Origin of the sequence: Dawidia soli, assembly GCF_018598185.1 — a bacterium.
Classification (GTDB): domain Bacteria; phylum Bacteroidota; class Bacteroidia; order Cytophagales; family Cyclobacteriaceae; genus Ohtaekwangia; species Ohtaekwangia soli.
This window is the reverse complement of sequence record NZ_JAHESC010000032.1, coordinates 1-57,671: the sequence shown is the minus strand read 5'-3', so window position 1 is coordinate 57,671 and position 57,671 is coordinate 1. Positions and strand designations below refer to the sequence as shown.

Below are 57,671 nucleotides of genomic sequence, written 5' to 3'. Positions count from 1 at the left end.
GTCCTCGACATACTCTTCTGGCTGTCTTGTTGAAAGAGACAATGGGTCGTTGAGCCGCCTGTTTACGTCTTGGTTCTCACGAAGGTATTCTGTCACCACCCTGTCGCCGTATTTGTTCAAAAAGTCTGGAACATCCAGTATTTTTGTGCTAGACTTTTGGTTGGAAGTTGTATTTGCGTCAAGTGATTTCAGCTTCTTTTGTAACATCATCATCAATCGCATTTCAGCCGGGATCGCAGAGTTCACATAATCATAAATCGGCTTAATGATTTGCCCGGTTCGGTTCACGCGGCCGCGCTTCTGCACCTCCGTGTTAATATCCAGTTCAGCCTGGAGTACAATCATCACCCGTTGTTTTACCTGCTCTTTAGGAACCTTATTTGTGACTATTGCGTGGGCTGAAGCTCCGGTGCTCCCAGATTGGTTTATCATTAATACATCTACTTCGTTATTGTTAAACTGTCTGAATGCATCGTTGGTGTTAATTTTCTTTCGGGCAAGAACGAGTGCCTTACTTCCCTTTTTGTTTAATTGAAGTGTGAATTTTCTCCCGGTTACTTCGGCCACCGAATAGCCAGCCTCTTCAATTTTCGCGATTACAACGTCGATCGGAGATATGGTTATCCCAGTGGACACCGATTTGATGTGTTTCCTGATCCGGTGGTATTCGGCCTGTGCTTGGGATGAAAACTCAGTGATGTCAAACACCTTGTGTTCTCTATCGCCGGCCGCATCGGTTTCCGTGTAACGCAATACTCCGTCGAGGCCACGTTGAAGTACTTCTGCAAAGTCAGCATCTAGTGTGTCTCCATCGCTGACAGGTTGCCCGTGGTCGGTTTCCATCTGTTCAACGAAGCTCCCCATTGTGCTTGCAAATGCTATCACAGGCTTTTTGCCTTCTTTCAGGCGTGCGATTGCTCGATCGGCTACCGAGCCGGCTTTGATACTGAATAACATCTGGTTTATTACGTTGAAGACTTTCGAGACAAATGGCTGGTTGTCTACACCGGCCTGCGAAGTGCCTTCCGTTAGTGTGCTCTGTTTCCCTTCTGGAGCTAGGATATGGTCGAGTCTTTCGACCTCTGGATTGATGTAGTGGCGCTGGAAATCGATTATATCCCGCAGTATCGAGGTTATGTTGTCTGCGATAGCCTTATGCTCTTGCTCTTTGTCGTATAATGTAATGTAGTTTACCTCAACTCCTTCAAATGATCGTTCACGCCGCAGCATTTGCCCTTCGGCCACAAGCTGGCTTGATAATACCTCTTGCAATGCTACACCTCCGTGATTAATCGCTTCGACCAACTCGTCCCTGGTCATGCTCGCTTCTTGGATCGCTGTCTTCATGGCATAAATGGGCATATTGTCGGGGCGTTTTGCAAACGTAGCAGACAGAAATAGTACGCCTGCCGCTTTTGAAATAACGGATTGTAAGAGGCTGCCTACGTTACTCGCGCCCGAGGCGTTGTGTGCCTCGTCGAGAATCATGACCGTATCTTTCGCCACGGATTGGAGGAAGCCTGGCTTTATGGGTTTCTTCTCAGGTGAGTTGAATTGCGAGTAGGTTGCCAGGATGAAGTCGTAGTTGGCTGGTAGCAGTTTTTCTCTGAATATTCTTTCCTGCTCCGAGGTGGGCGGAGCCTGAAAAATAATTTGACCGTCCTCGTCTTTAATATCGGTTTTACTTTCACGGTTATTTACAATGAACGGTACCAAGTGTGCCGAGCCTATGGCCGCCAGGTCGCGGTATATGTCGGAAAAGAGGTTGGCTTTTTCGGTGAGGAACACCGGTCGTTTTCCTCGCAGTACACCATAACGGATTACTGCCGAGGCGATACGTCCCTTGCCGATGCCCGTTTGGTCGCCAATAATCATCCCACCTCCCTGTTCAATATTATGTACCGCCAGCGCCACTGCATCGATTTGTTCTGCGGAGAGTGCTTGACATAGCTCGTATTTCGTGTCGTATCCGAGTTTGCCGCGTACGTACTCGTCGATGTCTCCGCCGACTTCTTCTTTTAGTCGGTAGACGGCTGTATGCGCCTCGTAGCCCATGCTATCGGGTATAACTGTATCAAGTACGACACAGGCATCACTAGCCGGGTTATAGGGCATACCAAGCTCTTCGTTGGCATCCAACAATGTGAGTTCCAACTCCAAGGCTTCTGCTTCCAATTCAACTACACGTTTCATTTTTACTTGATTTCTTGGACGTACATGGGGAATGATCCTTTCGAACAACGCTTCGAACGTTTCGATAACTTGATCCCGAGACACATCGGCTAAAGGCGCAGCACCTTCAGGTATACCCTTTCTCCCGGCAATAAGGATTAGTCTGATTCTTACGCCAGTACCTTGACGCGCGTATAGTTTGCGGCCATTGATATTAACTACATCGTCCACATGATAATGACTATATAGGTAGTTCATGAAGAACCTGTTGGGTCCCTGTTGAAGCCTTCCCTTTTTATCAAAACGGTTATGCCCGCCAATGATGATCGCTGCCTTGCCCTCGTCGCGCATTGTTTGAAGCGCAATCAGCGCCATGTGATGCTCCAGAGCACCGATCGTGAATCCGTCAAACTTCAGTTTGGGTATTTCCCCAAATGGCGGGTTTGTGAGTACTGCATCAAAGTGATTGCGCAGCATTATAAACGGGCGCGCACCGTCTTGCATTAGTACCTGTCGGTATGCCTCCCTCCGAAGGTTTGCAAGCCGTACTGTATCGATTTCATTTACTGTAACGTTTGCTGGATTTGCTGCTATAGTCAGTAGTCCATTGCCGGCTGAAGGTTCAAATATGGATATATCTTCGTCGGCATTGACGTATAAGCCGGCCAGATACGCAATGGGTGCAGGAGTGCTGTATTGTTGGAGGCTTACGCTATGGCTCGTGCGGTGAGAGAGATTCGGCTGGGCATTGTACAGTTCTACGATCTTCTGATACTTTGTAGCTATCTCAAGCGAAGTGACGGTGATCTGCCTTGCGGCCCTGATCAAAGCTGCTTCTGTAAGTTCTTTTACCGCCGTTTTATTTGCAATGTTGAATTGTAATGCAAGCTTCTCAAGCGTAAGCTTAGTATGTTTCACATGCCCGGCGAGGTCACCGGCGACTCGTGAAATAAACAGCTCTTGATTGTCAACCACGGAAATCATGCACGCAATGTCGCATCGGGGCAACAAGTGCGTTTTGCATTTTTCTCATTGAGGACTAACTATGCAAGAATCCGTTCGATTTTTAGTTATTTTTTCGGATTCTTTCGGTCTTATAGCACGCGACAACCGGCCCTCTCTCATGTGATGATTTGTTACTACAACGCAAACATTTGCAACAGTTTAACCATTTTCAAAAAAAGTCAACTTTTTTCAACAATAGTCAATAACACCGTTGTACATATAGGAGGCTCCTCGCTGAGAGCCGGTACGGTTACAGTACAGAAGAACGAAATTTCACTTAATTGGCACTGCTCCCGGACAGTCGCCGGCCAACAAGATCCGTTGCGTTGCCTTTGAACAGATTTCTTCGCCGGGTGTCTTACGCTTCGTTCGGCAACTTGTACTTCTGCTTTGTCTTGACGTACCTCCGATAACGTTGAGTTTTTGTTGGCGGAGAAATTTTCGTGCCAGCACACGTCCGCGGCGTTTCTAAATCCTGATGGGCATTCTTTTTTTGTGGACGTCGCTATGACGAAGAAAGTACAAGCCGACAAGGTTGAAATGCCTACCGGAATTAAGCCAATGCTTTGCACGCTGATTCGTAAGCCGTTTAACGACCCTGAATATCTGTATGAAGTCAAATGGGACGGATACCGCATCATAGCATATCACGACGGAAAGGCCGTTAGACTCGATTCGCGAGGGGGACTTGACTACACGCGGAAGTATCCACCGATTGTTGAGGCGCTGAAAATGCTAAAGCGCAAGGTGATATTCGATGGAGAGGCGGTTGTCTTAAACAAAGAAGGCATGCCCGACTTTGATGCACTCCAAAAGTTTAATGGCCATACGAGCGGTGTTCACTATTACGTTTTTGACATTTTATGGCTGGACGGGAAGAATGTCATGGGACTGCCGCTTATTAAACGCCGGGGGCTACTAGCTAAGGTCATCGGAAAAAGGAGCGACGTCATACGAATCAGTGAAAGTTTTGACGCAGGGAGTGAACTCTTTAATTTAGCTAAGGAGCGCGGATTGGAGGGGATTGTAGCTAAACGGCGGGATAGCGAATATGTGCCTAATCAACGAGGATCGGCGTGGTTTAAGATACCAACCGTGCAGCGGCAAGAATTCGTCATCGGCGGGTGGGTGGAGTCAGATCGACGACATTTTCGAACTCTGTTATTTGGCGCTTACAAAAAGGGTAGACTTGAATGGGTAGGCCATGCTGGCGGTGGCTTTAAGGACAAAGAAATGCCGGTTATTCTGGAGCGGCTTAAAAAGCTAGAAACTAAGAAGAGGCCGTTCGCCACCGCTGTAGAATATGACGGCATTGCACACTGGGTCAAGCCGGAACTGGTCGCTAACATTCGGTTTGCTACAATGACTAAATCAGGCAGGATTAGAAAGCCGGCGATATTTGAGGGCTTCCGGGAGGACAAGATGCCGGCGCAGGTAGTTTCGGAGATTGCTATGGAGTCATCAGTGGAGCAAGTCGCCGACTCTAACAATGCCATTGAAAAACGTAAACTCCCAACAATGCCCGGTAGTAATTGGCCTGAGGTTGAGAAAGAAAAGATCGTGGAGCAGGAGGAGTTCAATATTGGCGATTGTAGTATAATGCTGTATAATGTTGAGCGCGAGATTTGGAAGGGAATACCGAAGGCGACGCTCATTCAATATTACAATAACGTCTCTAAGTTTATTCTTCCTCACCTAAAAAATCGGCCACAGACGTTGCTGCTTAAACCAAAAGGTGCGTTTGGCAAAAACTTATTCATTAACGATATGGAGGGCCGACAGCCCGGTTGTGGGAAGATCTTTCAAGCGGATAGGCTTCATCCGAAAGAAGGAAAACGAAACGTCATAGACTATATCGTGTGCAACAACCTCGGGACTTTGCTCTATCTGATTAACGTGGGATGCGTGGATTTGAACCCGTGGACATCCACGATACTCCACCCCGATGAACCTGACTACGTTGTGCTTGATCTCGACCCTTCTGACGGAGATTTTCAGAAAGCAGTTCAAACTGCCAGAGAGATAAAGAAGTTTCTGGACACAAAAAAGCTTGTCGCGTTTGCGAAGACAAGTGGCAAAAGTGGCATTCACATTTTTATCCCTTGTAAAGGATTCCAACATGCTGATACGAGGAAACTTGCTGAGCTGATATACGGACAAATTCACGGCCGACTTCCGGATTTGACGACAGTACAGGAAAGTAAGAACCATCGTGGGGATAAAGTGTTTCTTGATCCGCATCAGAACGACTACCGCCATACAATGGCCGTTGCCTACTCCGTGCGCCCAAATAAACGGCCAACTGTGTCCACACCGCTGGACTGGAGAGAGATCAAGGCGACCCTCGATGCAGAGGATTTTACAATGGACACAATTCTTCTAAGAATTAAGAAAAAAGGTGACTTGTTCAAAGGAGTGCTCGATCCCAATGTTGCCAATCAAAATACCAGGATACTAAAAAGGTTGATGATCGGGTAATTAGTCATCCCCCAGGTATGGCTCCATCGTCGACTCCTTCTCAGGATCATATCGCTCAATGACGACTGAAAGTTTATAAATTTTGCCATCATCGCCTTGTAATTTTTGGATTTCTATTGTGTCGCTCACCGGCTGCAAATCTGTCTTGTCAATCATTCCGTTATGCAGCAGTTCCTGAGTTTTTTCAATCAATAGTGTTAAATCGCAGTTTTCCATGCTAAATACTTTGCCACTATCCTCTAAAAAGGCATTCCCGTGGTGGAAGACAAAAAAGCCGCTGGCAAGTCCAATTATTGCAAGTATTGCTCCCAATGTGTGTGTCGGTGCCGACGAGAATGCGTGAAATCTGTTCGTCTATCTGCCTTTCGAAAGGCTCATCCGAAAGAGCAATTAGATCCGTTTGTTGAATTTCGTCAAGAATCTCCGGGACATCCTGTAGGCGAACTTGATTGCATTTTAGTTCTTCAAGCAACATCCGAATGAAACGCACCTGGCTGACGGTGGGAAATTTGTGGAATCGACATTCCACATAATTCTCTAGTGCTGCATTTGCCTGCAAAATGAGCTTGTTCCGATGCTCTGTTAATAATCCGGAGATGATCTTGGCAGTCACCTCTTCACCAAAGTTTTCAACTCCCTTGACACCCTGGTTGGTTATGAATCTTTTCATACTTTGATAGGGTTTGTTTTTTACACAAAACTAATTAAATTAGTTTATTAAAACTAATGAAATTAGATATTTAATAACTCATTGAATTAGCAAGAATGAGGGCGTCTATGGACAAATATGAAATGCTTACGCTCGAAATATTGGCTAACTGGCGGCTATCGGGAGTTACTGTTGTACTTTACTAGGATGTCGGGAAGGGCTGACTCTTTATCGTATAACGTCCTATGATCCATTTTTGACGTCCAACAAAGAGGTGACGGTTCCGATCCATGAGCCATTAGCTTCTGAAGCTGCGAGTGAAGTCGAAGGAATTTTTTCTATGTCCTCAAAGACAATATTGTTATTTAGTTTTTAAGGTGTCAGTAGATGTAATAGGTTATTGAACCTAGGGGAACAACGATTTATGCTTCAGCAATAACGTGTAAGAATGTCGGTGCCGCCAATGTTCATTCCCAAGACGGAACAGACCGATGTGCACATAGGCGGCTACCTCATTTGCTTCTTTTACGGAACACATCGACAAGAAAAATCTTTATGTAAGTTTAATGTAATATCCGCCAACAATATCAGGTACTTTCGTGTACTAAATCGGTTTAGTGACATGAGATCCATCTGCGACACAGCAGAAACAAAAGCGATTTTCTCTCGTTTGTTTGTACACTATATATCTTTCATTGAATAATTGACGTTACAACGGTATGAATGTTGCATAAACATTCCGGTAAGGATATCGTTACTTTTTTTTAGGCCATACATTTTGAGTTAAAGGTTTTAGCTATTACGCATAGTTGGGGAGTAATGGGCGTTGGTTGCGAATAATCGGGGACTATTACTGGTTATTTTGCTGTCTTCTCAAGCAGAATGTCAACTTGTAGGCCATAACGATCAATCGGCACCAAAACGTTTTTGTAATAGAGGTATGCTTTTGTACGACGCGAGCAACGTAAGAATTGAATACCAAGAAGAGTCTGGAATACTGGTGTGTGTGTGGATCGGTTTCCAGACAGATGAACAGATTGCGGTTACCGGTCAAGTCATACTTGATCTAATTCACGAGCGACGCATTACCAAAATTCTTAACGACAACAGAGAGGTTATTGGCCTTTGGGCGGACGAATGGACAAGAGACGTTTGGTTTCCCAAGGTGAGAGAAAGCGGAGTGAAAAAATTCGCATGGATATTTTCGGAGAACATTTTTGCGCGTATGTCGGCGCGGCGTGCCGCGATCGCCGGCACAACTACCAGACCTCTTACAATTAGAGACTTCCGAACAACTGATGCTGCTATGAAGTGGCTATTGGATGTTTGAATGAATTGTTCGAATAATCTTCAGTCTAACCAAATCGCCTATGCTCCCCTCCAACCAACCTCGTCTGGCTGCCGCATTGTCGGCAGATTATCTGCAGGCACTAACCCAGCTCGAAAGAGTAATTAAAACAGACATTGAAATGATGGTAGATCAGAACTATCATTTCAAGGATGACATGCTAAAGTCTTTCCAAAACGAAGTTACGATTATCGTCAATGAAGTAAAAAATGTGTTAGACTGCTCCGACCAGCATTTGCATGACAAGGAAGAAGAGGAGTTCGTACAATACCACCAGCTTGCATTAATCCGTTTGGCTGGTAGCCTTGCAAACTACGTAATGTCACCTAGCCAGCAGGATACGTCAGTCCGGGAAGTGGTGAAGTACCTATATTTGGAAGTCCAGGATTTACTCATTTTTATCCGAAAAAGATTTCCTGATCGTATTGCGCAGAATGCGTGGATACCGGACAACTCGCGTTGGATCATAGCGATAAACATAAAACCGACAGTAGATGAGTTACGCGCAAAATTAAACGCCTTGGGTGTGGACGAGCGCCTTGCGACCATCGTGTTGGCAAAGCTTGACGAACTCGTCGATGGCAGCATAGATGATTTCTACTACTACGAGATCACATATCTGTTGGAGTTTGCCTATGAGCTGACACGATTTCGTGCAGAGCAGGGTGACGCAACAATGGCCCTCTTGCGGCTTGTATATTATTTAAATTATAATACGCACGAGTGCTACGAATATATCATTAAGACGCTCGAACAGGCGGCCTCGGAAGCTGATAATAACGTAGATCGGATGGCGATATTGCGCCTCGCGCAAAAGGAATTGAACCAGATCGTGACTAAGCCGGGCTTCGCGCGAAAGCGTGATAGGGCATCACTGAAAACGGAGATCGGCCGCTGGCTCGAAGAAGAGATACGCTTCTGCGATGTGGCCACGCCCCAGGTAGCCCCGGAACTGAACGGCATGCGAACGGATGAGCCCTTCCAAACAGACCTGACCGTTGCCGAGATCGCATACTTTTTGAAACTGCTAATTGAGTTGGGAATAATCAAAGCACGCCGGCGCATTGCCAAAATACTGCGATTTATCACAAAATATATTTCTACCGATAACACAGATTCAATCTCGTTGCAAAGTCTTAGCAACAAATACAATAAGCCAGACGGGAAGACGATGGAATCAGTTAAAGTAATCTTACTACGCATGGTTGGCCGAATTGATGCGGATGTTGACAGGATCTACGGGATAAAAAAGTGATCGGTTTCGCGGAAAACGTTCGATTTACTCATTTTTTCTGCGTTTACGATATTGGTGGGTAATTAACCCCACCCAATACACACTTTCGGCATAGCTGTTCTTGGTGCTTCATTTGAAAAAAAACACATGGAAAGCTCTAAACACGTTCCCTTAAAACCGTACTCAACGCAGCAATTAGCGCAGATCTACAGAGTATCGAATCCTACTTTTAGAAAGTGGTTGAAGCCGTTTCTCAGTTTAATAGGCGAGCGCCAAGGGCACTTTTTTACAATAAGGCAAGTTCAAATAATTTTTAATAGCTTGGGTTGGCCGGATGAGGACGAATAAATACCGGATGAGGACGAATAAATACCGGATGAGGACGAATAAATAAAGTCACATCTAGCAGATCCAACGTTAATCCTTAACTACACTGAGTTCTCCATAACACTTATTGATATTGTTACAGTCAAATAATATAAACCGTTGGAAATCGCCGTTTTATCAATGATCCTTGCGAATCGGCGTTTACGAAGACGACTGTTGGAGTATAACAAAAGGCCCCCCAAATTAGAGGCCACGGACAAGGGTTGAGACCGCTTAAATCGATCAGAATTGAGCATTTTGGGAACGTGAAAGCTACAAATGCATTTTATGGCTAAAGACGTACATTGAATTGTGCTACTTTGACAGCGGCATATAAACCTACCAAATCGGCTATAAATACTGCTTAGACTGCTGTGAATATTGTTTGAGACGGTTTCCTCCAACGTCACTTTTCTTATCCATATTTTACTTGTCCAATATTTTGACACAAGTTTGTACCAGCGTCGTTCTTCTAGAGATCGATTCCCGGGTATTTTTCGAAACCGTCTCAAACATTTCAAATTTTTGCATTGGCATTTGTCGCTTTTATTATATTTGCATATTCGAGCCCATCTATTCGGACAAAGTGTGTCCGGTAGATGGGCTGTTTTATTTCCCTTAGCAGTCTATTAAAATCACAAATGAATCAGAAATGAATCCAAAATGAATACTTATGAATCCTGAAATATCTTTCATTCTCGTCGCCTGCTTTGGGGCGTCCTGCCAGGAGATAATCCACTGGTTTGAACTCAGGAAGAAATTGGATACCGAAAATCGAAAGGTGTTAAAGTCGAAGTTCTATTGGCTAATCACATTCCTTATGATTAGTATTTCTGGTGTTGGAACTTGGCTATTTTTCTATGACCAAGGAAACCCTATGGGAAAGAACGTGCAGATGGTTTTGGGCGCAGCATTCCCTGCGCTCTTTAAGAAAGCTGTGGATGCTTTCCAACGCCGTGATCTCGGTGGGTACGCTTCCAAGCGATCATTTTCACTTCATGACGTTTCGAAATTCTACTTTAAATGAAATATCCAGTTTATTTTTTCCGGTTTTGGCTAACGCTAGTATTAATGCTAGCAATAAACATAGCATCATTCGGCCAGGTCGTAAAAGTCATACTGAAACTGTTCGAGAGTGTTGATGGAAAAAAAATGATTTATGTTGCTGAAAAGCGGGGAGAATCATATATGAGCAGGAAAACTTTCGAATCAAATCAATTGTACGACGTTTTGAAAAAGAAAATAGGTAGTAGCGAAGTGTGCTATGATGAGGCCCGAAAAATTATTAAGGATTTTGAAGAGAGTGGCAAAATCTCGACATACGAAAAGGAGTTACTCGAACAAGAGGCAACGAGAAAGGCGATGGTGGAGATCGATTCCCACGTTGTTGGAATGAATCGCATGAGGAAGCTATTAGAAAGGAAAGTTGTTCCCATTACACGCACCGGTTTGGAAAATATAAAGCATAGCAACGTTTTCGTTTCGCTACCTTCGGATGATAATGAGTTTATAAATATATTCAATGAATTTAATGCATCGCATGCTGTAGATGCTTTCATTTTAAGAAAGGGCTTAGAGCATTGTGGAAACACCAATGTGCTTCTTCCAAAAACAGCCGCTGATATACTATCTTCGATTCCCAAAAGTAACGAACATAACAAGGCCATTATCATTATCGGTCACAATGAAGACGGCGCGATAAAGTTCCCAGATAAAAGCAAACTAAAAATCAGCGATCTTGATGCTCTTGCACAAAAGCATTCGCGAGTTATTGTATACCTATCTTGTAATTCCGCATCGTTTACTTCTAATCCGGCGACGGGATATTTTCTGACATATGACCAAGCAATAAACGTTGCAAATCGGCTCGATTTCTTTGTGCCTAATCCGTTAATGGCAAGTCATGATCATATCCGTGAGGAGTTTCAAAAGATTGTAGATACATACGGGAAGAGCAGTGAGGCGCAGTTCTACCTTCGGGTCACTGTTGTAGGTGCTTCGGTAGGCGCGCTGGGATATCGCCTTTATCGAATAAGAAATAGGGAACCTGAATGACGGTAGACGTATGTTTGAAAGCGCGCTCAGTTGCCCGATGTTTGGACAGTGGCTAACATTCCAAATTCGGAGCAATTTGAAATCATCTCATTGAAAATCTACTTTATTTTCCACATTATTTATGGCATTTCATTCCATGGCGTTACAGGGTTTCCGGGGGTTTGGATTTACACAAACAATGACGTTTGCAATTCCAAACGGGCTGCCTGGGAGCGGTATAACAATCATTGTTGGCCCTAATAATTCCGGCAAAACCACCATAATCGAAGCATTTCGTGCTGTTTCCATGAGAATGCAACCTGGACCCAGTATAACAGAGGGAAGAAGAAATAAATCAACCGATGCCGTTGAAATACAACTTTTCGATGAGGCTGGAAATTCCGTTACCCTAAAGTCGGTAAAGCCGGGTGGAAGTGAAACACAGTTCAGTGAAAATGGGCTTTCTCGAAAAGACCTAAACGTATTTGTTGTCAGATCCCGACGTGCATTTAGCCCCAAATTTATGAAGGGAGGGTACACGAGAGAGACTTTGTTGAACAATGATAGTATAGGAGCGATACGAGGTGAAAACTACAATTCGTTCTATCAGCGTCTATTTCAAATCCAACTGGACCCAGCAGCGTTCAACGAATTGTTAAACAAAGTGATCGATCCGGTACCCCATTGGACAATAGATCAAACAGATTTTGGCGACTACTATGTTAAATTCAACTTCGACGGACACATACACAATAGTGACGGAGCTGGAGAAGGCCTGCTTAGTGTTTTTACGATCATAGACGCATTTTACGACTCGAAACCTGGCGATGTCATTGTGATCGACGAGCCGGAGCTTTCGCTCCACCCGTCATTGCAGAGAAACATCTGTTCACTATTGAAGAAACTGTCTGCTGACCGCCAAATCGTGATAGCTACGCATTCTCCGTTTTTTGTTGATTGGGAATCTTTCATCAGCGGAGGAAATATAGTAAGAGTAATCAAAGAAGGTGGAAGCAGCATAATACATGAAATAGATGGAAGCTTGAGGTCAAAAATCAAAGCATTGTTCGATAATCGGAACAACCCTCATATCCTTGGGCTCGACGCAAGAGAAATTTTCTTTCTAAGTGATAACATCCTACTTGTCGAGGGACAAGAGGATGTCGTCTTTTTTAAACGCCTCACAGAAGTGTTGGCTGTTTATTTGAGGCCTGCAATATATGGATGGGGAATCGGCGGTGCAGGTAACATGGACACGATTCTACGGCTTCTCAAATCCTTGGGATTCAAAAAGGTCTCATGCGTTTTAGATAATAACATGCAATACCTTGCAACAAACCTTCAAACCAGTTTTAAGCATTACAAAATTTTTGTTCAGCCAGCGGATGACATCAGAGATAAAAATCCAACTTCCGTAAAGCGGGCTGTCGAAGGACTGATGGATTCGAACGGCAATAATGTGAAACCTCAATACGAAAAGGCTGCTAGGGCTCTGTTAGCTCAAATAAATGAGTTCCATTCGCAAAGCGCCGGCCTGGAAGTTGGAAAGGACAGCTAGAATTGTTGCCGTGCCTAACTGATTGAATGACTTGATCCTAAGCAATAAAATGCGGCTTGCACGGCAATGTTCTGTGTGGAAATGTAAAATGGCGTCCATGTTGTACGGCAGTGCAGAAATCGTTTAAGAACGGCTGGAAATAGTATGATCAAAACATCAAGTTTTGGCTGAAAGGGCGTGCGGCCCATCGCGAGTGTTATACTCTTCCCATTGATATTCGCTTGTGATTGAAATTTGAAGTCACTTAATATTACAATGGCAACTACCAAGCGATTAAATTCCACCTAACGCGCGAAACAAATCATGGTAATCTAGTAGCTGTCCGTACAGGTCACCGGTGTCGCAACTATTGTATGGCACAACTAATCAACGTTACGCCGCAGTTTTATTTTTTTTAACAATACAAGAATGATCGTGCCGGGCCACCCATTGTGTTCCATTGCAATCGACGTCCAAGATCTTTTGAGAAAGATCAAAAGAAAATGTGAAATATTGAGCGCGATAACTTCCAATTGACAACGTTTGGTAAAATTCCGAAAGGTGCGTCTTGGGCGCGGCGCATCTTTGATTCCATGAATGACGGACAAATGAATATTGGAGGAGGAAAGGGCAACGGCGTTGTCTTCCTTTTCGGCGCGCTGTTCAGCGTGATTACAAATTTCGCAAGCGTTCTGCTTGACCATGTATTTGAGGCAGTGGTTGGCGGTATGATTCTAATCCTTTTCAGAGTGATAGGCGATGAGATCGAGGTGTGGCTAAAGAAGCAGTACCAAAAGTTCAAAGGCTTCTGGCGGGCGCTTCGGAATAACAAACACAATCCTCCACGGGGCGATGGCAATCGGTAACTACGTGATGATGGGAGCCGGCGCGGTCGCTTTGGTTTTTGGGGCGAGGTATGTGATGCGGCTGAACCGGCTCTCTTCTGAACTGGAAGTGGTAACGAAGGTTTCCATATACAGAGTGACGATCAGTGGAATTGATTTGCGGATTGAAGTGACCTTGAAAAATCCATCGGGTGGTAGCGTGAGCGTGAAGCATCCATTTGTAAAGATCATGCATGGAGAAAGCACGCTTGCTTCGTCGGCCATGAAGGACACAGATATGCAGATTCCGAAGTTTAGCGAAGTAACGCTTGACCCGGTTATCTTGAATGTGGGCTTTCTGCCACTAGCCACGTCCGCGCCTGCACTACTGAGGGAGTATCGGAAGACCGGACAGCTAACGATAACAGCTCGGACGGTGACGACGATTAACAATAGCATTCCATTTACAAAGAACGATTCGATAAAGCTGGGGACTGGTATCCCCGCATGAGGTTAGGTAATGTGAAGGTAGACAAAGTGCCGATGACATGGTAGCGGAAGGAATGAGGAAGATTGAACCAGGCGACGAGTATGATGGGCTGTTCCCTAAACCGAGCTGGCAGGAACACACGGTTAAGCAAGTGGGCAGCGTAGAGGACACGATGAAGTTGATCATCGAAACAGTCCCCTTAGACGCATGGCAGACGGAGAAAATCGCGCCGCTCCTCAAGGGAGATGACCTATACTCAACTTGTCGCAACATCTGGAACTTTGTTTACCAACACATACAATATAAAAGGGATAAGGATGGAGTAGAACAAGTGCGCAGTCCGCGACTTACATGGGCAGAGCGGAAGAAGGGTGTCGATTGTGACTGCTATACGAAGTTCATTTGCTCCATCCTCTTTAACCTTCGAATCCCGCATCTCGCCAGGATAACGAAATATCACAAGCGCACGCCTGAGATACCGACATGGCAACATGTTTACCCGATTGTTCCAATAGACGGCGATTTGCGTCGCGTCTATGACCGGAGTACCTACATCGTGTTGGACTGTGTAAAAGACGCATTTGATGATGAACAACCGTACTACCAGAAAAAAGATTATGAAATGAAACTGGATTATTTAGATGGCTTCGAGGAGAACGACGAAGAGGAAGTGGCGTATGAGTTCGAAGACCCAGATCTCGAGTACGAGACGGTTGAAGCTCAGGAAATGGCAGCATTGTATGGTGACCTGGGCTTCCTAAAGAAGCTCGCGAAAAAGGTAGGATCAGCAGTAAAGAAAACTGTTAAAAAAGTTGGGACTACAGTGAAGACCGCCGCTAAGAAAGTCGGCACTGCCGTAAAGTCCGCCGCGAAGGAAGTTGGTGACAAAATTGGCGATGGTATCCGCGTAATAAACAGATTCGTCAATCCGGTAACAATCCTTTTGCGTAATGGCTTTTTGTTAATCATGAAGCTTAACATGTTCAATATCGCAGGCAAACTGCGGTATGCCTACCTCACGGACGCGCAAGCGCAGGCAATGAACATGAACCTAGACACGCTGAAAAGACTACGCACGGTAAAAGACCGGGCAGAGACTGTCTACTGGCAGGCGGGTGGAAAGAAGGAGAATCTAAAGAAAGCTATTCTTAAGGGCAAAGGAAATAAGGATAAGAAGGTGCAACTAAGCGGGCTATTCGGCATCGATGATGTGTACATGGACATGGATGAGTACAACATTATCCACGCCGATCCGGATAACCTTAGCGGTCTGGGCGAAGTTGCCAGCGGTACCGCCATTGCAGCAGCGACCAGCGCCGCAGCAGCAATCGCCGCGGCTTTAAAACAAATCAAGGGGCTATTTAATAAAGGTGGTGCAGACGAAGCTGCATTCCAGAGCGAAACCGATAACGCAGGCACGGCTACCGATGTGGCCATCCCTGAGGATGAAGACGCGATAACCGAGATGGACTATTATGCACCAACTACAACGCTTGCACCAACTACTGCAGCGACTAATGTTAGCACTCTTGTACCTGTTCAGCCAGCAATACCAAGTGCCGCTGTCGCTCGACGCATTGAAGATACTGGCTCTTCAGTTCCAGCAACTACTTCCGCTTCGAGTGCTCCGGCTGCAACGGGCAATGAGAGCACAAAGGGCTTTTTGTCGAAAGCGACTACATGGGTTAAGGAAAATCCTGGAAAGACACTCGTGATAGTCGGCGCAGCCGCGAGCCTATTGATGGGTGCAAGATTTCTGGTGAAAGAAAGTTCAAACGGTAACCCAAAAGAAAGAAGGAGCAATGGAATGAACGGATTACCTAACGGGGCAAAAAGACGCAAAAAGAAGAAGAGAAAGGGCAATCATAGAAACATTAAAAGTATCACATTTTAAATATCGATCACGATGGGAAGGAGACGAAGAAGAAATCGAAAACACGGCAGCTTAGGTTTGGCTGGTATAGCGAAAGCGGCCGCCAATACTTATGGCACGACCGCCAAAGAGAGCGCGCTCGTTCTTTTGGCAGCCATAGGTGCAGCCGGCGTGGGTGCAATGATAGGAAAGCACTCATTGATAATTGGTGTTCCGGTCGCAATCATTGGAATTCACAAACAGAATCAATACCTCATGGCTGCAGGTTTAGGAGTTGCATTAAGCAATGGATTCCAAAAAGCGGGTGGTACAGTGGACGGGGTAGGTATCGATGGCTTCGATATGAGACAGATCGCCACCGATGCAAAAGACCGCGTCACCACGTTCTTTAAAAACTTCTCGGAAAAGCTATACGTGCCGCAAGGGGATTCTGAGAAACCGGCTATTAACGGATTAGGCAATGACGAAGTGACATATTTTGTAAATCCCTATGGTACGCAAGAACTCGATATGAGTGAGATCGATCGTGTCCAGGAGCAGATTGCAGCGATGAGTCAGCAGGGCCGCTCAGACGTTTCCGGATACGAAATCGAGCGGGAATTCTAAAAAAAAGCAAGAATACAAAAGTAGGAAAGCACTTTAACAATCAAACAATTATAACCATGCTAGGAGCATTAGGACAACTCGTCGAAAGCGAGTACGAAAATCCCGCAGAACTGATGGGGTTAAATGGAGAAATGGATGTGGAGTTGATGGGTTTCTTAAACAGCCTAAACCCTGTAGCCCGAGCCAAGGCAATGAGCAAGCTCGTTAAAAAGCCTATCCCTTCAAAAGGGAGCCGAGCTGAATTTGAAAAATTTTTCTCGGAACTGCCTAAGCACATCAAAGAGCAATTATTGAACGGTAAGTTGCGCCTGGCCGATCACCTTGTGTATTCAATCAAGCCGGTTAACGGCGCGAAGACCATCAAAATGTTTGAAAGCCAAGATGTGAAAGAGGTAAGCTTACGCAATATCTCGAACGGCAAGCTCCCCAAGAACATGGCGTTGCTCGTCAGTGGAATTTATCTGCTAACCGGGGAGGCGGTGTCACTGGGCGTAGATGATATTAAGACGACGAAGTTCCAAACCATTGAAGGCTTAGGTGCTCTTGCAAACGGCGAATTCAAGTTAAAGGCGAACAAGAAGCAATTAGTAAGTGACACGTCGAACAGGAAGTTTGTCACTACTGATTTCAGCATTGTTCCCCGTGGCTACTACAAGCTGGCCAACCCTCGCTTGATTCACGATGACATCGACATCGAGTTCGAAGTAGAGCTTGGCACAGTGACAGGGCTGACTGCCAACACGGTATTGTATGTTGGTCTTGAGGGGACAGCCACGATTCCGTAGTATATGGCACTGATAGTTGATAAGGTTTACAGCTTTTTGGTGGATGGCGCAGCGACGTCATACACCAAAAAGTTCGACCTAGACAAAAATGTAAGGCTGGTTCACGGCATCCTGTTGTCGTCAGACTTACCGAATATGCTCTTTTATCGCGGTTCACAACGTATCGAGATCAATGGTGATGAACTATTCCCCGAGGACTATGAGAGTAAGCTTCTGATGTCGGGCATTTCTGTGCCGCCAAACGAGAAGTTTCGAAAGCTAGGCAATGGTGTTGTATCAGGAAATGGAGAAGTGAAGATATTGTACAAGGATACAGACAATCCCAATGCAGCCTTTACCCTGTACCGTGTGATTGTCGTGCTACAATGCGAAATGAAATAACGACATGGTGGTAACGCGAGTAAAATATAAATACACGCTGGTGAAATTGGAGCTTGACAAGCTGGAGCGTTACAAACCGGTCGAAATCAGATTACCGGCAAACGTGAAGCGAGTAATGGGCCTGTTAGTAACAGCGACGAGAAAATGAGAATAGGAACGGTAACATTTCAGGCGAACGACAGCAGAGACGTATTCTATGTTGCCGACGTATACGACGCCGACACGCCACACTCGGACGAATCGCTAATCCGTATCGAAGATAGTCATTTTAGCGCCGCACCCTATGTGACAGGAGAGGTTCCAAAGTTTGCGGCAGTGGATATAGAGGGAGATAACGCTCTGATTACCGCATGGTTCAAAGGAGAGATCTTCAGCGGTCCGCTTGTCGTGAGAATTTACGTCCAGTATGAAGAGACAGAGGAGCTTCTGGAAGTTGAGGTTGAAGAAACAGACAATGACGGCAGAGCTGACCCCCTGGACCCGATAGAGATACACCTATGAGCGAGTCATTCATTCTCGGCTATGTGCCGCAGCGAATAAAACAGCTCGGGTTTAACCGGTATCACTTGCGTTATCGTGATTTGGTGATCCGGGAGAATGAGAGAATATGGCTCGCGGCCTATAACGAATTGTTCTTCCTGGTGGACGACCCGCCGGGTATCGTGGTGGAGTCGGACTACGGCATTTACGACTCAACGGATGATGAACTTCCCGAGAACGTACATCAGCATCGTGGCGAAATTGTAATAAGCAACCCTGGACAAGGCACGCGAAGGGTAAAAGTGATTCAAATTATTATCGTGAACTAACATGGGATTTGTGAAGAAGGAGTCATACGACCCCATCAAGGTGGAGAAAAGGCAGGAGTACCTCCGCCTGTATGCGGAGAAGGGAAGGCCGATCGAGTACGAAATTGTCGTCGACGGATTCAAAGCTGTTAGGAGGACAAGCGACCCGGAAGAATTTATGGACTTTAATCGATTCGTGGACGGAGACACTAAAGCGATCGAGATCTTATTCTTTACGGGGAGCAGCAACAATAACGACCGGTACATTTTCACACTAACAGACAATACAAAAGAGGGGCTTTCCGGGATAGACATTGACGCGAAGATCGCCGAGCAGGTCGATCGACAAAAACGAGACTGGCAGCATGCCACGCTAGAGCGTGAATTCAATGAATTAAAAAGCGAATATGCGGAGCTGGAGAAAGAACTGGAAAAACTGGAGATCGAGCATAAGGCATTGAAGGAACAACAGTCGCCGTTGAAGGGATTGCTCGGGGAGATCGGTTCCACTTTCGTGGAAAGCTTTATTCGGAGGAATCCATCAATAATAAAGAGCATGCCAGGCGGTGAAGCTCTCGCCGGTTTAATCAATGTACCCGCGCAGAATCCCGAGTCCGCTACGGAAGGATCCGTAAGCTTTCACGCCAAGGGCGACAGTCATGAACTCACGGAAGATGAACAGGCCGCCGTATCGTTTGTCGAACAATTAAAGGCTCAGTTTCTGAAGGAGGAGTTCGATCGGGTAATTCTCATTCTTCAGGCGCTTGCCGAGGACAAAAGAAAAATCGACGTCGTGATAAATACCGTCGCAATTAACAGGCCATGAACAAATATAAATATGAAGTAACCATACAAGCGGCCACGGCTAACGAGGCCGAGGAGAAGTTGCGCGCAGCAAGTGCCCTGATGGAGCGCCTGCAGGTACGGGAGATTAAGAAGCTCGCGGATGTGGTACAGAACGATCCTGTTAAGACGGCATTGGCCAAGCGGGCCTTAGGACTGTAAGAAATGGAAATGACGACCAGACAACTGAACAGCTTAAAAAACGTAGCCGTAGGCACACTACTAGCGACGGGCACCGCTACGGGTCTGTTCCTTGTCGGCCGTCATTTTTACAGAAGAATTGTGTCAAGCACCGCACAGAAGCACAGCCTCGATGAGGGAGACCCGGCGACGCTTGCAAAGCAACTAAAGATGGCATTCGAAAATGACAATTACTTTGGTTGGGGATCTAATGAGGCTGCGATCTTTCAGGTATTCAATCAGCTTCCTTCTAAGACAATGTATGCTCGTGTTCAAAAGGAATATATGAATTTGTACAACCGGAATCTGAATGCTGATTTGGAAGATGAATTGAGCAGCGACGAATACAATCAGTTGATTACAATTCTGGCCGGCAAAAAATGATAGAAATGAAGAGGGGCAGGAAAAGAAGGGACCGGAAATCAGGTTCCAAAATGAAAGGTATCAGCACATCGAGGGTGTTTGTGGCTGCACTAGCTGTTATTGCAGTCGGTGGCGCTGGATATTTACTCTATAGCCGATTGCGACGGAACCCGACGTTGCTCAGGAGTGATAACGACAGTTCACCGATTATCATCAACAACAATATGCCGGCGTCGACGTCAATCGCAAAGGCATCAACTTCAACGAACCGTAACGACGCTTTCCCATTGAAACGCGGCAGTCGGGGCGCGCGCGTTACTCAACTGCAGCAAGCTATCGCGAATAAAATTGGCGTTTCAGTCATGAACGCTAACGGTGGAATTGACGGCCAGTTCGGCCAGGGGACGGCTAACGCATTGAAGATTGCAGGCTATGGCGAAGTGATTGATGAAACGACGTTTAAAATGATTGTCGCAGCGTCTGCATTGTCAGTATCCTCGATCGGCGAAGCTTCAACACAAGCGCGAATACTTTACAATGCTGCGCGAGCTAAGAATCTCGAAGCAGTTATAAGTGCATTGCGTGGTATGCATTCGACAACCGATTACTCGGCTGTTAACTCGTACTACAAGCTAATAGATATTGTTGGCAAGACGATCGTAACCGACCTTTTGGATTACGCATTTCAAGGAAACGAGGAAGCCCGCAATACACTAAAGACGGAATTTTTGCGGATAGGCTTAAAGGTAAATGATTCGGGTGTATGGAGCCTTCAAGGTTTTGCTTTATACCGTGACGTAGTTACGATGCGGCCGACGTTTGTGATTGATACCCAAGATAACAGAATACCTGTCCAGGCAAACGCAGTGCTGGGCGACGAGCTGCGGGTTGAAAACGGGATGACGTGGGTGCGAAGCATTGATAACAGCATCTTTCGGGTGCCTACCCAGGACATAAAATATACGAGGTGAAATTCAATAACTAAACAATAACAACTATGGCGAGATTTGAGGGGTTGGCCGACAAGCTTGTGCAGCTTGAAGGTGGATATGTGAACCACCCTGCCGACAAGGGTGGGCCAACGAAGTACGGCGTAATATTGGCCGTATGGAAAGAACATGGGCACGACAAGGACAGCGATGGTGACATCGACGCCGAGGACATCAAACTGTTGGAAAAGGAAGACGCATATTTTGTCGCCAAAACAGTTTTCTGGGACTACTTCAAAGGTGATCTAATACAAAACCAATCGATTGCAAATATCATCGTTGATTGGGGCTACAACTCCGGCCGGTCCACTGCCGCCAAGCAGGTGCAGCGTCTCCTGAAGATCGACGATGATGGAGTTGTCGGACCACTGACGTTGCGGGCGATAAATGGCTGTGACCAAGAGGTGTTCTTTAAGAAACTGAAAGTGGCTCGCCGACTCTTCTACGATAACATTGTGGCACGGAAGCCTAGCCAGGCAGTTTTCTACGGTGGCTGGATTAACCGGATCAACAAATTTCAATTTACGCCGTAATGCTCTCGCGAATAAAAGCCATTTTGAGGGACTATGACTACGACCTATTCACGCGGCCCTACGAGGTGAACATCGTAGGGTTGCGTGGTCGCAGCACTGAATCAAACCAATTCGATGATGAAATACACGTGTTTTATACGAAGAGCGACGGTAAATGGAACTATCATGTATTTCCTGCAACGACCGACCCCGGAACTTATTGGCTAAACAACCCGGCCTACCCGCAAGGAACGGCAATCCTTCCGCAAGGACAATATCGGGAAGCTTATGCCATTGGAAAGCACAGAAGCACATACACGGCCCTTGTCCAGGTGCTACCGCTGACGGTGATCCGCGATTATAACCGCGACTCAATCCTCGACTTGTTCAACGGAGAAAAGCAAACCGGCCTATTTGGCATTAACATTCACCGAGCGGAGCAATCGGGCACTACGGCGGTGATTGGACGGTATTCCGCCGGGTGCCAGGTGTTCCAAAATGCCCAGGACTTCGAATCCTTTATAGCCCTGTGCCGTCGGCATGAGGCGCTCTACGGCAATCGCTTCACGTATACGTTAATCGATTTCCGGGCCATGACCAAGGTTACGTTTAAGCGGATCATGGCAGGGGTGACCATTGCAGCCGGTGCCCTCCTCGGATGGATTCTCAAACAACAATACCTCTAATATGGCACCGACACCGCCTTTTCGCTCTGTGGTCGAGGAGCTGCTTTTTGCAATCCTGCAAAAGCTTCCGGACGCACAGTATCTGACGCGGCAGGATATAGACTCGCTGGCTAAGTTGAATGTCCTTCTGCTCGATGCGGATCTTGCGCCGGCGGGAGAAACACAGGCCGCTATAGAGTCGATCAAAGGAAATGTGCCAGCAATTGCTGACACTTTGGAAAAAATGTACGGCATCATCCAGGGGCTTACGTTTTTGAAAACCGAAGACATCGACACTCTCGCTGAGCTAAATTCAGTCCTGACAGATGCAGACCTTTTGCGCGGTGGAGACATCAAGTTTCCGAATGTGCTGTTTGTCTCACCGGATGGTGATAATAACCACGGATTGAAAGGTGACATTTCAAGGCCGTTCGCCCCAGACGGCATAGCGTCGCGTGCAGGTGCCGGTGACAAAGTGATGTTCCTGCCGGGTGATTACACAGTGAATACAAATCTGGCTGTGAATGGTGTCGAGTATGGGACGCTTGGCGGTGGTGTTCAGATTTCGGTATCACAAGCTGGTGCTATATTATTCGATTACACGGCAATAGCGAACTCAAACTTACCGGTGAAGATTGCTGGTGAATTCGATTTCAAAATAGATGCCAACACAGCAGGCATTTTTAAATTCAACAAACCTGGTCAAAGTGCAAGACAATATTCCATTCGCTGGAGAACGGCGTTACAGTTGAAAGGCACATTCCTTACGATGCCTTTGTTACTCACCATAGGCACGTTCGAAGGCTGCGTCGAGATCGCGCCAAGTGCCGACCAGCCGTGCATTGTTTGTGACGGAAACGGAAGCACGGGGAATGGTGTGGTCAAACTGGCGATTAATAACAACTCGACAACGACTAGTGCAATCTCTCCTTGCTTCAATGGCTTCTCCTTCGATGTCAACTACAATGCGACCGCACATGGCTTGTTTAAAGAACCGGTAACTAACAATTCTACATTTGTTAATTCATACAAACTGAAAATCGCCCAGCCAGCGGGTGCCACCACGTATATCACATCAGGCAATTATGAGCTGTCCTTAGTTGGGGGCACCGTAGTAGTTGTGCTTGGGTCGAAAGTTGTTTTAAGCGGTTTTCTTAGAACCTGTACGTTTAATGCTGGCCCTTCAACGGATACTTTTGCGCAGTGTGTTGCTAATACTGTCGCCATATTGAATGCTCAGGTAACTCTATTGGTGCTGGATGGCGTTTGGCGAAACTGTACCTACAATAGAACGAGTTCAAACCCGGTGGTGTTGAAGGGAGACTTTTTCAATTTCACTTTTCTTGGCAGTCCGAGCTTGATGACAATAACCGGAAGGGTTGAACTCACCGAAGGAAATTATATATTCGGAGAGGGAGGACAGTACTTTGATCTACAAGGTACTTTGATCGGGAATGCGCCTACTTTGTTCATTTTTGGGTTTAACTACAAAGTGCTGATTTCTGGAAGGCTGAAAAATCTAAAATCTGACGGCAAGCTGTTTGAGACCAACCACAACAATCAGGTATACACGCTCATTCTTACCGGTGCTGTACTTGAGGCGGGTGCGTCAGCGCCACACGCCATAAATATATTTATTGAAGACACGATCAATATAACTCTATACGGTAAGAGTTTCATCAATAAGCCGGTTCTTGGCCCCGGGACGGTGAACTACATTGTAGGCCCTGCATCCGACTTAGTAATCAGCGGCGACGTGCGTGTATACCCATGATAAGCAGTAGTGTCTCAGTACATCATGCTGCTAAAGACAACTCAGCTATAATGGGCTGCCGCGCCGCAAGCTCCAAATGCTGTATATCTATTTGATTCGCATTCGCTGTCGATCGCGCTACCGCCTCTCTGAATACTTCCAGCGCCTGCTTATGATTACCGGCCTGTAAAAAATAGATTGCCTGTTCTATCGCTGGATTATAATTCATTGGGTACCGAACGTGAGGCACATTACGGTGGGCGTCGTTGCTGCTCAGCAGCTTAGTGATCGTATACGCTCGCATATCGGGGTCCAGATACGGTTGACACATCTGCAGTGACTCCCTTGGCGACAACGTCTTATCCAACCATTTGGACCATTGTTCTTGCGGAATAAATACAGGCATCCGCTTTTTTGTATTGTGGACATATTCCAGGATCGCGTTGGCCTTTGTGGTGAGTAGCACGTAGGAATAATAGAACTCATTGGTCAGCGGGTTTCGCCAACGACTATACAACCCAGCCATCATGCGCGGCTTCTGATCGCGAAAGGTCACATAGTATGGAATTTTAATTTTCGCGTCTTCATCGCCTACCTCTTCATCGAGCGTCCGCCATTCGTAAAATCCGCTAACCGGAATCAGGTATCGTTGTCCCTTTTCAAAGGTGTGTCGAAAATCGTCGCTCATGGGCACCCACTCTGACTTGGCATTAAGTCGCTCCTTTTCATCAAGCCAAGCATTTTTATCTGGTACTTCTGTAGGGACGAGGCCCCAATGAAACATCTTATAGTTTTCTGGGTCGCCCGCCGTAAGCACGGGAGTTGCAAACAAATCAAAGCCATTTTCATAGTAGGCGGATATGCCGCTTGGCTGAAAACGCTCAATATCTCGTAAATAACGCTTCATCAACGTTACATCTTGCTGGGTGTATACCGCAGGACGACCAGCCTTCTTTGAGTAGCTAAGCAACTGATTGTAGAGCTGATTGGGCTGCATAAGCGAAAGCTGGGCAAGCTGCGGATCCCTATCCATGAGCACCGACAATTTTTCTCGAATCGGTTGAACGTGATTTTGAATTGATTGAAACGATGCCTCGAATTCCTTCACAAGATGATCCAGGTTTCTATTACCGTAGTAAAAGGCCAAGTCATCATAGCTTGCTGTCAGCGATTTAAAAAAGCACATACGATTAATTTTTTAAATTCGACACTCCGACTATCAACCCTATCTCTGCTCAAATTTCGTCCTTTTTTTTATGTGCCCATCCGGTCGACCACTCGTACAGACACTTCCCCAATTTTCTATCGCCGGTGGCATTCGCATCCCCAAAATTTCCCGACTAAACAAAGGTATAAGAAAAAACTAAAAATATTAGTTGGTTATTCTAATTTAATTAGTTGCGTGTTTTACTTTTGATCCAAAGATTTCAACATGGAGGCAAGGATGGGTAACGCCACTGGCGCACAGGATGTGCGGCGTGGTACAGAGTCGGAAGACATACGCAGGATTAAAGCAACACTCCTTGAGGAGCGCAAATCTCTTGTGGACAGCCTAAAAAGTGACCTCCCTGCCTATCTTAATTACAAGTTCGAGGTCGTGGCATCAGAAACACAACTTGACCAGATTCGCGGGGCACTTTCCAACTTCGAAGGGTCAGTCATTCAGGAAAGTCTCTATGAGCCGGCGTTGAAAGATGGATTGTTTGGCTACAACTGGTTTTTTGATCAAATCAATCAACTTATACGTCAAGTCCTTTATCCGGCACACATCGAGCATGGTGTCAACAGTGGCACCACTAAAGACGGCATCGACACTACCGATCTGACTGCGCGTCAAAAGCCGCAACGGTGATAGAGCGACGGATAGTTTGATACATTATTATCGAGATCATTGCAGAAGGTGAGAGAGGCGTATGAAACCAGATCGCTATTGTGAGCTACAGGTGACTACTAACTTCAGCTTTTTGCGTGGGGCGTCCCATCCCGAGGAAGTCGTCCAGCAAGCCGCCATGTTAGGATATTCAGCCATTGCTATGACTGACCGCAATACGTTAGCTGGCATTGTCCGTGGTCATGCGGCTGCAAAGAAAGTCGGGATAAAATTTATTCCGGGATGCAGACTTGACCTGCAAGATGGTCCAAGCCTCTTGGCATTCCCGACGGATATGCACGCCTACAGCCGCCTGTCAGCATTGCTCTCCCTCGGCAATTTGCGAACCGAAAAAGGTAAGTGCCATTTATATAAGTCAGATGTGTATGCACACGCCGGGGGAATAAAATTTATCATCGTCCCGCCTTCTGCCACAGTAAATGAAAATTTACAATTAGAAGACGCATTTAAAGCGGCCGTCCATGAATATCGTGCGCATCTCGGCACGCACGTTTATCTTTCAGCGATACGTGCTTACAACGGTCATGATGCCAAATTTTTGAGTCGCATCTTTGAGCTCGCTGCGTCAACAAACACACCAGTAGTCGCCACTAATGACGTCCATTACCACACGCGCGAACGCCGTGAACTTCAAGACATAATGACATGCGTTCGCGAAAAGTGCACTATTTATACCGCAGGCTATCTACTCTATCCAAACATGGAGCGGCATCTTAAACCGGTAGACGAAATGGTCAGGTTATTCCTACGTTATCCATCTGCGATTTGGCGTGCGCAGGAGGTTGCCGACTCATGCAAGTTTTCACTTGACGAATTAAAATATCGATACCCGAAGGAGATCAATACCAGTGGTCGCACACCGATCGAACAGCTCCGCTACCTAACCTGGGAAGGGGCAAAAAAGATGTTTGGCGAAAACGTTCCTGAAAAGATCAAAACTAACATCGCCCATGAAATGGCTTTCATCGAAGAAATGAATTATGCTGAATACTTCCTAACCGTCGATGACATTGTTCGTTTTGCGCGCTCGAAAGGCATCCTCTGTCAAGGTCGCGGATCTGCTGCAAATTCTACCGTCTGTTATTGCCTTGGTATCACCTCGGTAAACCCGGTTAAGTTCGATTTACTTTTTGAACGGTTCATTTCTTCTGCACGAAACGAGCCGCCCGACATCGACGTCGACTTCGAGCACGAGCGGCGCGAGGAAGTCATGCAATACATCTACAACAAGTATGGCAGGGATCGTGCAGGCATAGTCGCCACCGTCACCCAGCTTCACCAGCGCGGTGCGATACGCGACGTAGGCAAGGCTATGGGACTGTCCGTTGACACAATCGAACGGCTGTCTAAGCTCATTTGGGGTTACAGCAATGAGTGGTTTGACGCGAAAAGAATCAAAGATGCCGGTCTCAACCCCAACGACTTCGTGTTGGGGAAAACGCTAGAGCTGACGGCGCAGTTTATGGGTTTTCCTCGGCAGCTCGGCCAGCACACTGGTGGCTTTGTGATCACCGAAGGAAAGCTGACTGACTTATGCCCGATTCTTAATGCCCGCATGAAGGATCGAACAAACATCGAGTGGAACAAAGACGACATTGATGCACTGGGCTTTTTAAAGATTGACGTTTTGGCGCTCGGAATGCTCACCTGCATTCGAAAGGCCTTTGATTTGACGAAGAGACACTACGGGCGCGACTTGACACTGGCAAACGTTCCGCAGGATGATCCGGCCGTGTATGAAATGATCAGCCGCGCCGACACGATCGGCGTCTTCCAGATTGAAAGCCGCGCGCAGCAGTCAATGCTTCCGCGCCTGCGCCCTAAGGAGTTTTACGACCTGGTAATTGAAGTTGCTATCGTCCGGCCCGGTCCAATACAGGGCGATATGGTCCATCCGTACCTACGACGGCGGAACGGCGAGGAGCCTATCGAGTATCCGTCAGAAGAGCTGCGCGGCATCCTTGGCCGCACGCTTGGCGTTCCGCTGTTTCAGGAACAGGCCATGAAAATCGCTATCGTGGCGGCAGGTTTTACTCCGGCCGAAGCCGATCAGCTGCGCCGCAGCATGGCAACCTTTAAAGTACACGGCCTCGTCAAGCATTTCGAAGACAAGCTAATCAATGGCATGACCGCCAAAGGCTATACTAAGGAATATGCACAGCGCGTGTTTAAGCAACTGGAAGGCTTTGGTTCATATGGCTTTCCCGAAAGCCACGCTGCCTCGTTCGCGCTGCTTGTATACGTATCTGCTTGGATCAAATGTCACTTACCGGATGTATTTGCGACAGCCTTGCTCAACAGCATGCCAATGGGCTTCTACCAGCCAGCCGAAATCGTCATCGACGCCCGGCAGCACGGTGTTGAAGTCCGCCCGGTAGATGTGAACTACTCGGCATGGGACAATGTGATGGAAGAGAGGGGCGAAAAGTATTACGCCGTGCGACTTGGGTTCAGGCAAGTGACGGGCATGCGGCAGGATGATGCTGAAACGCTCATAAAGGCCCGTAAAACGCTTTTCACAAGCACGGACGAACTTCGTGCCGCCGGCCTGTCTGTAGCCTGTCTGGAGCGCCTGGCGGATGCCGACGCCTTCAATTCAATGGGCATGGATCGGCGCCAGGCGCTCTGGGCACTCACCGTAAAAGGTGAAGTAAAGCCGCTTCTGCATGGGCATCTATCCTTTGAGGATAAGGAGGACGCCACGGTCACGCTTCCGCCGATGACGCTGTCCGAACACGTTGTCCACGATTACGCTGCGACGGCCCTTTCATTAAAGGCTCACCCGTTAAGTTTTATTCGTAAAGATTTAGACATGCTGCACATTACGCCCGCGTCAGCTTTACCAACCTTGAACAACGGCCACAAAGTGAAAGTCGCTGGTCTTGTGCTTGTTCGGCAGCGTCCGGGCACCGCGAGCGGCGTCTGCTTTATCACGATACAAGATGAAACCGGCATCGCCAATTTGGTCGTATGGCAGAACCTGTTTGATAAACACAGAAAAGAAATTCTGCAATCGCGCGTGCTTATGGTAGAAGGCACTCTTCAACGGGAGGGCGAGGTAATCCACGTGATTGCCAAAAAGTGCAGGAATGTCACTCCATTGCTCGGGAAGCTAATGCCGAAAAACGTGGCACAGGCCCATTCTGGCCCCTTGTCAGAGGCTGATGAGAGTTCGTCGGTGAAAGACGTTAAACCAGGTAGTGCGGGCAATCAAATAGTACAAGGGAAGATATTCCCTGAGGGCAGGAACTTTCGATAGATCGGTTCATCCGTTAAATGCTAATTATCAGTATTTTAGTTTCATATGTAAGCTACCGTATGCCAAAGCAGCCTTACGAATCACATTTTCAAGAAATGTCTGCCGAAATTATGGCAAACTGGCGACTTTGTGGCATACAGGCTGTCTTGTACCAGGACATTAATGGAGACAAGGTATTGACACCGTTGAAGTTGTATATACCCGATCAACAATACGATAGAGGATGGGCTGTGCCCATCATGTCACGTGAAATTGTAGATGCTGCGAGCGGTGTGGATGGAATGGTGTTTTTCGTGGACCATAGTCAGATTATAGTATGATGCAGAACACGAACGAACGCAGCGTGAAATATGCTAGTCAATGGCCGCCTTTGCAAGACGAAGGATCACTTGCGGTCTGGAACAAAGTATTCGCTATTGGTAAATGCGTCCACCCCATAGCTGTAAATCGATCGTAGATCTTCTTCTGTTAGGCGCCTTACATTGGTGCCCTCCTCAGTTCTGTATGCCATGAACACCGCAATGTTTTTCCAGTCCTCCTGTAAGAAGTCATCAAGGATAAAAGGACTATGTGTTGAAAAAAAATATTGATTTTCACTGTCCATCATTTCTGCAGCCAGCGGGGAGAGAAAGTTTGGAAACATGCCTGCATCAATGTTGTCAAATAATATGATCTGGTTTCGGTTAGACATGATCGCCGCGAAATAGAAAATCATTCGTTGTAGCGTTGAGCCAATTGACCGATACGGCATTTTAGTAATTCCGCCCGAGTTTAAAGGCAAACACGGAACCACAGTACCAACGGGATCGGTTGCTAGTACGACCCGCGACTCCTCTAGTAGCCGTGTGAGGCGCGTGCATAAGTCAGTATTTAGGCGAACAACGGAAAACAGGTTTTCGCCAAATGGAAGGGATAACTCACTGTTATCGTCAAGCAGGTATGTTGCGTCAAGGTTATATTGGTATCGCTTAATCCCTAATGCAGTCAGATGCCGCGTCTCCATGCGTTCTTGTGAACGCTCATCAAGAATGTAAGTCAATTTTTTATTGGGCACAAAGGACAAGTCGATCGTTAAAGCTCGATCGGCATGGCACTGAAATTCACATTGGCCTTTGTTTGTAACTACGCTCCCCGGATTGTTCTTATCGAAGCAATAAAACAAATCGTCGATTTTCGACGCTCTAAGAAGCTCGAGAGTGCTGCATTGTAATCCGGGGATTGAGAGCAAAGTCAATGCGTCAATAAGGTTCGTTTTACCTGTGTCAGGCCGGCCAATAATAATGTTGAACTTGCGCAGGTCAGTCAGCTTACAATCTCTGATAGAGCGAAAGTTCTTAATGTGCACGAATTCAAAAAAGTGTGCCATATAAAATTTTAGGCTGATTCCTAAATCTGGTGTTGTATAAGATCTTCGCTTCGTCTACGAGCAACATCAGAAATGCTTCTAATGTCAAATTGTGGATTGTATGGGGGTAACGGTCATACCTTATCATTTCGCGCGTATGTATTCCTGTCTTTTTTTACCGTTTAGAAGTTCAGTAAGTAGTGCGTTTTTGTCACGTTCCACTTGCAGGAGTGCTTCGTAAAGCTTTCTATTCTCTGCTACCAAGTGATCTATTTTCTCGAAAACTTCGATTAGCTTATCAATGGGATTAAAACTTGGTTGATTTTGTTGGCTCGGATTGCTTGTGTTGTCGTAGTTGTTCTGAATATTGTACACTGTTTTCATATTGTTGATAGCTAATTGGAATCGTGATCGAACGCGAAACTTTCATAACTTCTGTAGCTTCGTCTCTAGGGAATAGAATAATTCATCGATTTTTGATACTCTAAGAAGATGGATAATGTTGCTATTTTTCGGGCATTGTAATCGGGCGATTGAGAGCAACGTCAACGCGTCGATAAGGCATCTTCGTTTCGTTGACGAGCAGAGCCAGGAATGCTTCCAATGTCAATTTATGGATCACAAGTAGCTTGACGATCGTACGCATTGTCAAGTTGTGCCTTCCAGTTTCCACCCTCCAGTATTGCGCTCGTGGAAACTCATGATCGAATGCAAAGCTTTCGTAGCTAGTATAACCTTTTTCTTTTCGGAGCTTCATAAACACGCCGCCTACGGCTTCGGCGAATTGTTCGAATAAAGTGGTTTCAGTCATAGTGAGTTGTTGAAAGTGATAATCACGAACAGACGTTTGCGGCGAGCGGGTATTAAGAATCTACATCCTTTGTAGAATCGTCACCGTCCATGTTGGGAAGACTATAAATATTTTCATACCCTTTCATTGCCCACAGAGAATATTCAATTTGATCTATCAGACCAATAAACTTGAGGCATGTCACAGCGGCCTCGCCCATTTTAGGAATCGTTTCTTCATGGAGGTCTTCAAGGACGGTCTCTAGCATAAGCGTTATCAGAGTTGATCGGTAAAACCCTGGCGTGGTTTCTTTAAACATTTCCTCTAGATAGGACTTAACATGTTCGTTTACTAGTTCTCTAGCTGTTCGTTCTTTTTTGGATTTGGTTGATCTTTTCATATCTGATATTTTAGCTCTACATAGGCATTGAATCTGTTTGTCTATTACCTTCACGATTGGTCGCGACGGGGTCGTCGGGTGAACGATAAAATAGATGGGTACTGTCGCGGATCACTGCAGTAGTGTCATTGAGGCATTCGTATAATGTCCTAAGGTGCTGGATGACCGTCGCGATTATCTGTTCCTCACGTATAACAGGCGGTCTTGCTTCTTCTGTCTGCAAAAGCTTTCGTAGCTTGCTTTTTGAACCTGTGCGCAAAAGATCTTCTGATATGCCTAATATTGTGGCGATCTTTTGGAGGTCTATATGGTTGATTCGGGCTTTGCCTTCTATTATCGACACTCTCTTTTGAGACCAACCTATGCCAAGGGCCGCGGCTAAAGCTTCCTGCTTCCATCCGAGCAATTCGCGAATGCGCTTTATATTTCTTCCGTGATGAATTTCATCATCGTCCTTCTCTCGTGTATCTAGTCTCCAGGGTTGCATGCTCATAGTCCGGTAATGTGGATGTGCATTTTGCTTCGAGCTCGTTTCATGAGCGATCTAGGTATTTATGAGTTAGTCATGTACGAAGTTGTCCACGGAGAAGAAATTGTCTGATAATGTGGCCGCGACACACGTTCTTACAATGGAGCATGCGCTGGTGCGTTTTAGAAAGCAAGTGCTGACGTGGCCTGCGATTGTTTGGAATGTCTGTTGGAATACTTCTTGGCATGTTCTTCATAGCTTGATCGATGATGAAGAGCCATTAGAGTGTGGATTGCGCACAAAAAAAGTAGGGCGGGCGCACAATACCACACTTAGCGACGCTGGTCTTGGAAAACCACCGCCCGAAGGCGGTCTGACGCTATGATGCAATAAGTGAACCCAGCCCTACCGTTTGCAAATATAATGGTAGAGACTGGGTATCCACTTTTGCCTCGCGTCAAATTTCCAAGTTCGCGTCACGAGACTCTTTGTGAATACCTTTGTCTAACTATACTTATGTATAATATTTAAGCTTTTCTTCTGTCGTCGTTTATTTCGAATGTTTAGAGCGACTAGTTCCCTGTAATAAAGTTAAAAGTTCGTACACGGGCTTTAGCTCATTTTTCAAAGTGGCATCACCGTCCTGTACATTAACCCGACGAAGCAGTGCAAGCACGGCTTGGGAATATCTGAGACGCTCCTGTTGGCCCCGTATTACTACCGATTCTACGTCTTCTTGCTCCATGCGTCAAAAATATGGTGATAAATGTACTTAATTTTTTGACACATAAAAGAAAGTGGACCGTATTTCTCAACATTTATTTAAAAATTGGATATGATTATGGAAAATTGAATGACACAATGACGAAACTTGGCGAATTCCTGGAAAAGAAAGCGGTAGTTAAAGCGGAAATTGCCAGACGAACGGGGATTACGAAGAATCGCATGACCGACATCACTGTTGACCCAAACGTCGCTTTACGTGCCGACGAGGTTTGGTTGATCGCACGAGCGATCGACGTTGAGCCGGCCGACCTCCTAGAACACGTTTGTGGGCATTTAAAGCTGCAGGCATAGTTGGCATTATTGATCCGTGAAAGCGATGCTGCTGGAGCACAACGATTGACATGCTTTTACATTTCTAGGCGAAAGGAATAGATTTGTTCGCGTTAATCTGTCTGCGCAAATAGGCTGCGCGGTTGGGCAATTTCTTTGTATAGTAATCGACCTTGTAATCGCTAACAAGCTTAGGTAAATGGAAGTGACGACTACTATGAAATATAATATACTTGTAAAAACGGCCACAAATGCTTTTAATATCTTTGGAATAGAGGAGAACCAACTTTCAAAGTTGGTGAATGCTTATAAAGACGGCGATCCAGAGATCACTTTTTCTGGAAAAAAATATTCCTTGGTGGGCCTCTCTGAAATCAAGATATTTACTTTTGTAGGTAACGATCTGCAGGCGTCGGTCAATCACTATATGGGAAATGTGGTCCAAAGAAGGAAAAGGGGGGGGCAATATTACCTGCCGTCAGGTACACTGGAGAAAATGGGTGATCATGTTACAAAGGATATTATAGGAGACCATGTTTTTGGTGAAAATATTAACAAGACATTACCAGTTGGTGAATCTTACGTGAGCCTCGAGCGCATTAAGGAAATGAAGGCCATCGTAACACCTGATGCCGATCTGCGACGGCTTGTTAGGCTGTGCGAAGAGTTGAACGATAATTATGGCCGCGGCAACTTCTTGTCTGTGGCTATTATTGGCCGTGCTCTCATTGATCATGTCCCGCCCTTATTCAAGTTCGGTTCATTTGATCAATTGACGGCTAATTATGGCGGCGCCAAAGACGGGAAGAGTTTTAAGAAACACATGAAGCATTTGAATGAATCGTTACGAAGTATTGCTGATGGTTATCTCCATGTAACAGTCCGCAGTAAAGAGGCGCTTCCAACGAGGCAGCAGGTGGAGTTTCGGTCCGATATAGACGCTTTACTCATGGAGATTGTTCGCACCCTAAGTTGATCACGCATCTCGTCTTCACGGCCGGTGCTGCTTAATAATTAGCATCAGCTCCAACCATCGTTTCTACTTGTCCAATTAAAAAGAACCATAACCTGTTCAACTTCAAGAATACTTTTATGCAGAAACCTCAAGTCCTTGCTGTAATGCTTTTTCGGTTTTAGACCTCCCAAAAGAGTTTCTTTAATCATTTCGTTGGCTAAAAGTTCATGAGCAACGTAATTTCTTTTCTCAACTAAACTCTTAAGTAATTTCACGAAATCCGTTCGCAACTGATTTTTCTCAAGTTCGGCTGTTGTCCAGCCCAAGGTTTTCTTTTCAATTTGTTCTACTTTATAACCGTACCTTGCGATCAATAAATTCTTTAGTCCAATCTCCAGCAACTGGGCAGTTCCCATAAACATTGCAAACTGCCCAAGGTAGTTTAGTTTTTTATATTTCTTCAATCTTTTCGAGACTTTGCGCTCAATGTCCCTTTGCTTCAATACTGTCTTTTTCGGCATACTTGAAACTGTCTTAGTTGCTATATTTTATTAATTTGTAATAAGAATTAGCTAGTTTGTTTGCTTTGGTGTCGCGATGGAATTTGAGGGAAGCAGATGCCAGTGCGCGGTGGTGATTAGTTTCTCGGCGCGGCATTGTGCATAAATGCTTTGTAGCTTGAGGGGTGGTTATCTTGGTCGGTTTTTTGGTTTACTTTGTTGTATCGCACCCATCTTTGAAATAGTGAACGATTTTTCATCGAACAAGGAGTTCATTATCAACCACACTTCGTCAACAATGTCCCATTTCAAGTCGATGTCCTTTATTGTCAGTTTCCCTTTTAGTGTGAACCCTCTTATTTTTATTGACTTTTTAGCCCCTTTAGTAAAAAGTTCAGCACCTTTCAGTTCATAATACTTTTCTACAACGTTATCAGGAGCCTCTTTATGTAGCTCCATTTTAAAGGTCGTCAAATAGTTCTCAAAAGGTATTTCTTCTCCCTCTTTAACTCTAACTATTATTTGTCGTGTATCTGTATGTTCGGGCCTTAGATTTTCCCCGACGTTATCAATCATTATTCCGAGTATTTCTGGTCGTCTCAATTCGGTCTTGATGTTTAGCATACCCAAGTTGAACTCCTCCCGGTCGCGATTTTCCAACTCCCTTAGCTCAACAAGGCCTATATTTTTATACTTAGCAAATGAGATTCCGTCCGTTGTAAACCCTTTTTTGGAAACGATTACCCCTTTATTGATTCCAGCGTCCTCAATTATTTCGGCCACTTTCATCACAATGTCTTTGTTGATGGAGTCTTCCCAGAACTTGCATTCAATTGCCGTTCTATAAGTATGAATTCCATCTGAGTGACTTGTCAGCACATCTATTTGGTGGTAAACCCCTGATTTCCCCTTCACTTTACAGCTACTTCCATGTCCCTCGATCTTCACTCCCGTAGCTTTGCCAAGGGTTTCATAGATGTATTTAGTAACTTGTTCATAGCCTCTCCAATCCATAGTTGTCAATCATTTCAATGTTCGTTTGTGTCGAGCCTAATTTGCCTGAGGAGCTTGCATACAACGTTTGCGTTGAAGGTTCTGGCTTTACAGAGCAGAAACAAATATCAGAAGGCAAGCCATTATAGCTTTTGTTAGCGGTTGTGTCAACTTTGTCCAAAGTGTTTACAAGTGGATGTTCTAGGATTTGTACATAGGCACGTCAATTTCTTCACGCATGGTATTTTTCTTTGTATGATTCTTAGTCTTAATGAGGATTTGCAAAAGCCTTTATGTACTCATCTGTAAAATCCCGCGGTCTCTTACATCAACTGCCTTCATATTCGCGTGATGCACCCGCGCTTTATCGCGGCTTTCCGTCAATCCAAATTATTAAATAATCATCAAAATCTGCCGACATGATGCTTTGTTTCTGGTTGTACCTTCACTACTCTTTTTTCATATTTTTGTCATCTTGGGATTTGTTCAACATTGTACCTGAATATCTACCCAAAGTCGCGTTTATTCGTTTTAAGGTTAAGTTAATGCTGTCAAGTTGAATCTGTTGGTTGGTGAAGGCATCAACGTCCTTCAACTCTTTTGTCTCTGTGGATTTATATTGCAGATACTGAGTACGCAAAGTAGCCATACTTGTCAATGCAATGATTATGGTCAAAGTTGTCATCCAAAAGTTTGTCGCAAGGGTAGAGTTACGAATCGCTCGTCCATTCACAAGGTCAGCTGCGTAGTCTAGTCCTTTGTCAGGTGTTAAGTGAGCCTCTACATAAATATTTGAAAATGTCTGGTCAATCCCATTTACTGTTTTACCTAAATCATTCTTGTACTTTTCGATATTCAACCAATGATACGAGTAAACGCCATCTTGGTTCGTTGTCTTTACATCTGCTTTCCAGGTTATAAGCCCTCTGTTCTCTAAGTCCAGAAGCATTGTCTTGATATGCGTTGTATTGACTAAAGTGTCTTTGGCTTTCAGCTTTCGCTTAATAAAATTTTCCAAAGATGTCCCAGCTGTTATGTCATACTTGTCATAAAGCTCATCTAACAAGTCATAGTACCAGTTTTTCATTTAGTCGATTTAAATTTTGTCAACCACGTTTCTTCTTGGAGGTCTCGCTATCACCAGTGGTGCTCCGCACAATATGTTGTAGAACGAGGTATCGGTCGTAATTACTATCTAAGCAATATCTAACTAAATATCCCATAGCAGTTCCTTTCAACGACCGGAATGTGATAAAACTATTGTAGCAACTCTTTAAGAACGGTGTCTCTATTTACACCATTTTGTGCTTGCCATTCAGCTATTGTCACATTTTCCGACCTTACAACTATCATCTCATTTCTGTTTGGCATTTTTGAAAAATCAATTGTGTAGTCCGATTTTTTGGTTGGAGAGTATCGACCTGATACTATTATATGAATTTCCATATGCTGGTTGGCTCCCAATGATGTTGGGGAAACAGTAAAATAGTTGCCATCCCTAATCGGTTGTCCAAAGTGTAGTATTTTCTGCACCGGGTCTTTGAAATATTCTTTTCCATTCCATCGATAATTATTAGAATGGGGAGCAATTTGCGCTAGGGGAAATACTAGTTCTCCGCCAAAAACGCGAAACGAAATCTCTTCGTCATTCTGAAATTGCGACCAGTTAATTATATATAAATCAAAGTGCACTTGGTAATGTCCATTCGCTAAGACGTTTGCTCCGGTAATCTTAAAATATATGCAGATGTCCGGAAATCTAACTTTCTTGAACAATGCTTCTATGTAGTGGTGCGGAGCTATTCTAGTTTGTCCATCTATCCTCATATAGTAAGTATTATCTGTTTGATGAGGTGCGTAATTGCTAGGAGATATTTCAAACACGAAGACAAAATTTTGTTCTTGATTACATATTTGCAATTTAATGCGGTTCGGAATCGGAACGATACGGTCGGTGACCATGTTAATAAGAGCGTCTTTTTCGATGTGGGTAGGGTAAGGGGTTAAGGCGCCAACAAACCGCTTCGGCCCATTCCCACCGTCTGAGACACCGCTAGGAGCACCCCAAATTAGAATGCCGCCGTCGGAATTTAAGAAGGCACACACACTTTTTGATAGTCCTTGTATTTTTTGATCAAGTGCACCGGCTGCATTGATGGACTTAAATTCCAAGCTATCAGATTCATGTTTATCGGTCGTAAAGAACTCTTCCAAGTCTTGGTAGGTCAACGCTTCCAGATCCTTGCCGAATACTCTCATGGATAGTGTCATAATCGATTTAGTAATGGTAAGTATTTTAATTTCTTGATTGTGACTGAAGCTCTGATAATGGCTGATCTCGAATGATGTCGTGTTGATCTTTGGAGGTGTGTACGTAAAATCTATCGCCAGTTCTTTTAAACTTTATTGCACTTTTATGCAACTCATTTTTATTTTCAACGATTGAGTAAGGCGGAAGATAGTATTGTCCATCGTAATGACTTTTCACGATATATACAACTAAAATGTTTTTGTATTCCGTATCAGGGTGGTGATCATCCATACCCTTAACTAATGTTGGTATTGCAATGTTTGAATTTGAGTTTTCTGAACTGAACAGAAGGTCAGCCATCATGATAGGATTGCCGTGATTAAGGGAAAGGGAAATTAATGTCATAACTCGCCTATCTTACGTATTAGAGATTTTTGATTTTTGGTCCCACTCTTCGTTCGTTAGAAACTTAAATCGCGTTTTGGGAAGAAGCCAGTGATGCCACGGATCGAACAGTGCTTCTGGCATTAAAATGGGCGCCAAAATCCCGAGATCGTCTACCAAAGCGCGAAACTCTGTATCAGCACTTATTGTATAGTAGAACAACATTACCAGCTCGTCTTGTGAAAGTTGCGCCGTAACCAACGCGAAGTATCGGGCTTTATCTTCTGTATACTCGATAGATGCGATGTATTCCAAGGTGTTTCTAAAATATCGAAAGTAATGATCAAAGTTATGATAATGCGGCTTTAAGGCGGTAAGAAAAGCCTGACCGGTTGATGTCCTAACTTGATCGACAGTGTAGGAATCGGGGCCGGGCATTTTAGTTAGAACTCTCGGGCCGGTGGACGTTAAGCTCGTCAGCGATTGAAAATAAATATGGAATTGCAGAGTGGCTGGATTGTACATCAGTTCTCTATTGAAGCCCGTTGGATAAGCGAGATTCCGTTTAACATCAAGGCGGACGTTATGGATATACTCACGACCTTTCATTTCTGAACTTCCTGTATGCCCATCAAGGTACATAACTGTAACTGTTCCCGACGTTTCATTTACGATTTCTCGCAGAGTCGATAACATAGCAAAAACCGACGTTTCAGCACGTTGGTCGTAAAGTGCATTTTGCGTGGCTTCCAATTCATCCTTCTGAGAATGGTATGTTCGCAACACTAGGTACATTGTAAGCAAGCCGGCAGCGGTACCGACAATGCCTCCAACTACGTCACCAAGCTGGCCAAAGATCGCCGGGTCAATCATGTTTGAGCTTCCGGCAGGAAACGGGACGCGTCGAGCAAATAGGTAAATTAAGATTCCAGTGAACAATACCGATCCCCAGGTAACAGCTAGCGTTATGTTGGTCAATGAATTGCTATTCTTCTTCTTCATTTCTTCATTAGCACGCGTGCATGTAGATAGTCTTTTACGGTATTTAATTGTTGGTTCAGTCCAGATCGATAAACTTTATAAGGCTTTTCCATGGAATTCCTAAAAAAGATACATTATCGAAAATTGCAATGCCAACCCGACAATTTTTTTGAGAGATTGAATATCTTGTTTGCCTTATTATACACCTTGTGAGCACCAGCTACTGAGCTTATTGTAACGGCGCTATCTGCCGCGAGAGCCATTCCTCGAGTATTTAGAAGTCCAACTATAGAAGTCATATGTTATGGGGTTTACGTTGCCGTATCCCGGGGTTCGCGAAATGCGGCGGCTTCTAAACTAAAAAAATGCTCACTAAAAACAAATTTACTTATGTGATAATTATATTGCGTTACAAAGCGGCGGTGGGGTTTCTGATGCCGGTGCTGCCATTTGCGGTCGGTTGAAAGAAGTTGTTTTAAGCGGCATGAATCTTTGTAGCATGTGTGCACTATTTGGCGTTGCTTTTCCGGTAAAATTCTAATGGGCTGCCATAGCGATGGCACCGCTCAATTAGCTTACATGACGTTTCTGGATTGATGCCAATGGAGTCCAATATGCATACAAGTAGGAGTATTCTAGCCTTTATGTAAGCGTCCTGATTTTCGGCGCCGATGTCGCTTTTTTCGTTACGCCCATGAGATAGTGAATTTCGTATTTCTGCCAAATGTTTTGCAAAATCCAGTTTTTCCGAAGGGGCGTCAAAAATGCCAGTAAAGCTTGTTGCATAAACCTCGAGCAATCGAACAAGACGATCCTCCAACCTAGTTGTCTTTCGAAAGGCTCGGGCCTTTAGCCAATCTTTTTCTTTGCTGTCCAGCTTCGCTAATATTGGTTTTAAACTTTCTTTAAAAGCGTCCTTTGTCTCATCGTCTTGAGGATTTGATAGTCGATGGTATTGCTCCAATCCTTGAATAATGTTTAGTACACGGTTATTGAACATAATACTTGTTAGTAAAATACCCGTTTCATTGTATCGTTTATTAGTATCAAGGTATATATCGTATACAGTACTAAATTGAGTATATGAAGCGAACCATTTATTAATCGCATTTTTGAAACCGTGCTCTCCCAGTTTGTAATAACTAAAAAGCATGGAGCTTGGGCTACGATGGCTGTCGGAATCTTTGGAGACTCTGTTCCTAGAGCTCGCCTTTGTAATGAACACAGTGGTTTGATTTTTCAATCCACATTTCATCATGCTCCATTGAATTGTTATAGAACAATCAAGAGCTAGTTCCATAAGTTTCTGAAAGGCGATGGCTTTTTCTTCAAACTCGACGAAAGGGCGATTCGTTTTAGAAACAAAATCCACTGAATGGTGAATTTGATGGCTTACTCTAGTCCGTTTGGTAATATCATGTTCTCTGAGGAACTGGTGTATGTGAACTGAGAATCCATTTTCTATGTCTATCACTAACTCTTTGTTTAATCGAGGGTCAAGGTCCGAAAGTTGACCCGTTATATTTTTGAATGGCGATTCGTGAGTAAGATCCTCCATCCATGCCGAGAGATAGGTGTATGAGCAAGATATCGCCGTTGCGTTTATATCGTTTGTGCTGGCAAAATGTTCTCCCTCAAACATTAGTTTCGGAGATATTGAGAATGTTGCAAACTTTTTGCCGATCTTGTTTTTTGCGACTAAGTCACAGTTAACGAGCGTAATTTTTCCTTGCCAAGTTTCCCCCAGTATAATTGAGTATTGGCTAATTTCGTTCTCGTTGTCGTAGAGGGGTTGACCTAAGAAGTCTGTTTCTGTGTAAAGCTGAAGTTCCATGGCTCCATCGTCTATAGTCAAGGTCCCTGGAAGTTTCGTAGTTGGATTCTTGGGTGAAAACCAATCGCCGTTTATTTCAGTCATGTTGCGGTAGAGTTAAAAAAAGAATGCTTTTTCGTTCTAGTGGCTAAAGTAGATGCCTAAGTACGCAGTGTATCTGCGCAGTTGACATTTCTCTGTAAGAGCTCTACAGTTTTTTTTACTGTCGGGAAATTCCGGGAAGCTTAGGGAGCAAATCTCGGTGTGTAACCATCATTTGTAAACTCTTGCCAGTATGCTTGTGCCAGGAATGCGGAAGCTTTGTCTTTTAGGTAGTTTTTGTCTGGTAACTTCTCCGTTGTGAAGTTTAGGAACGTGGTTCCGTCGCCCGTGCATAATTCGCTCTCTATGAAATCGTATACCTTTATTCCCGGGGCGGTAGGCCCAGGCAACACGATTGCAAATTGGCTAGTGGAGCTTCGGGTTGCCAGTGAAAAAATTACAAGGAATGCTCGCATGTCCTTGGGAAGAGTAATTATGTGAATACCCTCCATGTGTTTTGGGAACTTGTGTGCTATCCAGAATATTTTGATTACCTCTTTGTCTGGGTGCATCAGTTGCTCTCTGACCGTAAAAAGCCCGCTGTTCAGCAGGAAGCTGTTGCCTAGCGTAGCGAATGCGAGGAGATAGCCGATACGGAGTAAAGCTATATTTGCGCGCCTTGTGTCGAATATTTTAGAAACTGTCATGGAAAAGGCCGGGTTCGGGGCCGCGTCCTGTAATGGACGAAATAGAGGTGGGTATGGCTTGCTGATCCTCGTACGGGGTATGAGCTCATTCAGGAACTTCTCTGCCTGAATAGGGTGTGAGCGGGTCTTCTCCATTTTTAATGTGACCACGCCGTCTGAGCTAACCTTAAACGTTCCATTTATGCTATTACCGCTGAGCTGGTAAGTGACGTTGGCGGACGAGTTGGGAAGGAAATTTTGGGCGTCGGTGTCCAGCAGCGTTTTTAATAGGTGCGCGTCAAGTTCGTGACCCGATCTTGAGTTGCAAGCGTTGCAAGTAAGAGCTCGAGGTCGCCCGCCCAGCGATTTTGGGGGGATGTCTTCAAACGTTAGAAAATTGCTAAGCGAAGTGTCCAGATCTTTTTCGAGGAACAGCCGGAAACATAATGGGCAGATGTAACCGTATTCGAAGTCTGGCTCGAACTTAATAGACGCATGCTCTTTTACCCATTCTAAATTTTGTGAGAACGATCTGAATAAATTTGCTCGACCGACGGTTCTGGCGCTTTGACGTCCCATTTATAGCTTTTGTTAAAGCTAACGTATGTTAGTACTTTTAACAAAGTGTAGGCGACATTTTTTGTTTTTGGTGACCGGTGTTAGTTTGCTTGCTTCAACGTTAGATGCAATTCAAATTGGCGATATGCTTTTTTCTACCTGCAAGTGGTGCCACACGTGCTTATCGGGCTACTCATCCTAACAGTTGTTTGGTATGGCCAATTCAATTACTGGCTGTTTGTTAATAGAATGGCCATTTCATGTACTTTTTGGCATTCTTGGACGAATTTTGGATATTTGGCTCGTAGGGTCTACTACTAAAAAGCCTTCTAATTTCAGCAATTAGAAGGCTTTTTTGTGTCCGACTGAGCGGGAATCGAACCGCCCGTAAGTTGTTGCACATCGAGGTTCAGCGAGCACGAATGCAGCACTGTCTCCGGGTTACATTTTCGAGTTAAAAGCAACTTTTCGAAGCTTGCTTTTTATTTTGAAACCTTTCTGATTTTATGGGCTGGTATTCTTCTTGCCTGCAACGGAGAGCACGGATGTTAACATTTGAGAATGTAGCGGATCAGGAAACGTGCCGGGGATCAACATCTGGATAACTAAGCGAGCTTGTACAGATATCTTTGTTCTTAAGATATCCCCAAAATGTTTCGCCTCTATCCTTATCACCAATGTAGTCCAAATAGTTAATACAATTTTTAGGGTCAAATTCAAACGATACTCTTCCTTTTGTATAGAGCTTAAGATCGCATGCTCCATAAGGGAAGTAAATTGATGCGTTTAAATGATAGCAGAAACATTGACGGTCGATCTGATCAAGATTCCATTCTCGTTTGAATGTTTGGGTCGTTCCATTCTTTAGTTTAACAAATTCCCCCTTGTCATATGGTGAAATCTTGATTTCACCGGCAACTACCTCTTCAAATGTTAAAGTCGAGAAACCTTTTACGGTCAATCTTCCATTTTTTTTCAGGGCTTCCGAAATATTGGGATAGTCCAATACTTCTATGAATTCATCCTGCACAGCGGTTCTTTCGATATCTGCTCCCCATATTTTAAAGGTGACAGTTTCGGGTAGCTTATTTGTTGGCTCAAAAAATATTGTTTTGCTATCGTAGAAATCAACGAGCTCACTGTCAACAAAATCTACGCCTGTTAAGTCTAATCGTACCATTGCTGTATCGATGATATGGTTACTATTTCACTAATGTGAGTAATTTGGTCAAGCTGCGCCAGTTATAGAGCATCTTTTTTACCGGGGAAATTGCAGGTTTATATCTAATTGCGGCATTCAGTCATGTTACTAATATATATTTTGAAGAAACGATTTTTAAATGCAGTCATCACTTTTGCCTAGGGACAAATGGAACTAAAAGATACTGCGTTTCTCCTACTTCAGGTAGAACTGTGTCCAGAAGATTCTTTAGCCAAATTATATCCTCCTCCTTATACGGATCAATGTTGACATCAAGCAGCATTATCAAACTGGTCTCGGAAAAATGGTCCGTGTACATGATGTCAATGAATTCGTTTTCTAACCTTTCGAGTGCTCGCTCTGGTTTGGAAAGATTCTTAATCTCGATATATCTTTTTACAGGAATTGGATTCATTGTTCGCTATGAATTAGGTCGGAATATAATGATCTTGTTCAAATCTGAAGAGGTTTTGAACCCAGAACCCTGAGTTCCTCCATAAGGCGGCGCAAAAATTCCTTCAATTCAGCTTTGCAACCAAGGGGACGCATTTTATCATAAAAACGCAGGGAACGACGAACACGAATGGGTGGATGGGCCGTGGCACAGAGTCCGATCACGATTACCACCATCACACTGGAAAGGTTGCTGAAAGGGGATACGACCGTTGCCCGTTGACTATCAAAAGATTGCCCCACAATTGACAGTGACCGCTGTATACGAGACCCGTACGTACAGTGGTGTGAGACAGTGCCCAGCAAAGTGTGTAAGCGTCTAACGAACTGCGTAAAGGGGCTATATTTTGCATCTCTCTCCGAAGATGTTGATAAATTGATTTACAACTAAATTCCAGTTCCGGATCGGCATGGTCCACTTGCGTGTTATCTCCCGTAAGGCCAGGAAGACCGATTTGATAACCGAAGCGTCGTTTGGGAAGGACATTTTGATCTTTGTATACTTCCTGATCTTACCGTTCAGGCGGAGTATTGAACACGCGGCGTTCTTTTCCATCCAACAATATAGTCATTGAATGTAATAGAGTCCATGATTGCAGATACAACATTTTACTGGTCAATTATCAGCCACACAAGCTAGGTGCTAAAGACAAACGCCAAGCTCTCGACCGGGGCTAATTGCCACTGTCTGACATCTAAGCGAAGCCGGAGATGATAACCTACGAATGCATTCGTAGATCGGCAGTGTTGTATCCATTTCATCTTGCTTTTGTTCATTTCCGACATTTGGGTTTGTCGCGTTGAAACAAACCCATCTTGGAATATTAGGCATTCTCGCTGACAACTGCCATGTGCAAGATGTAGTTACTCAGGGAATGCTTAAGGTTCGCTGTAATATTTCGCCCAATTGCGATACCACATCCAGTCTGCACGGCTGCCGATGTCGACGTATTTGATGAACTCGTGACGTACTGATTTATCTTTTTTCGTTATTCTGATTTGCAACCCATAATGCTTTTCGTTTTCTTCCTTTATATAGCGTTCGCGATATTTGTTGAAGTTCCTGATCAATTCGTTGTACATTAAAGCAAGTTTATGAAAGCGTTCTTCCCATTCATCAAAACTAATCTGGGAGAGTGGCGCGTGATCAGCTGGATCATAGTTAGTAAAGCCAAGTTTTCCTTGTTCAATATAGAACTGGGAATGTGCTGTCGCGTTTCGGATTTGCGACAAGTATATATCCTTTATTAGTTGATAAAACTTCGGACATATTTTCTTGATTGGATCCCGGATAATGTTTCGTATAAGATTCTGCCGAGAGTCATCTTTGCCTAGCGTATAGTGCCAATCGTAGTTTTTTCCTTGGGCTAGGTTCGATAGCTGGTACAGTTTTCTTAGCATCACATCCGATTCCCAGAACTTAAGATAAGCCATGAGTTCTAGCTGAAGCGTCATATCGTAATGCGCTTGTTTCTTAAGGTTTGTCTTAAAGTCAGCAAAGTATTCATTCCGCGGGGTCTCCTCAATTTCCCGTCGGTACGCATCGAAGAATCGATATTGAGTGTGGTCTGTATAATAGGACCAGCCGCCGATTCCAAATACATAAGGGGAAACCTTCTCACCTCCGTGGAGCGGGCTTTCGAGATTTGCTTGATAAAATCCGTTGATTTCAATAAGTAGCAAGTCTTGTTCGTGCGTTTGCTTGGCTTCAATGGTAGAAAAAAGTTCGTCGACGGCATCTTCGACTTGCGGTCCGTACTTTTTCAATGTTTCTAAAAATAGCATGGCTCTCTTTCGTTAAGTATTGATACAAAGAAAATAAACACCAACGCAGCCTTTTTGCGCAGACGATGGAGTAGGCAGACGATATCAAGTCAGGCCAGGTAGTGGCCGGGCATCGATCAAACGGTCGAAGCTCAATATATTGATACTTAGTAAGTTATGACGTTGCTTTTGGTAAATCGAGCAAAGTGGACGCAAAAAATACGTTTCGTCAGTAAATAACCTGCTACTCTCGGAAAATCTCGCGAAGCCGGCACGCGTCAAGACCGTCGGATGTACTGCTTAACGGGTTGGAATTGCGGAGAAACTCACGGTGTGTGATCTCGCTCGTTAGCCAGGTAGCCGTCGAAGGCCTCGTCATTAGGCCGGTGGCGCCGGCTTGCGATCTCGATTACCCCTTCCTAAAGATGACCGACTCGGCCTAACTTCCGGGTAGACGTGCCTACGAGGAAGCAAAGTACGAGTTTCCTCGTACTTCCTCCGATGACTTATTGGGACGTTGATTATCCATAAAAACGCTTAAATCGTGCAGTTTTTGGCATTCCTGGATAAAACGCGGTTCGATATTTGGCTCGTAGGGTCTACGCTAAAAAAGCCTTCAATTTGCAAAATTTGAAGGCTTTTTTCGTTGATAGGTAAAGGGAATCGAACCCTTCACCATAATCTGTACTTATAGACCCTGTTACAATAGTGTTCAATTCCTATTTTAGAGCCATTAAGTAAGCATGGAAAGATCAACGTTCTTGATTCAAAAAATGGATTGTCCATCTGAGGAAAGTATTATCAGAATGAAGCTCGATGGATTAGAGGGTATTAGGGCACTGGATTTTGATATTCCAAACAGACAGTTGATCGTTACGCATGAAGGCAACCTGGAAGTGATAAAAACCTCTATAGACTCATTAAAATTTTCTTCATCGCTTGAACGATCTGAAAAAATTGATGATACGTTAGGGGATGTCATAGAGACTTCGCATGTCCAATCAGGCCTACTATGGAAAGTTCTCGCTATCAATGCTATCTTCTTCGTGGTTGAGCTTTCAACTGGCTTAGTCTCCAGATCAATGGGTCTAGTTGCAGACAGTTTGGACATGTTAGCGGATGCCCTTGTCTATGGTCTTAGTCTCTTTGCTGTTGGTAGCACGTTAGCAAACAAAAAGAGAGTGGCCGGCATTAGCGGATATTTTCAGTTGGTTTTAGCAACCCTTGGATTCATTGAAGTCATTAGACGATTTATTGGCGTTGAAGAATTACCTGATTTTAGGATGATGATGATTGTTTCCTTGTTGGCACTAGTCGCAAATTGGTCTTGTTTGTTCTTACTTCAGAAATCAAAGAGCCAGGAAGCACACATGAAGGCAAGCATGATCTTTACGTCAAACGACATCATTATCAATATCGGAGTTATTGCCGCTGGACTTCTTGTATTTCTCCTGGATTCAAAATATCCAGATCTCATTGTCGGGACAGTCGTGTTTCTACTGGTCACCAAGGGTGCGTTTTCAATCCTTAAGCTGTCGCGTTAGACTAGCTTTATAAACCTGTTGATCACTAACGATAGGTGTATACGTCTGAGAGAATTTTCGAAAAGGTCCATAAACCTTCGAGGACGAAGAAATAAAGCACTGATTCCGCAAGATTGGTTGCCAATGATGCGACAACCAATGTAAACAGCGCTCCGCGCAAGAATGTGAAGAGATTTCCTGATGACGACATTGCAATTTTCATAGTTTTCTTTTTTGCGCAATGTCATGCTACCTACGGAGGTAGGTTTAGGATTTCTGATGATCGCAAAGGATTTTTGAGAATATACGAATGGCTTTGCACGCTCATGCATTACAAAGAACGTAGATCCAGGAATGTCTAAAAGACCGACCTTAAAAGAATACCAAATAGTTGGAGGAGCATAATCTTTGCACTCACTGGATCTTCACATGCTCTAATAATTTAGGTTCATTCCAACTCCGAATCCCATATCACTGTCATAATGTGCGCGTAGTCCTATGTTTTTTGCAAGAATGTAGCGAAGTCCAACCATGTATTCCTTGTCTGAATTTATCATCAGTGCCATCCTTGCTCGTTTGGTTACAGGAATGTCCTCCCTCATAAGTTGCACGCGTACGTTGCCATCATGAAATACTTCTGTTTCTAAAATCAGGAGCATTGGAAGCGTGTACGCAACACCGAGGCTGAATTGAGTCCTGTTATCCTTTGTGTTTGACTGTCCAAACAAGTTTTCCTCTTGCTCATCTATTCCCATTTTTCTGTATCGCCAGTCAAAACCAATAAAAGGCATGAGCCACTGCATTTTGCCTATGTATCGTCCGATGTGGGTTTCAGTTTCATAACCGTGCATATCGTTGTAGCCGAGCCGCCATTCCGTGCCCAGGCTCCAACGCGTGTTTTGAAACATGAGCATTCCATCATTGCCATTGGTTGCAAAATCATTTTCTGCCATGAAGTGGAAATGCCGGTCATCTGAGAAAAGCTTGCGCTGCGCAGAGCGGGGATTTTTGATCAACGGATTTTTCGGCTGGTTTTCGTAACCGATCACCCTGCCCATTCCGCTCATCATGTGGTATAAAATATGACAATGAAAAAACCAGTCGCCATAAACATTAGCATTGAATTCAAGCGTATCCGTTTCCATCGGCATGATGTCAATGATATTCTTTAAAGGCGCATTTTTACCTTTTCCGTTTAAGACCCTGAAGTCGTGACCGTGCAGGTGCATGGGGTGACGCATCATGGAATTGTTGTACATGATGATGCGGACATTCTCACCTTTTCGTATCAGAATCTTGTCGGCTTCACTTACTACTTTATTATCAAGGCTCCAGACATACCGGTTCATATTGCCCGTCAATTCAAAACGAAGTTCACGGACAGGGCCTTCCGGAAGGGTAGTGTTTTCAGGTGATTGCAGCATTGCATAGTTAAGCGTCACAATGTCTGAAAGCTTATTTGAATTGTATTGATCTTCCATCGATGGCATGGAATGGTTAGCATGTTCGTCTTGATCACCGGAAGCACCTTTGTCTTTTTTGTTTGCTTCCCCGGTAATCTCCGGGTACATCACCACGTTCATGTCCATCTGGTTCAGGCTCATATTCATGCCCATATCATCGAGGTCACCGTTCATCTTCATCATCCCGTTCATCATCTTCATCCCTTCGAAATATTTTAGCCTGGGAAGTGGAGAGATCAATTGCTTAGTGCCGCTGCCTACATACAGGGATGCTGATTTTGTGCGGTCTTCAGGAGTTGCTAAAAATTCGTAGGCCGTATTTTCTGCCGGAATGCTTACAACTAGGTCGTACGTTTCAGAAACAGCAATTAACAGGCGGTCAACTTCAACCGGCTCAACATCATTGCCATCATTGGCAACAACAGTTATTTTTCCGCCCGCATACGTAAGCCAGAAGTTAGTAGATGCTCCTCCGTTAGAGATACGCAGCCTGACCTTTTCGCCCGTCTTTAATTGTGAAAGCGTGCTCTGATTTTTTCCGTTCATTAAGAACCGGTCATAGTACACATCGCTTACATCCATGGCCAGCATTCGCTTCCATTCGTTTTTTACTTTCGTCTTGAAATGCCCTGCCTTGATCGCTTCACTGTAACTCTGGGTTGCTCCTTTTTTTATCGCGAACCAATCCGAAGCGTTGTGCAACATGCGCTCAACGTTGTTGGGATTGTAGTCTGTCCATTCACTCAAGACCACCGGCACGGTCGGCAGATCATCTATGCCTTTTCTAAAGGTCGGATCGTTTGCCCGCTTATTCAGGATCATTGAACCGTACATTCCCAGTTGTTCCTGAAGGCCGCTATGACTGTGATACCAATGCGTGCCATGCTGGATGATCGGGAAGCGATAGATATATGTTTCTCCCGGTTCAATGGGCATCTGTGTTAAGTAGGGAACTCCATCCTCCTGGTTTGGCAGAAACACTCCATGCCAGTGCAATGAGGTGTTCTCCTTCATTTCATTGTGAACGTAGATCTCGGCTGTGTCACCTTCGGTAAAGGTCAGTGTTGGCATGGGAATCTGTCCGTTTACAGCGATGGCTCTTTTTTCTTTTCCAGTAAAGTTGACCATCGTGTCTTTTACATATAAGTGATAGCGGACAACTTTTTGGCCGTAGGATATGTGTACAGCAAACAATGCTATTATCACAGTCAGTACTATGCTTTTATAGATTCTTTGAGATCGATTCATACAAGATTAAATTTTTACTGCCCTTAACCTGAGCGCGTTTACAATTACTGAAACTGAACTAAGGCTCATGGCTAACGCTGCAATCATCGGGGAAAGCAATATTCCAAAGAACGGGTACAGCAATCCGGCAGCGACCGGCACACCAAGCGCATTGTAGACAAAAGCAAAAAATAAATTCTGCTTAATATTTTTCATCACTGCATGACTGAGCTTTTGTGCTTTGACAATGCCTTGAAGATCGCCCTTCACTAGTGTGATCTTTGCACTTTCAATGGCGACATCCGTTCCGGTTCCCATCGCAATACCAACGTTCGCCTGTACCAAAGCGGGTGCATCATTAATACCATCCCCGGCCATCGCAACGATTTTCCCCTGGGCCTGAAGATGTTTGATTTCTTTAAGCTTGTCCTCCGGGAGACACCCAGCTTTGAACGAGGATAGTTTCAGTTGCTCAGCTACTGCGCGTGCAGTGTTCTCATTGTCACCGGTGAGCATAATAACTTCGACCCCGTGTTGCATCAATTCTTTTATAGCCGGGCCGCTTGTCCCTTTGACAGGATCGGTTATAGTAACAAATCCGCGTGCTACTCCGTCAACTGAAATATAGGATACTGTCTTACCGAGTTTTTGTTCTGCAACTATTTGATGTTCCAGATCGTGAGCAACAGTTGCACCTACTTTTTCCATCAGCTTCCTGTTACCTAGAGCTATTTTTTTAGAGCCAACCGTCCCGATAACACCCATCCCGGTCACTGCTTGAAAATCGTTTGAAGCCAGGATCAAAATCTTTTTTGTCTTGGCAAAATTCAAAACGGCCTGCGCCAGCGGATGCTCACTGTATTGATTCAGGGAAGCGATGTATTGTATGAGCTCGATTTCAGGATAGTCGGTAGCAACGACTTTCTCAACGGAAGGCTTGCCTTCCGTGATCGTGCCGGTCTTATCCGTGATAAGGACATTTACCTTATTCATCTGCTCAAGGGCTTCTGCGTTCTTAATCAGCACACCGGATTGAGCGCCTTTGCCTACACCAACCATAATTGACATGGGGGTGGCCAGTCCTAATGCGCATGGACACGCGATAATAAGCACGGCAATAGCATTAATAAACCCATAAACTACTGCTGGCTGCGGGCCGACAATTGCCCACGTAACAAAGGTAAGCGCGGCAATAATCACTACCAGCGGAACGAAATAACCTGATATGTTATCAGCCAGCTTTTGAATCGGAGCTTTGGAGCGACTTGCATTGTTAACCAGCTGGATGATTTGCGCGAGCAATGTTTCAGCTCCAACCTTTTCAGCTACCATGACAAAGGAACTGTTACCATTAATCGTTCCGGATGTAACCTGATCACCCGTTTGCTTATCAACCGGGATTGGTTCCCCGGTAATCATCGCTTCGTCAATACTGCCTTCTCCATCCGTGATCTTTCCATCCACCGGTATTTTATCGCCCGGCTTTATTCTTAAAAGATCTCCAGCGACAATATCCTGAATCGAAATCTTCTGATCGTAGCCGTCCTTGATAATGGTGGCCTCGGTAGGTGCAAGCTTCAGCAGCTCTTTTATGGCACCACTGGTTTGACTATGAGCCCGTGCTTCCAGCAACTGGCCGAGCAAAGCTAACGTCAGGATAACAGCCGTGGCCTCAAAATACAATCCGATCGTGCCGTGATGAGTTTTGAATTCGTCCGGAAAAACTCCCGGGAAGAATAGCGCAAAGATGCTGAAGACAAATGCAAGGGAAGTACCCATCCCGATCAGGGTGAACATATTCAGGTTCCAGGTTTTAACTGAAACCCAAGCCCGGACAAAAAACATCCGGCATGCATATACCACTACAGGGATTGTAAGCAGCAGCTGAACATATCCCCAGTACTGTATCCCCATAATGTTGAATAATGGATTATTCGGAATCATTTCCATCATGGAGATCAAAAAGACGGGAACCGAGAATGCAGTTGCCACAACCATCTTTTTCTTCAGATCATTGTAGGCTTGTGTGTCATCCGAGTCTGTCGGAGTCATCGCAACCAGGTTCATCCCGCAGATCGGGCACGACCCAGGCTTGTCTTTGATAATCTCCGGATGCATAGGGCACGTATATTTTGTGCTCAGGACAATCTCTGGAAGCTTAACCAGGTGCATGCCGCATACGGGGCAATTCCCTGGCTTATCATACACTTTATCACCCTCACAGTGCATAGGGCAATAGTATTTTCCAGGCGTACCCGTATCCTCCGCATTAGTGCGGGAATGTTTTTTTGAGTCGTGTTGTACAGTTGATTCTCCATGCGTATGTGAGCTGATACCCGCCTCGCTAATCGATATGGTATAATCCCCAACCTCCGTTAATGCTTTTTGAAGTTTTTCTGTCGGGATATGAGAATGCATCGTAATGGTTGCTAGCGGTGGGTTAAGTTCAACCTTCGCTTGCACCCCGTCAATGCCATTTAATGCTTTTTCCACATTCTTCCGGCAGCCATCACAGCTCATCCCGGAAATGGTGTATGTATGTTTCATGATGTTACTTTTCAAGCTCCTTGAGTTTGGCCTTCATTTGTTCTATCTCTGCCTGTTGACTTACGATGATCTTCTTGGCCAGTTCCTGGATCTCAACATCTTCGATAGGCGTTTGTTCCACCATTAGGATGGCTGCTGCGTGATGCGGGATCATTGATTTTAAAAATTGCTTATCCCCAACACCCGCCTGCTGACGAATACAGAGATAGAAAACAATCAAAGCAATCGAGCCTGAAGCAAACAAGATGATGTTCAGTTTTTTCTTCTTATACATGCTTCCCATTACGATAAGCTCGATGATCATCATCGGCATAGCCATTAACCCGGCCATGTAGAACTGGTTAACGTTGGGGATCACGTTGGAAAATTTGTCAACCATCGCATACATGAGGATGTACATTGCAGCGAAGGAAAGAACAACCATAAGCGCAAGCTTTTTGTACATCATCCCGGTGTGGGATGATGTTGAATGGTTATGAGATTCATGTTTCTTTTCCATAGCTGTTTAGTTAATGGTTTCAACGGTTTTACCGCAGGAAAGCATTTGTGATCCGTAATAAGGATTTTTGATTGCACTTTCTTTGCTCAGCCAGTCAGCACCCTTGCCATCATTGTACATCGGGCAATGCTGATAATATACAGGGGCATCATTTTTAGATACCTTGATGAGTTGATACATATTTTTGGATAGCGTGGTAAAATGATCCCGTTGGTGTGAAACTTCTTTTGTTTCGGTGATGTGTTCTGCGTCCGTTGTCACGTCTTCCTTTACTTTCATCCAAACAGTATGTTCTTCTGGTTTCAGTGTCTCCATTTTCACAGCATTGATGGCAGCAAGCAGATCCTTGGCTTTTGCTGAAGCTGCGCTTCCGTCACTTTTTATGAGTGCGTCTTTAAGGGAGAAATAACCTTCATAAACAGCCTTCAATTGATTTTTATCCTGACTGGTCATTGCGGAGTGATCGTGCATTCCGGCTTCAGGCTTATTAATTGTTGAGTTTGCCATGGCTTCATCTTTATGAGTTGCTGCTTTGGCTCGTTCGTAGTGACAGCATGCCGGAAGCTTTGCATAGGCTTCGTCTGGTGCGAAGAAATGTTCGCTGTCGTATCCAGCTAAAGCAATGCGTCTTAGGATTTCATCCTGGTTAGTTTTAACACTGTCGTAGGTTAGTGTAGCTATTTTGGAATCCTTGTTCCATTCGACTGTTGCAACCTTTTTGACATTACCTGCTTTTTCAATGGCACTTTCGCACATCCCGCAATTGCCATAAATCTTTACTGTAGATGTTTTTGAATTATCTACTTGAGCACTGAATGATTGGAATGATAGCAACATAGAAGCTGCCATCAATATTTTTGATATTGATTTCATGTGATAAGAGTTTAAATTCTTGAAAGAAATAATTGGAAAGCAAGTTTTCGCTTTCGATTGGACAGACCTGTGGCTGTCACGGCAAAGAATTAGCTTATTTTAGGCGGTTGCCAGATTGAGTGGAAGCCCTCAGACAGATTATTTTCTGTATTGATGATGCTATGTTTTCGGCCTGAGAAGTTTATGATTTTGTCTTTCAATAAATTCTCTTGGGCCAAGGCAATGTTGATAGTAAAATGTACGCACTTGCAATTAGAGTGATTGCAGTTTGACCCGCAACCTTGATCTTTTGAGTGTTCGCTTGAACAAGGATCTTGGTCAGACAGATTTTTGTTATAGGTCTTTTCGGTTTTAGGCTTTGATTCCCGGTTAGTGCAGCTTTTTTCGGTCCTTTTGTGATTTTTTCCACATGCGTAGGAGACCGCTGGGATAAGCATCACCCCAAACGTTATAAAAAACAGCACTATGGAAAGCCCCTTCAACATTATTGATGATTAAATATAAGGAATTACCCTCATTTACACTGAAATTGGCCTTTATTATCGATTATTTGTGAATATGGCAGTCGAACAGCCGGATGTCACATCACTTTCTGCTCACGGGTCATGTCATCGTAAATTTTATATTTTCCACCTCCCAAAGCTGTTTGCAGCTCTGACGTATCAATGTGCGCGTCCATCTCAATAACAGCGCGCTGTGGATCTAGGGTTAATTCCGCTGATGTTACTCCAGGATGGGATAAGAGTCTTCTTTTAACGGTGGCCATGCAATTAACACAAGTCATTCCGGAAAGCTTATAAGAGTGTTTCATAATTCAAATTAACGGCTCCCAGGCTGAAGTGGGTTTACACAATTCCTGGAAAAAGTTATAAGGCGGTTTCCTCGATACCAGGAGTTGGGCCAGTAATCGCAATCTGGCACTGATTTTTTGGTATGCCTTACCTTTCGATTTAAGCGAATGCTCAATTCACCACTGGCAGGGTCGGGACGCCTACGAAATGATTCGTAGTTAGTCTTTAGGCCGATTGTTGCGTTGATTATCGACCAAAACCTTTAAATCATGTAATTTTCGGCATTCTTCGATAAAGCGCGGTTCGATATTTGGCTCGTAGGGTCTACGCACAAAAAAGCCTTCAGATGTTAAAATTTGAAGGCTTTTTTTATTGATTCCTTAAAGGAATCGAACCGCGATCAGTTCTTCGTTAAGGTTTAGCCTTTGAAGAGCTTAATAGTATAACTCTTGAGATCCTCCATAACATTTCGAAGCATGTGAATAGCACTATCGACTGGAAGATATTTGAGGAAAAATGACAAACCAATGCGGTTGCTATGCCACCTCGAAGAAATACTTGGATGTTGTTTATTAATGGCTTCTTCATAGTTGTTTTACTTTGTCCAGGACTATTATATAGTTCTCCGTAGGCTTTGCTTAAGGATTTGGAACGATTCGAAGCATTAAGAAAAAACCTTTTATGATTTTGAAACATTTAAAAGCCCGTATTGTCGAGAACTTTAAGAATGGCATGGTAGAAGAAATAGACTTCCTTTTTGCTGGGCATTCAAGATTCATAAATTTTCTTAAAAAAATCGGTCGCCCATAACGTTCGTATCCATTACTTTAGTACTTTAGCATTTACTAAAATACGATATGAACAGTGCTTGTATACGCGTCCTTGCGGATGTAAACCAGATTAAAGAGTGTCGGCAGAAAGTAAAAGCGGTTGACAATTCATTGTTACTGTTAGCCAATGCGTTCAGCCTTGTTGGTAATGATGTTCGCATCAAAATTCTTTACCTGCTTCAGGAAGAAGGGCAGTTGTGTCCCTGTGATCTGAGTGACATTCTTGGCATGAACATTTCCCCAGTATCCCAGCATCTTCGCAAATTGAAGGATTCGAAGATCATCACTTCAAAGAAGACCGGGCAAACGGTTTTTTATTCTATAAGCCCCGCGTATACCGAAATCCTTAAGCCCGTATTCAAATTGATCAGTAATAATAAAGTCCTCGAAATGATATGAAAGCATCTGTTGTATTAACCGTGTTGACTTCAGCAAGCGCTTCGCTATGCTGTATTGTTCCGTTCCTGGGAATCATTGGGAGTTCCGGAAGCCTGATGACGACTGTGTCATGGCTTGAACCTTTTCGTCCGTTTTTTATTGGCGGCACATTATTGTTTTTAGGGATCGCCTGGTTTCAGGTTATTAGAGCCTCCAAAACGGATGCCTGTGGTTGCGAGGAAAAACGCTCCTTCTTTCAGTCAAAGAAATTTCTGGGCATTATCACCGCAGTATCACTACTGTTACTCGCCTTTCCTTCTTACTCCGGAATTTTTAAGTCAGAACAATCCTTTGCGTCTACGCAGGATAAGAGTAAAAAAGTAGTGCTGTCGGTAAGCGGCATGACGTGTGCGAGTTGTGAGCATCACATAGAGAGTGAAGTTAAAAAGCTCGCTGGTGTGTCTGCCGTTAAAGCGTCCTATGCTGACAAGTCCGCAATTGTAGAATACGATCCCATAAAAGTTGATGAGTCAAAGATCATTGCGACTATTAACAACACTGGCTATAAAGTTGAGCAAAATGGGATTACGGGATTAACCAAAGCAGACCGTTGTACTAAAGGTTCGTGTACACCAGAAACATGCAACGCGATGCCTAAAGTGAATGTACCTACCGAGAAAAGCAAAAACCTCAAAGTGCTGGCACGTATCGATGACTTGAAAGTTGCTTTCAATAAAATGCCGGGCAAAGTTAAATTTGTTGCTATCCTTTCATCCAGCTGCGGATGGTGCTTGCAGGGCGCACAGGCAATCCAGCAATCCGTCTCTGAGAAAATGGGTGAGAAGGGTATTAGCGTATTGATTGTTTGGACGAACATGCTCAAGTCGGATGATCAGGACCGTGCTTTTAAGGCCGCTTCCATGTTTACTGACCCGGCAATCATCCAGTATTTTGACGCAGAGAATAAATTTGGCGATCTTGTCGCCCGCAGGCTAAACCCGAAAGGTGAAAAGGCTTGGGACATCTACATGTTCTTTGAGGGAGATGATCAATGGACAAGCTCTTTCCCAAGGCCGTTTGAATACGCTCACCAGTTAAGCGAAACGCTTAACCCGTGGGCAGATCAGACAAAATACTTTTGCGGTAAAGACCTGACCAAAAGACTAAACGATATAACAACTTCACTTTAGCGTGTATGCCAACCAGCGTTGTCCCCATTTTCCGGATTTTCGATTACAAGAAAACGATTGAATTTTACGTTGACTGGCTTGGCTTTAAAGTCGATTGGGAGCATAAGTTTGGTGAAGATTCTCCAATCTATATGCAAGTGTCCCGAGACGGTATTGTGCTGCATCTTTCGGAGCATCATGGCGACTGCTCTTCAGGGGGCAAGGCTTACATAGAAGTTGATGATGTCAGAAAACTTTATAAAGAAATTTGCTCACGTCCATACAAATACAATCATCCCGGCATTGAGCAGGCTCCTTGGAATGCTCCGTGTTTTGAGGTGATCGATCCCTTCACAAACAAATTACTCATTACAGAGCAAGGCAAATCATGAGCGAGGTAACACTACTTTCAACAATTACTTGTCCAGCCTGCGGGCACAAAAAGCAGGAAGTCATGGCCACAGACTCCTGCCAATATTTTTATGACTGTGAGGAGTGCAAGACCATTCTTAAACCTTTAAATGGGGATTGCTGCGTTTTCTGTTCATTCGGTACGGTAAAGTGCCCTCCAATCCAAGCGGGAGTTTCGTGTTGTGGTTAAGTCCACGATGCTCCTGGCCAAGTAATAGGTAGCGTCTAACTAACTGTGTAAAGGTACGATTGACCTCTGGTGGTCGTGGGTAGGAAGCCTACAGAACCAGGTCA

Annotated in this window: 53 protein-coding genes and 2 pseudogenes (1 of these 55 running past the window's edge); 28 read left to right on the top strand and 27 right to left on the bottom strand. The window is 44.7% G+C overall.

The annotated features are described in order from the left end of the window. Window positions 1-3,156, bottom strand: the 5' portion of a protein-coding gene (locus KK078_RS20210) for a strawberry notch-like NTP hydrolase domain-containing protein (RefSeq protein WP_254092127.1). 1,539 nt of this gene lie to the left of the window's left edge; 3,156 of the gene's 4,695 nt are visible here — the first part of the coding sequence; it begins with the start codon at window positions 3,154-3,156; its stop codon lies beyond the left edge, outside the window. 528 nt (window positions 3,157-3,684) lie between these two features. On the opposite strand from KK078_RS20210, the gene ligD reads away from it, so the two are divergent. Further along, the gene (ligD, locus tag KK078_RS20205; protein ID WP_254092126.1) at window positions 3,685-5,655 is read left to right on the top strand and encodes a DNA ligase D; all 1,971 of its coding nucleotides are present in this window, start codon (window positions 3,685-3,687) and stop codon (window positions 5,653-5,655) included. Here the strand turns inward: ligD and KK078_RS20200 are convergent, their stop codons facing one another. Both KK078_RS20200 and KK078_RS20195 read right to left on the bottom strand, forming a co-directional pair. Then, window positions 5,656-5,871 (bottom strand): hypothetical protein, encoded by a 216-nt coding sequence (locus KK078_RS20200; protein ID WP_254092125.1) that lies wholly within the window; start codon window positions 5,869-5,871, stop codon window positions 5,656-5,658. It abuts the gene before it with no gap. Window positions 5,872-5,887: 16 nt separating this feature from the next. Then, on the bottom strand, window positions 5,888-6,325 hold the full coding sequence (locus tag KK078_RS20195) for a hypothetical protein (RefSeq protein ID WP_254092124.1): 438 nt from the start codon (window positions 6,323-6,325) through the stop codon (window positions 5,888-5,890). A 1,349-nt stretch (window positions 6,326-7,674) separates the two neighbouring features. On the opposite strand from KK078_RS20195, the gene KK078_RS20190 reads away from it, so the two are divergent. The 4 genes from KK078_RS20190 to KK078_RS20175 all read left to right on the top strand — a co-directional run bounded on the left by KK078_RS20190 (window position 7,675) and on the right by KK078_RS20175 (window position 12,844). Then, entirely contained in the window at window positions 7,675-8,907 is a 1,233-nt protein-coding gene (locus KK078_RS20190) for a hypothetical protein (protein ID WP_254092123.1), read from the top strand. Window positions 8,908-9,925: 1,018 nt separating this feature from the next. Then, the gene (locus KK078_RS20185; RefSeq protein ID WP_254092122.1) at window positions 9,926-10,279 is read left to right on the top strand and encodes a hypothetical protein; all 354 of its coding nucleotides are present in this window, start codon (window positions 9,926-9,928) and stop codon (window positions 10,277-10,279) included. Next, a complete protein-coding gene (locus KK078_RS20180; protein WP_254092121.1) occupies window positions 10,276-11,307 on the top strand; it encodes a hypothetical protein in 1,032 nt (343 codons plus the stop codon). Before KK078_RS20185 ends, KK078_RS20180 begins: the two co-directional genes overlap by 4 nt. A gap of 121 nt (window positions 11,308-11,428) precedes the next feature. Next, window positions 11,429-12,844: an ATP-dependent nuclease gene (locus tag KK078_RS20175; RefSeq protein WP_254092120.1), complete on the top strand. Its 1,416-nt coding sequence runs from the start codon at window positions 11,429-11,431 to the stop codon at window positions 12,842-12,844. A gap of 362 nt (window positions 12,845-13,206) precedes the next feature. Here KK078_RS20175 and KK078_RS20170 read toward each other — a convergent pair whose 3' ends face one another. Continuing rightward, on the bottom strand, window positions 13,207-13,527 hold the full coding sequence (locus KK078_RS20170; RefSeq protein WP_254092119.1) for a hypothetical protein: 321 nt from the start codon (window positions 13,525-13,527) through the stop codon (window positions 13,207-13,209). Between the two features lie 148 nt (window positions 13,528-13,675). Between KK078_RS20170 and KK078_RS20165 the strand changes: the two genes are divergently transcribed. The 14 genes from KK078_RS20165 (at window position 13,676) to KK078_RS20100 (ending at window position 23,896) form a co-directional block, all read left to right on the top strand. Next, on the top strand, window positions 13,676-14,158 hold the full coding sequence (locus KK078_RS20165) for a hypothetical protein (RefSeq protein WP_254092118.1): 483 nt from the start codon (window positions 13,676-13,678) through the stop codon (window positions 14,156-14,158). 37 nt (window positions 14,159-14,195) lie between these two features. Next, the gene (locus KK078_RS20160) at window positions 14,196-16,031 is read left to right on the top strand and encodes a hypothetical protein (RefSeq protein ID WP_254092117.1); all 1,836 of its coding nucleotides are present in this window, start codon (window positions 14,196-14,198) and stop codon (window positions 16,029-16,031) included. 12 nt (window positions 16,032-16,043) lie between these two features. Continuing rightward, window positions 16,044-16,616 carry a hypothetical protein gene (locus tag KK078_RS20155; protein ID WP_254092116.1) on the top strand — a complete coding sequence of 191 codons (573 nt, stop codon included), beginning with the start codon at window positions 16,044-16,046 and terminating at the stop codon, window positions 16,614-16,616. 56 nt (window positions 16,617-16,672) lie between these two features. Continuing rightward, the gene (locus KK078_RS20150) at window positions 16,673-17,401 is read left to right on the top strand and encodes a hypothetical protein (protein WP_254092115.1); all 729 of its coding nucleotides are present in this window, start codon (window positions 16,673-16,675) and stop codon (window positions 17,399-17,401) included. A gap of 3 nt (window positions 17,402-17,404) precedes the next feature. Further along, the gene (locus KK078_RS20145; protein ID WP_254092114.1) at window positions 17,405-17,782 is read left to right on the top strand and encodes a hypothetical protein; all 378 of its coding nucleotides are present in this window, start codon (window positions 17,405-17,407) and stop codon (window positions 17,780-17,782) included. 144 nt (window positions 17,783-17,926) lie between these two features. Beyond that, window positions 17,927-18,283 carry a hypothetical protein gene (locus KK078_RS20140; protein WP_254092113.1) on the top strand — a complete coding sequence of 119 codons (357 nt, stop codon included), beginning with the start codon at window positions 17,927-17,929 and terminating at the stop codon, window positions 18,281-18,283. Then, window positions 18,280-18,591 (top strand): hypothetical protein, encoded by a 312-nt coding sequence (locus KK078_RS20135; RefSeq protein WP_254092112.1) that lies wholly within the window; start codon window positions 18,280-18,282, stop codon window positions 18,589-18,591. The genes KK078_RS20140 and KK078_RS20135 overlap by 4 nt, the downstream gene beginning before the upstream one ends. A 1-nt stretch (window position 18,592) precedes the next feature. Further along, window positions 18,593-19,396, top strand: coding sequence for a hypothetical protein (locus KK078_RS20130; protein ID WP_254092111.1), 804 nt, complete (start codon window positions 18,593-18,595; stop codon window positions 19,394-19,396). Next, the gene (locus tag KK078_RS20125; RefSeq protein ID WP_254092110.1) at window positions 19,393-19,575 is read left to right on the top strand and encodes a hypothetical protein; all 183 of its coding nucleotides are present in this window, start codon (window positions 19,393-19,395) and stop codon (window positions 19,573-19,575) included. Before KK078_RS20130 ends, KK078_RS20125 begins: the two co-directional genes overlap by 4 nt. Window positions 19,576-19,578: 3 nt before the next feature. Then, window positions 19,579-19,977: an annexin gene (locus KK078_RS20120; protein ID WP_254092109.1), complete on the top strand. Its 399-nt coding sequence runs from the start codon at window positions 19,579-19,581 to the stop codon at window positions 19,975-19,977. A 50-nt stretch (window positions 19,978-20,027) separates the two neighbouring features. Further along, complete coding sequence (locus tag KK078_RS20115) at window positions 20,028-20,927, top strand: hypothetical protein (protein ID WP_254092108.1); 900 nt, start codon at window positions 20,028-20,030, stop codon at window positions 20,925-20,927. A gap of 26 nt (window positions 20,928-20,953) precedes the next feature. Continuing rightward, the gene (locus KK078_RS20110) at window positions 20,954-21,478 is read left to right on the top strand and encodes a glycoside hydrolase family 108 protein (RefSeq protein WP_254092107.1); all 525 of its coding nucleotides are present in this window, start codon (window positions 20,954-20,956) and stop codon (window positions 21,476-21,478) included. Then, the gene (locus KK078_RS20105) at window positions 21,478-22,143 is read left to right on the top strand and encodes a hypothetical protein (RefSeq protein ID WP_254092106.1); all 666 of its coding nucleotides are present in this window, start codon (window positions 21,478-21,480) and stop codon (window positions 22,141-22,143) included. Before KK078_RS20110 ends, KK078_RS20105 begins: the two co-directional genes overlap by 1 nt. A 1-nt stretch (window position 22,144) precedes the next feature. Next, window positions 22,145-23,896: a hypothetical protein gene (locus tag KK078_RS20100; protein WP_254092105.1), complete on the top strand. Its 1,752-nt coding sequence runs from the start codon at window positions 22,145-22,147 to the stop codon at window positions 23,894-23,896. Between the two features lie 22 nt (window positions 23,897-23,918). Here the strand turns inward: KK078_RS20100 and KK078_RS20095 are convergent, their stop codons facing one another. Then, window positions 23,919-25,061 (bottom strand): SOS response-associated peptidase, encoded by a 1,143-nt coding sequence (locus KK078_RS20095; RefSeq protein ID WP_254092104.1) that lies wholly within the window; start codon window positions 25,059-25,061, stop codon window positions 23,919-23,921. A 246-nt stretch (window positions 25,062-25,307) separates the two neighbouring features. Between KK078_RS20095 and KK078_RS20090 the strand changes: the two genes are divergently transcribed. Next, a complete protein-coding gene (locus KK078_RS20090) occupies window positions 25,308-25,727 on the top strand; it encodes a hypothetical protein (RefSeq protein ID WP_254092103.1) in 420 nt (139 codons plus the stop codon). A gap of 61 nt (window positions 25,728-25,788) precedes the next feature. After that, a complete protein-coding gene (locus tag KK078_RS20085) occupies window positions 25,789-29,025 on the top strand; it encodes an error-prone DNA polymerase (RefSeq protein WP_254092102.1) in 3,237 nt (1,078 codons plus the stop codon). 385 nt (window positions 29,026-29,410) lie between these two features. Here the strand turns inward: KK078_RS20085 and KK078_RS20080 are convergent, their stop codons facing one another. The 5 genes from KK078_RS20080 to KK078_RS20060 form a co-directional block, all read right to left on the bottom strand. Then, complete coding sequence (locus tag KK078_RS20080) at window positions 29,411-30,391, bottom strand: AAA family ATPase (protein ID WP_254092101.1); 981 nt, start codon at window positions 30,389-30,391, stop codon at window positions 29,411-29,413. Between the two features lie 123 nt (window positions 30,392-30,514). Further along, a complete protein-coding gene (locus tag KK078_RS20075; protein WP_254092100.1) occupies window positions 30,515-30,754 on the bottom strand; it encodes a hypothetical protein in 240 nt (79 codons plus the stop codon). Between the two features lie 121 nt (window positions 30,755-30,875). Further along, window positions 30,876-31,181, bottom strand: a complete 306-nt coding sequence (locus tag KK078_RS20070) for a hypothetical protein (protein ID WP_254092099.1) — start codon at window positions 31,179-31,181, stop codon at window positions 30,876-30,878. Window positions 31,182-31,233: 52 nt separating this feature from the next. Further along, entirely contained in the window at window positions 31,234-31,560 is a 327-nt protein-coding gene (locus KK078_RS20065; protein ID WP_254092098.1) for a hypothetical protein, read from the bottom strand. 16 nt (window positions 31,561-31,576) lie between these two features. Further along, on the bottom strand, window positions 31,577-32,053 hold the full coding sequence (locus KK078_RS20060; protein WP_254092097.1) for a helix-turn-helix domain-containing protein: 477 nt from the start codon (window positions 32,051-32,053) through the stop codon (window positions 31,577-31,579). Window positions 32,054-32,785: 732 nt separating this feature from the next. On the opposite strand from KK078_RS20060, the gene KK078_RS20055 reads away from it, so the two are divergent. Together KK078_RS20055 and KK078_RS20050 are read left to right on the top strand one after the other, a co-directional pair. Then, window positions 32,786-33,106 carry a helix-turn-helix domain-containing protein gene (locus KK078_RS20055; RefSeq protein ID WP_254092096.1) on the top strand — a complete coding sequence of 107 codons (321 nt, stop codon included), beginning with the start codon at window positions 32,786-32,788 and terminating at the stop codon, window positions 33,104-33,106. A 178-nt stretch (window positions 33,107-33,284) separates the two neighbouring features. After that, window positions 33,285-34,061: a hypothetical protein gene (locus KK078_RS20050; RefSeq protein WP_254092095.1), complete on the top strand. Its 777-nt coding sequence runs from the start codon at window positions 33,285-33,287 to the stop codon at window positions 34,059-34,061. Window positions 34,062-34,105: 44 nt separating this feature from the next. On the opposite strand, the gene KK078_RS20045 is transcribed toward KK078_RS20050, so the two are convergent. From KK078_RS20045 to KK078_RS19995, 12 genes and pseudogenes are all read right to left on the bottom strand, one after another. Next, on the bottom strand, window positions 34,106-34,561 hold the full coding sequence (locus tag KK078_RS20045; RefSeq protein WP_254092094.1) for a hypothetical protein: 456 nt from the start codon (window positions 34,559-34,561) through the stop codon (window positions 34,106-34,108). Between the two features lie 168 nt (window positions 34,562-34,729). Next, entirely contained in the window at window positions 34,730-35,554 is an 825-nt protein-coding gene (locus tag KK078_RS20040; protein ID WP_254092093.1) for a restriction endonuclease, read from the bottom strand. A 427-nt stretch (window positions 35,555-35,981) separates the two neighbouring features. Further along, window positions 35,982-36,620 (bottom strand): hypothetical protein, encoded by a 639-nt coding sequence (locus KK078_RS20035; protein ID WP_254092092.1) that lies wholly within the window; start codon window positions 36,618-36,620, stop codon window positions 35,982-35,984. Between the two features lie 170 nt (window positions 36,621-36,790). Further along, the gene (locus KK078_RS20030) at window positions 36,791-37,804 is read right to left on the bottom strand and encodes an AlbA family DNA-binding domain-containing protein (protein WP_254092091.1); all 1,014 of its coding nucleotides are present in this window, start codon (window positions 37,802-37,804) and stop codon (window positions 36,791-36,793) included. Between the two features lie 25 nt (window positions 37,805-37,829). Continuing rightward, entirely contained in the window at window positions 37,830-38,189 is a 360-nt protein-coding gene (locus tag KK078_RS20025; RefSeq protein WP_254092090.1) for a hypothetical protein, read from the bottom strand. Between the two features lie 12 nt (window positions 38,190-38,201). Then, the gene (locus KK078_RS20020; RefSeq protein WP_254092089.1) at window positions 38,202-39,170 is read right to left on the bottom strand and encodes a putative phage abortive infection protein; all 969 of its coding nucleotides are present in this window, start codon (window positions 39,168-39,170) and stop codon (window positions 38,202-38,204) included. Window positions 39,171-39,657: 487 nt separating this feature from the next. Next, window positions 39,658-41,067 (bottom strand): ApeA N-terminal domain 1-containing protein, encoded by a 1,410-nt coding sequence (locus tag KK078_RS20015; RefSeq protein ID WP_254092088.1) that lies wholly within the window; start codon window positions 41,065-41,067, stop codon window positions 39,658-39,660. Window positions 41,068-41,207: 140 nt separating this feature from the next. Next, window positions 41,208-41,846, bottom strand: a complete 639-nt coding sequence (locus tag KK078_RS20010; RefSeq protein WP_254092087.1) for a hypothetical protein — start codon at window positions 41,844-41,846, stop codon at window positions 41,208-41,210. 132 nt (window positions 41,847-41,978) lie between these two features. Further along, window positions 41,979-42,269, bottom strand: a pseudogene (locus tag KK078_RS30840) (HNH endonuclease); the annotation flags it as partial. 550 nt (window positions 42,270-42,819) lie between these two features. Continuing rightward, window positions 42,820-43,428 (bottom strand): hypothetical protein, encoded by a 609-nt coding sequence (locus KK078_RS20005; RefSeq protein WP_254092086.1) that lies wholly within the window; start codon window positions 43,426-43,428, stop codon window positions 42,820-42,822. Window positions 43,429-44,242: 814 nt separating this feature from the next. After that, window positions 44,243-44,434: pseudogene (locus KK078_RS20000) on the bottom strand (transposase); the annotation flags it as partial. Window positions 44,435-44,781: 347 nt separating this feature from the next. Continuing rightward, window positions 44,782-45,687 (bottom strand): hypothetical protein, encoded by a 906-nt coding sequence (locus KK078_RS19995; protein ID WP_254092085.1) that lies wholly within the window; start codon window positions 45,685-45,687, stop codon window positions 44,782-44,784. Window positions 45,688-46,409: 722 nt separating this feature from the next. Here KK078_RS19995 and KK078_RS19990 point away from each other — a divergent pair. Further along, a complete protein-coding gene (locus KK078_RS19990) occupies window positions 46,410-47,210 on the top strand; it encodes a cation transporter (protein ID WP_254092084.1) in 801 nt (266 codons plus the stop codon). Between the two features lie 413 nt (window positions 47,211-47,623). Here KK078_RS19990 and KK078_RS19985 read toward each other — a convergent pair whose 3' ends face one another. From KK078_RS19985 to KK078_RS19965, 5 genes are all read right to left on the bottom strand, one after another. After that, complete coding sequence (locus KK078_RS19985; protein ID WP_254092083.1) at window positions 47,624-49,900, bottom strand: multicopper oxidase domain-containing protein; 2,277 nt, start codon at window positions 49,898-49,900, stop codon at window positions 47,624-47,626. 6 nt (window positions 49,901-49,906) lie between these two features. Further along, the gene (locus KK078_RS19980) at window positions 49,907-52,426 is read right to left on the bottom strand and encodes a heavy metal translocating P-type ATPase (protein ID WP_254092082.1); all 2,520 of its coding nucleotides are present in this window, start codon (window positions 52,424-52,426) and stop codon (window positions 49,907-49,909) included. A 4-nt stretch (window positions 52,427-52,430) separates the two neighbouring features. Continuing rightward, entirely contained in the window at window positions 52,431-52,925 is a 495-nt protein-coding gene (locus KK078_RS19975; RefSeq protein WP_254092081.1) for a DUF305 domain-containing protein, read from the bottom strand. A 6-nt stretch (window positions 52,926-52,931) separates the two neighbouring features. Beyond that, window positions 52,932-53,798: a DUF3347 domain-containing protein gene (locus tag KK078_RS19970; protein WP_254092080.1), complete on the bottom strand. Its 867-nt coding sequence runs from the start codon at window positions 53,796-53,798 to the stop codon at window positions 52,932-52,934. A 580-nt stretch (window positions 53,799-54,378) separates the two neighbouring features. After that, entirely contained in the window at window positions 54,379-54,609 is a 231-nt protein-coding gene (locus tag KK078_RS19965; protein ID WP_254092079.1) for a heavy-metal-associated domain-containing protein, read from the bottom strand. Between the two features lie 837 nt (window positions 54,610-55,446). On the opposite strand from KK078_RS19965, the gene KK078_RS19960 reads away from it, so the two are divergent. The 4 genes from KK078_RS19960 to KK078_RS19945 are packed head-to-tail and all read left to right on the top strand — an operon-like array spanning window position 55,447 to window position 57,567. Then, a complete protein-coding gene (locus KK078_RS19960; protein WP_254092078.1) occupies window positions 55,447-55,818 on the top strand; it encodes an ArsR/SmtB family transcription factor in 372 nt (123 codons plus the stop codon). Further along, window positions 55,815-56,987, top strand: coding sequence for a mercuric transport protein MerTP (gene merTP, locus KK078_RS19955; protein WP_254092077.1), 1,173 nt, complete (start codon window positions 55,815-55,817; stop codon window positions 56,985-56,987). The genes KK078_RS19960 and merTP overlap by 4 nt, the downstream gene beginning before the upstream one ends. Window positions 56,988-56,992: 5 nt before the next feature. Continuing rightward, window positions 56,993-57,358 (top strand): glyoxalase superfamily protein, encoded by a 366-nt coding sequence (locus KK078_RS19950; protein WP_254092076.1) that lies wholly within the window; start codon window positions 56,993-56,995, stop codon window positions 57,356-57,358. Continuing rightward, window positions 57,355-57,567 carry a GDCCVxC domain-containing (seleno)protein gene (locus tag KK078_RS19945; RefSeq protein WP_254092075.1) on the top strand — a complete coding sequence of 71 codons (213 nt, stop codon included), beginning with the start codon at window positions 57,355-57,357 and terminating at the stop codon, window positions 57,565-57,567. The genes KK078_RS19950 and KK078_RS19945 overlap by 4 nt, the downstream gene beginning before the upstream one ends. Window positions 57,568-57,671 lie beyond the last annotated feature (104 nt).

Excerpts from the sequence above, each read along its gene's own strand:
- KK078_RS20080 (WP_254092101.1), bottom strand. The coding sequence starts at position 30,391 with ATGGCACACTTTTTTGAATTCGTGCACATTAAGAACTTTCGCTCTATC.
- KK078_RS20185 (WP_254092122.1), top strand. The coding sequence starts at position 9,926 with ATGAATCCTGAAATATCTTTCATTCTCGTCGCCTGCTTTGGGGCGTCC.
- KK078_RS20015 (WP_254092088.1), bottom strand. The coding sequence starts at position 41,067 with ATGACTGAAATAAACGGCGATTGGTTTTCACCCAAGAATCCAACTACG.
- KK078_RS20180 (WP_254092121.1), top strand. The coding sequence starts at position 10,276 with ATGAAATATCCAGTTTATTTTTTCCGGTTTTGGCTAACGCTAGTATTA.
- KK078_RS20190 (WP_254092123.1), top strand. The coding sequence starts at position 7,675 with ATGCTCCCCTCCAACCAACCTCGTCTGGCTGCCGCATTGTCGGCAGAT.
- KK078_RS20115 (WP_254092108.1), top strand. The coding sequence starts at position 20,028 with ATGAAAGGTATCAGCACATCGAGGGTGTTTGTGGCTGCACTAGCTGTT.
- KK078_RS20050 (WP_254092095.1), top strand. The coding sequence starts at position 33,285 with ATGGAAGTGACGACTACTATGAAATATAATATACTTGTAAAAACGGCC.
- KK078_RS20045 (WP_254092094.1), bottom strand. The coding sequence starts at position 34,561 with ATGCCGAAAAAGACAGTATTGAAGCAAAGGGACATTGAGCGCAAAGTC.
- KK078_RS20130 (WP_254092111.1), top strand. The coding sequence starts at position 18,593 with ATGGGATTTGTGAAGAAGGAGTCATACGACCCCATCAAGGTGGAGAAA.
- KK078_RS20100 (WP_254092105.1), top strand. The coding sequence starts at position 22,145 with ATGGCACCGACACCGCCTTTTCGCTCTGTGGTCGAGGAGCTGCTTTTT.
- KK078_RS20165 (WP_254092118.1), top strand. The coding sequence starts at position 13,676 with ATGGCAATCGGTAACTACGTGATGATGGGAGCCGGCGCGGTCGCTTTG.
- KK078_RS20105 (WP_254092106.1), top strand. The coding sequence starts at position 21,478 with ATGCTCTCGCGAATAAAAGCCATTTTGAGGGACTATGACTACGACCTA.
- merTP (WP_254092077.1), top strand. The coding sequence starts at position 55,815 with ATGAAAGCATCTGTTGTATTAACCGTGTTGACTTCAGCAAGCGCTTCG.
- KK078_RS20140 (WP_254092113.1), top strand. The coding sequence starts at position 17,927 with ATGAGAATAGGAACGGTAACATTTCAGGCGAACGACAGCAGAGACGTA.
- KK078_RS20055 (WP_254092096.1), top strand. The coding sequence starts at position 32,786 with ATGGTGATAAATGTACTTAATTTTTTGACACATAAAAGAAAGTGGACC.
- ligD (WP_254092126.1), top strand. The coding sequence starts at position 3,685 with ATGACGAAGAAAGTACAAGCCGACAAGGTTGAAATGCCTACCGGAATT.
- KK078_RS20060 (WP_254092097.1), bottom strand. The coding sequence starts at position 32,053 with ATGAGCATGCAACCCTGGAGACTAGATACACGAGAGAAGGACGATGAT.
- KK078_RS20155 (WP_254092116.1), top strand. The coding sequence starts at position 16,044 with ATGGGAAGGAGACGAAGAAGAAATCGAAAACACGGCAGCTTAGGTTTG.
- KK078_RS20065 (WP_254092098.1), bottom strand. The coding sequence starts at position 31,560 with ATGAAAAGATCAACCAAATCCAAAAAAGAACGAACAGCTAGAGAACTA.
- KK078_RS19995 (WP_254092085.1), bottom strand. The coding sequence starts at position 45,687 with ATGCTATTTTTAGAAACATTGAAAAAGTACGGACCGCAAGTCGAAGAT.
- KK078_RS19990 (WP_254092084.1), top strand. The coding sequence starts at position 46,410 with ATGGAAAGATCAACGTTCTTGATTCAAAAAATGGATTGTCCATCTGAG.
- KK078_RS20160 (WP_254092117.1), top strand. The coding sequence starts at position 14,196 with ATGGTAGCGGAAGGAATGAGGAAGATTGAACCAGGCGACGAGTATGAT.
- KK078_RS20170 (WP_254092119.1), bottom strand. The coding sequence starts at position 13,527 with ATGGTCAAGCAGAACGCTTGCGAAATTTGTAATCACGCTGAACAGCGC.
- KK078_RS20095 (WP_254092104.1), bottom strand. The coding sequence starts at position 25,061 with ATGTGCTTTTTTAAATCGCTGACAGCAAGCTATGATGACTTGGCCTTT.
- KK078_RS19985 (WP_254092083.1), bottom strand. The coding sequence starts at position 49,900 with ATGAATCGATCTCAAAGAATCTATAAAAGCATAGTACTGACTGTGATA.
- KK078_RS20175 (WP_254092120.1), top strand. The coding sequence starts at position 11,429 with ATGGCATTTCATTCCATGGCGTTACAGGGTTTCCGGGGGTTTGGATTT.
- KK078_RS20025 (WP_254092090.1), bottom strand. The coding sequence starts at position 38,189 with ATGACATTAATTTCCCTTTCCCTTAATCACGGCAATCCTATCATGATG.
- KK078_RS19965 (WP_254092079.1), bottom strand. The coding sequence starts at position 54,609 with ATGAAACACTCTTATAAGCTTTCCGGAATGACTTGTGTTAATTGCATG.
- KK078_RS20125 (WP_254092110.1), top strand. The coding sequence starts at position 19,393 with ATGAACAAATATAAATATGAAGTAACCATACAAGCGGCCACGGCTAAC.
- KK078_RS20145 (WP_254092114.1), top strand. The coding sequence starts at position 17,405 with ATGGCACTGATAGTTGATAAGGTTTACAGCTTTTTGGTGGATGGCGCA.
- KK078_RS20005 (WP_254092086.1), bottom strand. The coding sequence starts at position 43,428 with ATGGTACGATTAGACTTAACAGGCGTAGATTTTGTTGACAGTGAGCTC.
- KK078_RS19960 (WP_254092078.1), top strand. The coding sequence starts at position 55,447 with ATGAACAGTGCTTGTATACGCGTCCTTGCGGATGTAAACCAGATTAAA.
- KK078_RS19950 (WP_254092076.1), top strand. The coding sequence starts at position 56,993 with ATGCCAACCAGCGTTGTCCCCATTTTCCGGATTTTCGATTACAAGAAA.
- KK078_RS20035 (WP_254092092.1), bottom strand. The coding sequence starts at position 36,620 with ATGAAAAACTGGTACTATGACTTGTTAGATGAGCTTTATGACAAGTAT.
- KK078_RS20120 (WP_254092109.1), top strand. The coding sequence starts at position 19,579 with ATGGAAATGACGACCAGACAACTGAACAGCTTAAAAAACGTAGCCGTA.
- KK078_RS20020 (WP_254092089.1), bottom strand. The coding sequence starts at position 39,170 with ATGAAGAAGAAGAATAGCAATTCATTGACCAACATAACGCTAGCTGTT.
- KK078_RS20010 (WP_254092087.1), bottom strand. The coding sequence starts at position 41,846 with ATGGAGAAGACCCGCTCACACCCTATTCAGGCAGAGAAGTTCCTGAAT.
- KK078_RS20040 (WP_254092093.1), bottom strand. The coding sequence starts at position 35,554 with ATGGATTGGAGAGGCTATGAACAAGTTACTAAATACATCTATGAAACC.
- KK078_RS20030 (WP_254092091.1), bottom strand. The coding sequence starts at position 37,804 with ATGACACTATCCATGAGAGTATTCGGCAAGGATCTGGAAGCGTTGACC.
- KK078_RS19970 (WP_254092080.1), bottom strand. The coding sequence starts at position 53,798 with ATGAAATCAATATCAAAAATATTGATGGCAGCTTCTATGTTGCTATCA.
- KK078_RS20090 (WP_254092103.1), top strand. The coding sequence starts at position 25,308 with ATGGAGGCAAGGATGGGTAACGCCACTGGCGCACAGGATGTGCGGCGT.
- KK078_RS19980 (WP_254092082.1), bottom strand. The coding sequence starts at position 52,426 with ATGAAACATACATACACCATTTCCGGGATGAGCTGTGATGGCTGCCGG.
- KK078_RS19975 (WP_254092081.1), bottom strand. The coding sequence starts at position 52,925 with ATGGAAAAGAAACATGAATCTCATAACCATTCAACATCATCCCACACC.
- KK078_RS19945 (WP_254092075.1), top strand. The coding sequence starts at position 57,355 with ATGAGCGAGGTAACACTACTTTCAACAATTACTTGTCCAGCCTGCGGG.
- KK078_RS20195 (WP_254092124.1), bottom strand. The coding sequence starts at position 6,325 with ATGAAAAGATTCATAACCAACCAGGGTGTCAAGGGAGTTGAAAACTTT.
- KK078_RS20135 (WP_254092112.1), top strand. The coding sequence starts at position 18,280 with ATGAGCGAGTCATTCATTCTCGGCTATGTGCCGCAGCGAATAAAACAG.
- KK078_RS20085 (WP_254092102.1), top strand. The coding sequence starts at position 25,789 with ATGAAACCAGATCGCTATTGTGAGCTACAGGTGACTACTAACTTCAGC.
- KK078_RS20200 (WP_254092125.1), bottom strand. The coding sequence starts at position 5,871 with ATGGAAAACTGCGATTTAACACTATTGATTGAAAAAACTCAGGAACTG.
- KK078_RS20075 (WP_254092100.1), bottom strand. The coding sequence starts at position 30,754 with ATGAAAACAGTGTACAATATTCAGAACAACTACGACAACACAAGCAAT.
- KK078_RS20150 (WP_254092115.1), top strand. The coding sequence starts at position 16,673 with ATGCTAGGAGCATTAGGACAACTCGTCGAAAGCGAGTACGAAAATCCC.
- KK078_RS20110 (WP_254092107.1), top strand. The coding sequence starts at position 20,954 with ATGGCGAGATTTGAGGGGTTGGCCGACAAGCTTGTGCAGCTTGAAGGT.
- KK078_RS20070 (WP_254092099.1), bottom strand. The coding sequence starts at position 31,181 with ATGACTGAAACCACTTTATTCGAACAATTCGCCGAAGCCGTAGGCGGC.